The sequence below is a fragment of the Trichocoleus sp. Lan genome, assembly GCF_039961855.1.
Taxonomy (GTDB): domain Bacteria; phylum Cyanobacteriota; class Cyanobacteriia; order Cyanobacteriales; family FACHB-T130; genus FACHB-T130.
The window spans coordinates 115,343-160,392 of sequence record NZ_JAMPKA010000018.1; the positions used below are offsets into that span (position 1 = coordinate 115,343).

General features: G+C 46.9%; 40 protein-coding genes and 1 pseudogene (1 of these 41 cut by a window edge). 14 read left to right on the forward strand and 27 right to left on the reverse strand.

Features of this window, described 5'->3' with window-relative positions; translation table 11 throughout:
- The 5 genes from NDA03_RS17150 to NDA03_RS17170 form a co-directional block, all read right to left on the reverse strand.
- Positions 1-2,012, reverse strand: the 5' portion of a protein-coding gene (locus NDA03_RS17150) for an ATP-binding protein (protein WP_348238675.1). The gene continues 610 nt to the left of window position 1, outside the view; the window shows 2,012 of its 2,622 coding nt (coding positions 1-2,012); the start codon lies at positions 2,010-2,012; its stop codon lies beyond the left edge, outside the window.
- A gap of 2 nt (positions 2,013-2,014) precedes the next feature.
- A complete protein-coding gene (locus tag NDA03_RS17155; protein WP_190414449.1) occupies positions 2,015-3,016 on the reverse strand; it encodes an ABC transporter substrate-binding protein in 1,002 nt (333 codons plus the stop codon).
- A 34-nt stretch (positions 3,017-3,050) separates the two neighbouring features.
- Entirely contained in the window at positions 3,051-4,052 is a 1,002-nt protein-coding gene (locus NDA03_RS17160) for an ABC transporter substrate-binding protein (RefSeq protein WP_348238676.1), read from the reverse strand.
- Between the two features lie 50 nt (positions 4,053-4,102).
- Entirely contained in the window at positions 4,103-5,101 is a 999-nt protein-coding gene (locus NDA03_RS17165) for an ABC transporter substrate-binding protein (RefSeq protein ID WP_348238677.1), read from the reverse strand.
- Between the two features lie 253 nt (positions 5,102-5,354).
- Positions 5,355-5,600 carry a hypothetical protein gene (locus NDA03_RS17170; protein ID WP_348238678.1) on the reverse strand — a complete coding sequence of 82 codons (246 nt, stop codon included), beginning with the start codon at positions 5,598-5,600 and terminating at the stop codon, positions 5,355-5,357.
- A 36-nt stretch (positions 5,601-5,636) separates the two neighbouring features.
- Here NDA03_RS17170 and NDA03_RS17175 point away from each other — a divergent pair, with 36 nt between their 5' ends.
- Positions 5,637-5,843: a glycogen debranching protein gene (locus tag NDA03_RS17175; protein ID WP_190526217.1), complete on the forward strand. Its 207-nt coding sequence runs from the start codon at positions 5,637-5,639 to the stop codon at positions 5,841-5,843.
- A gap of 34 nt (positions 5,844-5,877) precedes the next feature.
- On the opposite strand, the gene NDA03_RS17180 is transcribed toward NDA03_RS17175, so the two are convergent.
- Positions 5,878-6,966: an NAD-binding protein gene (locus NDA03_RS17180; protein ID WP_190429967.1), complete on the reverse strand. Its 1,089-nt coding sequence runs from the start codon at positions 6,964-6,966 to the stop codon at positions 5,878-5,880.
- Positions 6,967-7,067: 101 nt separating this feature from the next.
- Here NDA03_RS17180 and NDA03_RS17185 point away from each other — a divergent pair, with 101 nt between their 5' ends.
- Entirely contained in the window at positions 7,068-7,745 is a 678-nt protein-coding gene (locus NDA03_RS17185) for a TrkA family potassium uptake protein (protein ID WP_190414454.1), read from the forward strand.
- On the opposite strand, the gene NDA03_RS17190 is transcribed toward NDA03_RS17185, so the two are convergent.
- On the reverse strand, positions 7,742-9,382 hold the full coding sequence (locus tag NDA03_RS17190; protein ID WP_190531769.1) for a sodium:proton antiporter: 1,641 nt from the start codon (positions 9,380-9,382) through the stop codon (positions 7,742-7,744). The two genes, NDA03_RS17185 and NDA03_RS17190, sit on opposite strands and share 4 nt — an antisense overlap.
- A gap of 282 nt (positions 9,383-9,664) precedes the next feature.
- Here NDA03_RS17190 and NDA03_RS17195 point away from each other — a divergent pair, with 282 nt between their 5' ends.
- Positions 9,665-10,942, forward strand: coding sequence for an aspartate aminotransferase family protein (locus tag NDA03_RS17195; protein ID WP_348238679.1), 1,278 nt, complete (start codon positions 9,665-9,667; stop codon positions 10,940-10,942).
- Positions 10,943-11,013: 71 nt separating this feature from the next.
- On the opposite strand, the gene clpS is transcribed toward NDA03_RS17195, so the two are convergent.
- Positions 11,014-11,376, reverse strand: coding sequence for an ATP-dependent Clp protease adapter ClpS (gene clpS / locus NDA03_RS17200; RefSeq protein WP_348238680.1), 363 nt, complete (start codon positions 11,374-11,376; stop codon positions 11,014-11,016).
- A gap of 176 nt (positions 11,377-11,552) precedes the next feature.
- Positions 11,553-12,119 carry a hypothetical protein gene (locus tag NDA03_RS17205; protein WP_190414457.1) on the reverse strand — a complete coding sequence of 189 codons (567 nt, stop codon included), beginning with the start codon at positions 12,117-12,119 and terminating at the stop codon, positions 11,553-11,555.
- 139 nt (positions 12,120-12,258) lie between these two features.
- On the opposite strand from NDA03_RS17205, the gene NDA03_RS17210 reads away from it, so the two are divergent.
- Positions 12,259-13,272, forward strand: coding sequence for a hypothetical protein (locus tag NDA03_RS17210; RefSeq protein WP_348238681.1), 1,014 nt, complete (start codon positions 12,259-12,261; stop codon positions 13,270-13,272).
- Between the two features lie 53 nt (positions 13,273-13,325).
- Here NDA03_RS17210 and NDA03_RS17215 read toward each other — a convergent pair whose 3' ends face one another.
- Positions 13,326-15,344 (reverse strand): FAD-dependent oxidoreductase, encoded by a 2,019-nt coding sequence (locus tag NDA03_RS17215; RefSeq protein ID WP_348238682.1) that lies wholly within the window; start codon positions 15,342-15,344, stop codon positions 13,326-13,328.
- A 785-nt stretch (positions 15,345-16,129) separates the two neighbouring features.
- Between NDA03_RS17215 and NDA03_RS17220 the strand changes: the two genes are divergently transcribed.
- The 3 genes from NDA03_RS17220 to NDA03_RS17230 all read left to right on the forward strand — a co-directional run bounded on the left by NDA03_RS17220 (position 16,130) and on the right by NDA03_RS17230 (position 20,138).
- Positions 16,130-16,945 (forward strand): DUF4142 domain-containing protein, encoded by an 816-nt coding sequence (locus NDA03_RS17220; RefSeq protein ID WP_348238683.1) that lies wholly within the window; start codon positions 16,130-16,132, stop codon positions 16,943-16,945.
- Between the two features lie 249 nt (positions 16,946-17,194).
- Positions 17,195-18,541: an ATP-binding protein gene (locus tag NDA03_RS17225; protein ID WP_348238684.1), complete on the forward strand. Its 1,347-nt coding sequence runs from the start codon at positions 17,195-17,197 to the stop codon at positions 18,539-18,541.
- 79 nt (positions 18,542-18,620) lie between these two features.
- Entirely contained in the window at positions 18,621-20,138 is a 1,518-nt protein-coding gene (locus tag NDA03_RS17230; RefSeq protein ID WP_348238685.1) for a tetratricopeptide repeat protein, read from the forward strand.
- A gap of 132 nt (positions 20,139-20,270) precedes the next feature.
- On the opposite strand, the gene lnt is transcribed toward NDA03_RS17230, so the two are convergent.
- The 4 genes from lnt to NDA03_RS17250 all read right to left on the reverse strand — a co-directional run bounded on the left by lnt (position 20,271) and on the right by NDA03_RS17250 (position 27,076).
- Entirely contained in the window at positions 20,271-21,995 is a 1,725-nt protein-coding gene (gene lnt / locus NDA03_RS17235; RefSeq protein ID WP_348238686.1) for an apolipoprotein N-acyltransferase, read from the reverse strand.
- A gap of 23 nt (positions 21,996-22,018) precedes the next feature.
- Positions 22,019-24,601, reverse strand: coding sequence for a DNA gyrase subunit A (gyrA, locus tag NDA03_RS17240; RefSeq protein WP_348238687.1), 2,583 nt, complete (start codon positions 24,599-24,601; stop codon positions 22,019-22,021).
- 242 nt (positions 24,602-24,843) lie between these two features.
- A complete protein-coding gene (locus NDA03_RS17245) occupies positions 24,844-26,142 on the reverse strand; it encodes a chloride channel protein (protein WP_348238688.1) in 1,299 nt (432 codons plus the stop codon).
- Between the two features lie 262 nt (positions 26,143-26,404).
- Entirely contained in the window at positions 26,405-27,076 is a 672-nt protein-coding gene (locus NDA03_RS17250; RefSeq protein ID WP_348238689.1) for a hypothetical protein, read from the reverse strand.
- 331 nt (positions 27,077-27,407) lie between these two features.
- On the opposite strand from NDA03_RS17250, the gene NDA03_RS17255 reads away from it, so the two are divergent.
- Entirely contained in the window at positions 27,408-27,623 is a 216-nt protein-coding gene (locus NDA03_RS17255) for a hypothetical protein (RefSeq protein ID WP_348238690.1), read from the forward strand.
- A gap of 75 nt (positions 27,624-27,698) precedes the next feature.
- On the forward strand, positions 27,699-28,619 hold the full coding sequence (locus tag NDA03_RS17260) for a histone deacetylase (protein WP_348238700.1): 921 nt from the start codon (positions 27,699-27,701) through the stop codon (positions 28,617-28,619).
- A 310-nt stretch (positions 28,620-28,929) separates the two neighbouring features.
- On the opposite strand, the gene NDA03_RS17265 is transcribed toward NDA03_RS17260, so the two are convergent.
- The 3 genes from NDA03_RS17265 to NDA03_RS17275 form a co-directional block, all read right to left on the reverse strand.
- Positions 28,930-29,553 (reverse strand): hypothetical protein, encoded by a 624-nt coding sequence (locus tag NDA03_RS17265; protein WP_348238691.1) that lies wholly within the window; start codon positions 29,551-29,553, stop codon positions 28,930-28,932.
- A 314-nt stretch (positions 29,554-29,867) separates the two neighbouring features.
- Positions 29,868-31,475, reverse strand: a complete 1,608-nt coding sequence (locus NDA03_RS17270; RefSeq protein ID WP_348238701.1) for a peptide ligase PGM1-related protein — start codon at positions 31,473-31,475, stop codon at positions 29,868-29,870.
- A 234-nt stretch (positions 31,476-31,709) separates the two neighbouring features.
- Positions 31,710-32,999, reverse strand: a complete 1,290-nt coding sequence (locus NDA03_RS17275; RefSeq protein WP_348238692.1) for an aminopeptidase P N-terminal domain-containing protein — start codon at positions 32,997-32,999, stop codon at positions 31,710-31,712.
- Positions 33,000-33,316: 317 nt separating this feature from the next.
- Here NDA03_RS17275 and NDA03_RS17280 point away from each other — a divergent pair, with 317 nt between their 5' ends.
- Together NDA03_RS17280 and NDA03_RS17285 are read left to right on the forward strand one after the other, a co-directional pair.
- Positions 33,317-33,859, forward strand: a complete 543-nt coding sequence (locus NDA03_RS17280; protein WP_190430609.1) for a carboxymuconolactone decarboxylase family protein — start codon at positions 33,317-33,319, stop codon at positions 33,857-33,859.
- Positions 33,860-33,939: 80 nt separating this feature from the next.
- The gene (locus NDA03_RS17285; RefSeq protein ID WP_190414468.1) at positions 33,940-35,277 is read left to right on the forward strand and encodes an adenylate/guanylate cyclase domain-containing protein; all 1,338 of its coding nucleotides are present in this window, start codon (positions 33,940-33,942) and stop codon (positions 35,275-35,277) included.
- A 50-nt stretch (positions 35,278-35,327) separates the two neighbouring features.
- On the opposite strand, the gene NDA03_RS17290 is transcribed toward NDA03_RS17285, so the two are convergent.
- The 5 genes from NDA03_RS17290 to NDA03_RS17310 all read right to left on the reverse strand — a co-directional run bounded on the left by NDA03_RS17290 (position 35,328) and on the right by NDA03_RS17310 (position 38,096).
- The gene (locus tag NDA03_RS17290; RefSeq protein ID WP_348238693.1) at positions 35,328-36,107 is read right to left on the reverse strand and encodes an MBL fold metallo-hydrolase; all 780 of its coding nucleotides are present in this window, start codon (positions 36,105-36,107) and stop codon (positions 35,328-35,330) included.
- 91 nt (positions 36,108-36,198) lie between these two features.
- Positions 36,199-36,786, reverse strand: a complete 588-nt coding sequence (locus NDA03_RS17295) for an aminodeoxychorismate/anthranilate synthase component II (RefSeq protein ID WP_348238694.1) — start codon at positions 36,784-36,786, stop codon at positions 36,199-36,201.
- 50 nt (positions 36,787-36,836) lie between these two features.
- A complete protein-coding gene (locus NDA03_RS17300; RefSeq protein ID WP_190414492.1) occupies positions 36,837-37,289 on the reverse strand; it encodes a diacylglycerol kinase family protein in 453 nt (150 codons plus the stop codon).
- Positions 37,290-37,405: 116 nt separating this feature from the next.
- On the reverse strand, positions 37,406-37,912 hold the full coding sequence (gene ybeY, locus NDA03_RS17305) for an rRNA maturation RNase YbeY (RefSeq protein ID WP_348238702.1): 507 nt from the start codon (positions 37,910-37,912) through the stop codon (positions 37,406-37,408).
- Positions 37,913-37,934: 22 nt separating this feature from the next.
- A complete protein-coding gene (locus NDA03_RS17310) occupies positions 37,935-38,096 on the reverse strand; it encodes a DUF3285 domain-containing protein (RefSeq protein WP_347275892.1) in 162 nt (53 codons plus the stop codon).
- Positions 38,097-38,172: 76 nt separating this feature from the next.
- Here NDA03_RS17310 and NDA03_RS17315 point away from each other — a divergent pair, with 76 nt between their 5' ends.
- The gene (locus tag NDA03_RS17315) at positions 38,173-38,403 is read left to right on the forward strand and encodes a hypothetical protein (RefSeq protein ID WP_348238695.1); all 231 of its coding nucleotides are present in this window, start codon (positions 38,173-38,175) and stop codon (positions 38,401-38,403) included.
- Here the strand turns inward: NDA03_RS17315 and prfB are convergent.
- Positions 38,400-39,507 (reverse strand): peptide chain release factor 2 gene (gene prfB / locus NDA03_RS17320; protein WP_348238703.1). Its coding sequence is split into 2 segments (ribosomal slippage): positions 38,400-39,434 and positions 39,436-39,507, totalling 1,107 coding nucleotides; the frame shifts between segments, so codons are not numbered across the junction. The genes NDA03_RS17315 and prfB overlap by 4 nt on opposite strands.
- 408 nt (positions 39,508-39,915) lie before the next feature.
- Positions 39,916-40,644: a Bax inhibitor-1 family protein gene (locus tag NDA03_RS17325; RefSeq protein WP_190688659.1), complete on the reverse strand. Its 729-nt coding sequence runs from the start codon at positions 40,642-40,644 to the stop codon at positions 39,916-39,918.
- Positions 40,645-40,972: 328 nt separating this feature from the next.
- Here NDA03_RS17325 and NDA03_RS17330 point away from each other — a divergent pair, with 328 nt between their 5' ends.
- Positions 40,973-41,758, forward strand: coding sequence for an RNA polymerase sigma factor SigF (locus tag NDA03_RS17330; RefSeq protein WP_190414495.1), 786 nt, complete (start codon positions 40,973-40,975; stop codon positions 41,756-41,758).
- A gap of 134 nt (positions 41,759-41,892) precedes the next feature.
- On the opposite strand, the gene NDA03_RS17335 is transcribed toward NDA03_RS17330, so the two are convergent.
- The 3 genes from NDA03_RS17335 to NDA03_RS17345 form a co-directional block, all read right to left on the reverse strand.
- The gene (locus NDA03_RS17335; RefSeq protein WP_190414473.1) at positions 41,893-43,053 is read right to left on the reverse strand and encodes a beta-ketoacyl-ACP synthase; all 1,161 of its coding nucleotides are present in this window, start codon (positions 43,051-43,053) and stop codon (positions 41,893-41,895) included.
- Between the two features lie 25 nt (positions 43,054-43,078).
- Entirely contained in the window at positions 43,079-43,831 is a 753-nt protein-coding gene (locus NDA03_RS17340) for a peptidylprolyl isomerase (RefSeq protein ID WP_190688665.1), read from the reverse strand.
- A gap of 75 nt (positions 43,832-43,906) precedes the next feature.
- Positions 43,907-44,473 carry a photosystem I assembly protein Ycf4 gene (locus NDA03_RS17345; protein ID WP_190414475.1) on the reverse strand — a complete coding sequence of 189 codons (567 nt, stop codon included), beginning with the start codon at positions 44,471-44,473 and terminating at the stop codon, positions 43,907-43,909.
- 437 nt (positions 44,474-44,910) lie between these two features.
- On the opposite strand from NDA03_RS17345, the pseudogene NDA03_RS17350 reads away from it, so the two are divergent.
- A pseudogene (locus NDA03_RS17350) lies at positions 44,911-45,050 on the forward strand (photosystem II D2 protein (photosystem q(a) protein)); the annotation flags it as partial.

Consider the following 45,050-nt stretch of genomic DNA (forward strand, 5'->3'; position numbering starts at 1 on the left):
AGGAAGTCGAGTTCGACTTCTTCGATATAGTCTTGAATTTCCGGGGTAGGATTGGGGTAGCATTGTTGGTACAACTTTAAGAGTTTGAGCAAATCTTCCAGATATTCATTGGCAGGAGTGATGTTGCCATAAATGAAGTTGACTGGATTGTTAATTTCATGTGCAACTCCAGCCACCAGTTGACCCAAACTAGACATTTTTTCAGTTTGAATTAATTGAGTTTGAGTTTGTCTCAACTCAGATAGAGTTTGTTGTAACTCTTGAGCTTTGTCTCGGTATTGGGTTTCAGCCTTTTGAATTTCTTCAAACAAGCGGGCATTTTCTAAAGCCGTGGCGATTTGTCCGGCGAGGGTGTTGAACGTCTCTAGATCCGTTTGACTGAAGCGATCGCTTTCCTTGTCTTGAATGTCCAGCACTCCTAGTAGCGCCCCACGAGCGACTAAGGGCACCACTGCGGAAGAACCCATTTGGATGGGTTTCAAGTCTCCTGCTAGCCCTGCACTGTCCTGTTTATCCACCCAGATCGTTTGCTGCTTTCGGGCAGCAAGGGCGACTAAGCTGCGATCGTCAAGAGACAGACAGGCGCTTTCATCATGCCCAAGCATACCCTGATTGCCAGAATCAGCCCGCCGGATGAGTTGATTCGTGGTTTGATCTAACAGATAAATTTGCACGTAGTGCAAGCCGAAGCGATTCTGCATTAGGGCGATCGCTTCGCGCAACAGCTTTTCCGGGTCTATAATCGCTTTCGACAGCTCGCTGACGGCAACCGTAACGTGCTGACTAACTTCCAGTTCGCGGGTACGCTCTTCTAGGCCTTGAAGCAATTTACCGACTTGTTCTGCCATCCCATTGAAACTCAACGCTAGCACCCCAATTTCATCCTTTGATTGGATAGAAGTACGAGCATTGAGGTTGCCAGCAGTGAATTGAGTCACTGTTCCAGCGAGATTAATCAGTGGCTTAGCCAGTAGTTCTCCGATCGTAATCGCCGCGATAATGACTACACCTGCAATAATCGCAGCCAGTAACAGCGTGTCGCGGGCTTGGGCTTCGATAGGCGCTAGAAATACCGCTTTCGGTTGGACAAAAACCACAAACCACGGTCGCGTCTTTAGCTTGGTAACTGCTGCTGCGTTCGGCTCGTTGTTTGTAGAGGATAAGGCGGTTGTAAAGTAAGGGGATGTTGCAGCGTTATCTAGACCTTGCTCAAAATCAGGCAAATTTGTCGAAAAGTCTGCCGTTTTCCCCTTGGGCAACCGTCCTTCTGCTTGCAGAGCCTTCACTTTAGCCGGTGGGAGCGGTGTAACCGATTTAAAATTTAACTCAGGTGAGTTCCCGTGAGCTAAACGAATATGGTTTTCGTCTAGCAAAATCGCAAAGGAAGCGCTTCCTCTCACTAGGTCGGTATTTTGACTAACCAATCGCTGGACAGCAGCAGCGTTATAACGGATACGTAAGACACCGATAGTATTTCCCGACGCATTTCGTACCGGACTACTGAAGTACAAACCGATCTCATTAGTACTTGGAGAAAACACAATGGGCGAGACATAGGGTAAGCCACTTTTAAACGGTCGCTGAAAGTAATTCTGGTCAGATTTATCTGTACCGATATCTGGTGTATAGGTATCAATTACATCTCGCCCCTGACTATCGAGCAGCGCGTAGGACGAGATATTCAAAGTATCTTTACGGCTGAGCGAACGTAAAGCGCCCTCGACTTCTGAAGCGATACTTTGTCTCTGGTTAGCAGGTAAACTTAAGTACTTGGCGAAGACTGGCAACTGAGCTTCAACCCGGACAGCATCCAGATTCGAGTTTATAAAAGCATCTATACTCAGGGCAGTTTGAGAAGCAGATGTTAAGAGGGTTTGGTTAGCATTGTTCGTCAGCGTCTTTTGTGTGGCTCGCTGATTCAAGAAGGCTAGTAATGCTAAGGGGAGGAGTGCCACACCCAGGAAAGAAAAAATCAGCTTAGTGCGTAGGGTATAAAGTTGGAGCTGTTTCACAGTCAATTTACCTTTTGTAACTGCTGCACAAAGGACGGATCGATTAGTTTTTGAATATCCGGCGCAGCGCTTAGCCCTCCGGTACGAGTATAAAAGTCGGCGTACAATTTGGCTGTATGATACAGCGACTCTGTTGTTGAACCTGGAGTAAATGCCTTTAAGTTGTCTTGCAAATTAGACAACTGGATGCCATCTGTTGAAATAATTTCAGGTTTGATATTGAGGGTTTTGGCAATTATTGCTTTGCTTTCTTCTGGATTCGCTTTCCAGTAGTCTTGGGCTTGGAACCAAGCGCGAATAAATGCCTTTATATCTTGAGGGCGATCGCGTAGCACATTGCTGTGAAACACGATGACATCTGGAATTAACCCAGGAGTCTGCTTACTGGTGAATAGCACTTTAGCCCCAGATTTGACTGCTTGAGACAAATGGGGTCCCCAGGTTTGTCCTGCTTGAATTTCACCACTTTTTAAGAAAGCTGGAATTGCTTCCGCTTCTATATTGACTAAGCTGACATCTTGAGTAGAAAGACCTTTCGTTTCTAGTATCTTAGTGACAAACAGTTCTCCAAAATCATTTAACTTAGTGCCGATCCGCTTACCCTTCAAATCAGCCACGCTTTTTATATGGCGCTGAGCTACCATTGCGTCAGCACCCGCTGATTGATCGGTGACTAAAACGATTTTTGCATCTGGGTTTTGCCCAAGCCTACTCATAACGCTACCTAATGGCAGCGCAACCCCATCATTTTTATTAGCACTGAAGTTAGACAGGGGTAGGAGATAGTTTTCTGAAAAAATGGGTTCGACTTTAACACCCTGCGCTTGGAAGAATCCTTTTTCTTGGGCGATCGCCATCGGAAACTGTCCAGCCCAAAGATTATAGCTGACCCTAAGAGGCAAAGACTGTGGGCTGGAAGTTACGGTTGTCGTGCCATTGCAGGCGGTGATTAGCACAATGCTGAGTAATACAAGAGATACAAAGCGTAGCAATCGAGATTTCATGCTAAAACCTGTTGATGTGTGTGACTGAATACGGTCAACTTCCTGGCTGCAACTGCTGCACAAAAGACGGATCGATCAGTTTTTGAATATCTGGCGCAGCGGTTAATCCTCCAGTACGAATCGAGAAATCGGCGTACAATTTGGCGGTATGGTACAACGACTCTTCTGTGGAACCTGGAGTAAACGCTTTTAAGTTTTCTTTTAAGGTGGACAGCTGAATGTTATCGGTTGAAACGCTCTCCGGTTTAATCTTCAGCCGCTTAGCAATCAGTGATTTGCTTGCTTCTGGGTTGGCTTTCCAGTAATCTTGGGCTTGGAACCAAGCTCGGACAAATGCTTTTATCTGTCCAGGGCGATCGCGTATTACATTGCTGCGAAATAAGATGACATTCGGAATCAACCTAGGTGTTTGCTTACTGGTAAATAGTACCTGCGCTCCGGCTTTCACTGCCTCTAATGTGTAGGGATACCAAGTTTGTCCGGCTTGAATATCACCGCTTTTTATGTGTGCTGGAATGGCTTCCCCTTCTATATCGACTAGCGTCACGTCATCGGTAGTAAGACCATTGCTCTCCAGCATCTTGACAACAAACAATTCTCCGTAGTCGCCTAACTTCACGCCGAGTCGCTTGCCCTTCAAGTCAACCACACTTTTAATATCACGTTGCACCACTACGGTATCAGCACCAGCCGATTGATCGGTTTCCAGGACAATGTGGATATCTGGGTTTTTCCCAATGATGCTCATCACACCACCCAATGTTACGATGATGCCATCATATTTACCTGCACTAAAATCAGAAACAACTCCTAAATAGTTTTCTGAATACACAGGTTCAACTTCCACCCCCTGTTCTGCGAAAAATCCTTGTTCTGAAGCAATCTCCATTGGGAAATATCCAGGCCACAGATTGTAGGCAATTTGCAGTGGTGGAAGCTCAGGTTTAGAGGTTATAAAGGTTCTGCCATTGCAGGCTGTAACCAGGAAAAGGCTGAGCAAAAAAAGAGACGCAAAGCGGAGAAATCGAGATTTCATCTTGAAAAACTGTTGATGTTTAACTGCATGGAATAACGCTTTTTTTCTCGTTAATTTCCTGCCTGCGACATCTGCACAAAAGAAGGATTAATCATTTTTTGAATATCTGGCGCGGTGCTTAATCCTCCGGTGCGAATATAGAAGTCGGCGTACAATTTGGCGGTATGGTACAACGACTCGGTTGTAGAACCAGGAGTAAATGCTTTTAAGTTGTCTTTTAAGGTGTACAACTTGACACCCTCAGTGGAAACTTCTTCAGGTTTGATGGAGAGCGTTTTCGCAATCAGTGCTTTACTTTCTTCGGGATTTGCCTGCCAGTAATCTTGAGCTTGAAACCAGGCGCGAATAAATGCTTGAATGTCTTTTGGGCGATCGCGTACTACTGAGGAGCGAAACACGATTACACTCGAAATTAAGCCGGGTGTGTCCTTACTGGTGAATAATACTCGCCCTCCAGATTTGGTTACTTCAGATAAGTACGGTTCCCAAGTATGTCCCGCTTGAATATCCCCGCTCTTAAAACGTGCTGGAACCGCTTCTCCTTCTACGTTGACTAGGGTCAAATTATCGCTAGTCAAACCATGTTTCTGGAGCATTTCGCTGACAAATAATTCTCCATCACCTAACCTGACTCCGAGGCGCTTGCCTTTCAAGTCAGCGACACTTTTAACCTCTGGGCGAACTACTATTGAGTCAGAACCAGCCGATTCATCAGTTGCCATCGCAATCTGTAAATCCGGGTTTTTCTCAATGATGCTCATCAAGCTACTTACTGTGATGGCAACTCCATCATATTGTCCAGCACTGAATTCAGACACCGATTCTAGAAAGTTTTGGACATAGACGGGTTTGACTTTGACCCCTTGAGCCGTGAAGAATTCTTTTTCTTGAGCGATCGCTATCGGAAACAGTCCAGGCCACAGATTGTAGCCGACGACGAGGGGCTGAGTCTCTTTCTGGGAAGTCACCGTTGTTGTGCTATTACAGGCTGTAATCAGCACAATGCTGAGCAAAAAAAGAGACACAAAGCGCAAAAGTCGAGATTTCATAGAAACTATTTTTGTGGCTAAACTGGGTTAATGCTGCCTTTATATCGTTGAACGATCGACAGCTTTACGATCGTTCGGTCTTAACTCTGGCGCTTCTATTGGCTCAAAGCCTTGTCATCCGTTGGTTTTTCTCTCGCTAACTCAGGAGTTGAGCGATTGCCTAAAAGGATGACCTGCAATGATTAGAGTTTGCATCACTACCCTTCTTAGAATTCCCGATTTTCTTCGGATTTTCACCATCTGGTCTATATCTTTAGTGGAGGGTGTGGGGATCGAAGCGGGTCGATTCCTTAGCGCTAGAGAGCCAACAAATGTAAAACACCTTGGCGTTGCCATTGGATTTGAAGGATGTGACAACGCAACTTGGTATAAGTATTAAATCAGCACCAATCAACAGATTGCTCTTTCCCAGCGCGAACTGACAAGTCAGCGCTAGGCTAACGCCTCGCTTCGGTAACGCGATCGCAGCCCAGAGGTAAGCGTTTTTGTCGAGTTGCAAGCAGTCTATGCATTTAAAATTCAGGGAGAATGCCCTATGACGATTTGGGTAAACGAACAGATCGATCCGTCTGGGATGATCCATGCCTGTATTGCCTGTTGTGATGAAGCGCAGGCAAAAGATTGTCATGAGTCCTACCAGCAAAATTTAACCGATTTCCAAAAGGAGTCCGGTTGGATCGCCAGATTGCGAACGGTTGATTCTTGGGATGAGGTGCCAGTGAATTCCCTGAAGCTGGACTAATTAAAGCGATCGCTAGGTAGAAAAACTGATTGGGTTAGGTATGCTTGGGCGGACGCAGCTTCCCAGAACTAATGGGAATGAGGATTTGGCTGAGGATTCGCAGTTGTTCTGCTGTACCCATGCAAATGAGCAAATCTCCCGCCAGTAATTGAGTTTCTCCCGTGGGACCCCCGATGAGGGTGCCATCGGCGCGACGAATGGCGAGAACTAAAGCGCCCGATTGCGATCGCAACCGGGCTTCTCTTAGGCTTTGTCTCACAACGGGACAACTTTGAGGATCGATCAGGAACTCTTCCATATAAAAAGCTCGATCGGTTCCCGTCAGGATACCATCCACAAAGTCCATCACCTGGGGTCGAAGTGCTGCTGCTGCCATGCGCCTGCCGCCGGTAATATAGGGAGAAACCACGGCATCAGCACCGGCGCGTTGCATTTTTTGCACCGCTTCTTCTGTACTTGCCCGCGCGATCGCTCGAATGTTTGGATTAAGCGTTTTCGCCGAAATCACCGTATAGAGATTTTCTGCATCCGAAGGTAGCGCCGCCACCAGACAAATCGCCCGTTCAATCGCTACCCTGTGAAGCGTGTCATCCAGCGTCGCATCGCCTTGCACCGCGATATAACCCAACTGTAGCGCCTCCTCTACCGGCTCCACCTGAGAATCTATTGTTACAAACGAAATGCCTTCCGCCTTAAACTCTTTAGCAATCTGACGCCCGGTGCGTCCAAATCCACAAAGGATATAGTGTTCGTTTAAAGAATCTACCAAACGCCGCCGCTGCCTCAGTCGTCCTCCCTCTTGAAAGTAGCCTTGAATCAGGGCTTCTGTAAACCGATTGACGATGTAACCGATGCTGACCACACCTGTTAAAATCAGGGCGATCGTAAACAAGCGACCGCGATTACCCAGCGGATTAGTTTCTCCATACCCCACAGTTGCTAGCGTGATCACAGTCATATAGGCGGCATCTGACCACGACCAACCCTCCACCAGCTTGTACCATAAAGTGCCGAGCAGGGCGACACCAAAGAGTGCGATCGCACCGCCAATCAACTCTTGACGAAGGCGTTCATATTTTTGCTCAAGTGCTGTCCGATCGTTGCTTACACTGCCTGTAGTCACCTAAGTCAATTTTAGAAAAAAATGTGGAGGATACCCTCGCAGGATAACCGCTCTCGACTTGTAAAGTGAAGCACAGAGTCAATATTCTTAGAGAGACAGCTATGTTTGTACTCATTGGTGGAGCCGGACTTGTTGGGTTGGATTTAGCGCAACGGCTGGTAGACCTGGGGCATACCGTCGCCGTAATTGATATCGATCCAAGTGCTTGCCGGTATGTCCGCGAACAAGTCGGCGCAATGGCATTTGAAGGCAGTGCTGTCAGTACCGAGGTGCTGCTAGAAGCCGGGATTCACAAAGCTGATGCCGTCGCAGCCGTTCTCCGTCATGATGCCTTAAATCTAGCAATGGTCACGCTTGCTAAACACTACGGCGTTTCCCATATTGTGAGTCGAGTGCGCCACCGGGATTTTGCCGAACCCCTACGCATTGTTGGGGCTTCTCATATCATCAGTACCGTTGATTTGGGAGTTTCTACAATGGTGAATGCGATTGAGTATCCGCAAGTAGAATCAATGATGCATTTTGAGCAGGGTCAAATTGAAGTTTTAAAACTCTCGATTCCCCAAAAGTGCTATGTTGTCGGTCTTACCGTTGCTGAAATCGCTCAAGAACCCCAATTTCCTACAGGCTCTTTAATTATTGGTTATCAATCCCATCCCCACATGGATTTAGAAATTCCCAACGGAAGTACAGTATTAGAGCCAGGAGCGACGATATTAATGGTGACGAAGCCAGGGTCATTACATCAAGCCATTGATTTTATTAATGGTTGTGCCTAATCATCTTCTAGTTTCATCAGTTGTTCATCAATTGTTTTTATTCGCCCTTGCACAATTTCCTCAGAGAGAATTCGCTGCCGGATCGCCTCATTTAGCGCCCCTTTTTCTGCCAAGAGTAATCGTCGTCGAATGGCGTCAAGTTTTGAGCGATCGCCTTCAACTAATTGTCCCGGACGACGATTATAAAGATTCCGCAGCGCTTTTTCTGCCCCGGCAACTTGCACCTGATAAACGGCTCGCATTTCTTCATAAACACTTTTTGGCAAAACCCCTTTTTTCAATAGACTATCCAATTCATCTTGAGCTGCCTTAGAAGCAATTAACTGAGCCTGCAATTCCTCAATTTGTTGGCGAGAATCTGAAAAGCGAGAGAGTTGCAACCGGCGTACAAACCAAGGTAAACTTACGCCCTGCCCTACGAGAGATAACAACACCGCACCAAACACTAAAGCGATCAACTGCTCTCGCCCCGGTAGTGTTGTAGGTAAGCTAAGGGCAAGAGCCATTGAAAGAGAGCCTTTGATATTACCTAAAAACAGGACGTGCTGCCAGCGCAATGGAATCGGACGGTCAAACCAACGCACTCCAGCCAACAGCGGATAGACAGTGAGGACTCGCGCAATTTGGTAAGCCAAAACGGCAAGCAGAACCGCTGGCAAAGTCCTCCAGAATGTCACCGGGTTTATTTCTACACCAATCAGCAGAAAAATAAAGGTATTGACTGCAAAACTGGCATAGTCCCAAAAACTTAACAACGCGATCCGATCGGAAGCAGACGTGCTGCGAGAAAGCCCAACGTTCCCGAAAATTAATCCAGCTACAACCACAGCCACAGCACCGGATACCCCTAAAGATTGCCCGATTTGAAAGGTTCCTAATGCAACTGCAACGGTTAGCAAGAGACTGCTAAGGGGATCGTGTAAACGAAGAAATACAGGGATGCTTAAATAGCCCAAGACTAAGCCAACGAGACTGCCTCCCACGGCAACAAATAATAGTTGTTGGATTCCTTCTAATACTGTGAGCGAACCTGTCGAATACACTGTCAGAATCAGGTTAAATGAAACTAGGGCGGCAGCATCGTTGAAGAGGGTTTCTCCTTCAACGATCGTGGAAAGCCGGGAGGGTACAGGTATCTCCTTAAAAACGGCAATCATGGAAACCGTATCAGTGTTTGCGAGAATAACTCCAATTAGTAGTGCCGGTATCCAATCTAGCCCTAGCCCAAATTTCAACAGAACGGCAATAATCGCCGAGGAAAGTACCGCCCCTGGACCCGCTAAAAGGGCAATTGGTTTAAACGTGCTTCGGAGACGGCTAACATCTGTATTGATGCCAGCTTCAAAGATGAGAATTGGCAGGAAAAGATTCAATACTAAGGAAGGATCGAGTCCAATCCGGCGAGAAAATAGTTCCGTGATTGGTAAACCCGCCAACACTAAACCCGTGACATAGGGAACGCGAAGCCGCTGTGTCACCAGGGCAACAACTGTGGCAATTAGCAGGAGAATAATCAGAATTGGGACTAACTCTGCAATGTTTGCTTGAGGCTGCTGGTTTGTTTGGTTAAGATTACCGAGAACAAACGGCTGCGGAAAGCACCAGACGGGGAGTTTTGCTAAGGACAAAAGATGCATCATCTGATTTAGCTGATTGGGACAAACAAAAATGAGGAGCGATCGCAACTTAAACTTTCCCAAAATCATCCTGTCAGACGAGCCGATTGGATCAAGTGCAATGCTCGCGGTCAATCTTAGACTCAACCTGGAGTCGCGTGGACGATGTTAACCGCCTCAGCTAACCTTTCGCAAGTAAGGCTGTTTCTGTTTTCTCAGGGTTTATAGTTCCCTTTAAACAGAACTTTTTGAAAATTCCCTTTAAGATTGCCAAATAAGGATAAAAAATTTCAGGAGTAAGCAGTGAGTCTAGAAACTCTGGTTGAAAATTCCTCAATTCCGGCAGAGTCAGGCGTGTCCGTTCCGTATGACCCAGAAGGCTTTGACGCCTCGGTGATGAGTACCTACGGGCGCTATCCCCTAGCTTTAGAACGGGGTGCGGGTTGCCGCCTGTGGGATAGCGAGGGGCGCGAATATCTGGACTTTGTTGCCGGGATTGCCACTTGTACCCTCGGACACGCTCACCCAGCTTTGGTGGAAACCGTAACTCGCCAAATCCAGACGCTGCACCATGTCTCTAACTTGTATTACATCCCGGTACAAGGGGAATTAGCAAAATGGTTGATCGACCATTCCTGCGCGGATCGGGCGTTTTTCTGCAATTCCGGTGCTGAGGCGAATGAAGGGGCAATCAAACTGGCTCGGAAATATGCCCACACGGTCAAAGGGATCGAAAAGCCGATTATTTTGACGGCTCACGCCAGCTTCCACGGGCGCACGTTGGCGACGATTACCGCTACAGGTCAACCGAAGTACCAGAAAAATTTTGCCCCGTTGATGCCTGGTTTTTACTATGTGCCTTACAACGATATTGGGGCGATCAAGAATGCGATCGCTACCCTCGACGAAGGCGATCAAGGTGTCACCGCAATTATGCTGGAAGCCTTGCAGGGAGAAGGTGGCGTGCGTCCCGGCGATGTCAAATACTTCCAAGAATTGCGGAAAATCTGCGATGAGAACGACATCTTGCTAATTTTAGATGAAGTGCAAGTTGGCATGGGTCGCAGCGGCAAGTTCTGGGGATACGAGAATTTGGGAATTGAGCCGGATATCTTCACGTCTGCCAAGGGATTAGGCGGTGGCATTCCCATCGGTGCAACCTTGTGCAAGAAACATTGTGATGTTTTTCAGCCGGGAGATCATGCTAGCACTTATGGCGGCAATCCTTTTGCCTGTGCGGCTGCGTTAACCGTCTGTCAGACGCTAGAACGGGACAATATTCTGCAAAATGTACAAGATCGGGGCGAACAATTACGAGCAGGATTGAGCGCGATCGCATCTAAATATCCCAACCAAATTAGTGAAGTGCGTGGCTGGGGTTTAATCAATGGGATGGAGTTGAAGGCAGAGATTGATTTAACTTCAGCCGATGTCGTTAAAGCAGCGATCGCCGACGGCTTATTGTTGGTACCTGCTGGTCCCAAAGTGATTCGATTTGTGCCGCCGCTGATTGTCTCTGCTGAAGAGGTAAACCAAGCGCTGCAAGCCGTTGAACGGGCAATGGCAACCGTAACCGCGTAGGAAATCGGAAAGTTTTGAGTTATGAGTGTTGAGTTTTGAACTAAGAATGCTAACTCACACTCATAACTCTTTTAAGCCGCCTCTAGAGGAGCCATTGTCAACCCAGCGCGACTGAGTTGCTCGTGGTAAAGTTCTGCCTGCTCTTGGGGACCCACCCAAACAATTGCTTGACCTTCAAAGTGGATTTGATAGGTGTGTTCCCAAGCGAGATCGCTTGTCATGTTAGGAATATATTTCACCAAACACTCGTGAACGTGTTCAAACGTATTGAAATCATCGTCTAACACGATCACTTTGTAATTAGGATATAACTTGCGGACAACTTGACTAGATCGTTCAGGAGTCTGAACAGGAGCTTGAATCGGTGCAGCGGCGGTCGGTAAAGTTATACCGGAGGCGATCGCGCCAACAGCGGCTGAAAGTCTCCTAGTCATAAGGCAGATTGCGAAAAGACCTTAACAAAATTAATTTACAAGTATTTTGCTCTATTTTAACAATCCTGAATCCCCGAAAGTAACAGGTTAAGTCAGAATCATCTTCGTTTCCTGTGACAACCAAGCAAAACCAGAGCGGGATTTGGTGCAAAGTTTTGGCAAAATGTCAACAAAACCTAGAAACCCTCTACCAGGAATTGTTCAAAGCGTTGTATAAATCCAACCGCCAGCTGTACCAAAGGCCATCCGACCAAACAAATTAACGCCGAATTGCGAGTGCTGATATCTAACCCTTGGCGGACTGCCACAATCACCGCTAGCAAACTCCAAACGGCTAGCACCCGCTCAAGTGGTTGTCCGAACAAAGGAATCAGCGTTAAGAAATTCAGCACTTGCGGAGCATAGGCAAAGCCAATCGGAATCATCAAATCCCTATAGGTAACGTGATTTGGTTTTCGCCACTCCCCAATCTTCCAAATGGTAAGCGTCCAGAAATAGTAGCCTCCCACAATGCTCATCCCATCAATCAGAAGCGCCAGCAGCATTACGGGCAGCGTTGCCAGGTTAATTAATAAAATAACAGCACTACCCAAAGCATGGGACAGTGCTGCTAAAATCACAATAGTTTGGGCAATTCGATAGGTTTTAGGCGTATTTCGAGCATTTTCATAAAAATTTCCATCTAAAGCAAGTGCATTCCAAAGGGTCGTGCCCAAGCTTACTTTTGATTCCTCGCTGCTCACGTTGAATCCTTACTACTCGCGATTGATGACGACTTTGGATAGGATACTGCCTCAGGGAGCCAATCACCAAAAAAATTCACTTCCTGACCGAAATTAATTGACGTTAAGACAGTAACAGTAAGCAACTAGATATTCTTGAATGCTGCGATTGATTTGGCGGATACTTGTATGGCTTCGGGGGGGAACCTTGAAGCTGTTGCTCCTAGCGGTCTTTATACTCATCATCTGGGGTATTACTTCGCCAGTCGGGACTGTCGTCTGGTGGCTAGGACAAGGAGCAGAAACTTTAGGTTTTAAGAAAAACCAAAGCTCGATCTTGCCACCCAACAATGACTCAAATCCTGCCTCCAAATCCTCCCAAATCAATTGTTACATTGTCTTTTTGACAGGGGTGGGAGATTTTTCTGCCAATGAATTAACACCGGGGGAAGAAGTCTTTTTAGACCGGATTGTTGAGAGTCATCCTAACTGCGTAGCCGTAGGAGATGTTTTCCCATACTCAGCAGAGAACAAGGGTCTAGGAGGACAGCGGTTATTAAGTCCCGTATGGCACTTTGCGAATCGAAATGGTGGGATGGGAATCGCCAGCGTGCTGATCAAAATCCGCAATCTCTGGCGATTTGCGATTTCCGCCGATCCTCGCTATGGCTCTATTTATAATCAGGGGATTGCCAATGCCATCATCGAGCGAATGAATGGTGGGAAGCCGATTTCCCGCACAGAGAGTAAACCGCTTGACATCATTCTCGTTGGAACGAGTGGTGGCGTACAAGTTGCCTTGGGTGCGGCTCCCTATCTGAACCAATGGCTACATCCAAAAATCACTATCGTCTCTGTGGGTGGGGTCTTTAATGGGAGGTCGGGCTTTCAGGCGGCTCGTTTCTATCACCTGCGAGGGAGTCGAGACTGGGTTGAGGATCTCGGCGGTATTGTCTTCCCCTCTCGGTGGCTGTGGAACGTGAGTTCCCAATTTAATCAAGCTCGTTTGCAAGGGCGTTATTCAGCCAGGAGCAGCGGCTCCCACGCTCACGATGGCCCTGAAGGTTATTTTGGTCTAGAAGTTGCTAAGCCGGAGGACATGACTTATGTAGAGTTAACCCTCCAAGAGGTGAATAAACTTCCTATTTGGTCGCTAGAGAAGCCAGCAAAGTAGTCATTGCGAATCGGGAATGGCTATTCCAATTAGCCATTCCCGATTCACAAATATCACTTCCAATCTTCCCAATTCTGGTTGAAAATTGAGGTGTCTGGAAAGACAGTCGGATTGTTATTCTTATCCAATCGACGTTTCAGCGCTTCTAGTTGTGGTTCGGCGCGTGGCAGTTCATCCACTAGCTGATAAGGCGCGATCGCATTTTCTAAGGCAAAAGCGGCTGTCGTTCCAGCAGCAGCCCCCGCTGACCATTCAAAGGAATGCACTCGATAGGCAGCGGCGGCAATATGACTGGTCGCAATACTTTTCCCTGCCACTAGCATATTGTTGATTTTTTGGGGAATCATCGCTCTGAGAGGGATTTGGAACGGATAAGCTTGACCTGCACCCCGTCGTTCACCTTCCCGTTCGGTGTTTCCTGGAGCTTCTGCGGGGCTTTGGGTCATGCAAGGATGGAAGTCAATGGCATAGTGACCAATCCCCACAGCGTCGGGATAGATGGTGGAACGAGTGCGCCGCATGACTTGTTCCGGCGGCTTGGTGCCGCTCAGTACAGACGCTACTTCCAGTCCTGCAAGCGATGCCTGTAGTCTCCGATAGGTATCTGGTGACAATGTTTGACGGTAGTAGTCGTCTTTGTAGTTACGGCGAGAAATATCAATTTCCCAAATGCTAAAACCTTGAGGATAAGCCAAGGTGGGGCGTCCAATAATTCGCCGTCCTTCCCGCATATAAGGATACTTAGATAACCCATGCACCGTTCCCATTGGGGAATCTAACCCACTCAGGTAACGGTTATTGGGTTTCGCCTGCTTAACTCCTGGGCCAAGTTGAGAGTCGGTGGTTCCAGCAACCAGCCAGTGAAAATATCCCAGCGCGTTTTCCTCGCCTTTGCGGAGGGTTTCGGTTCGCAATCCTCCCATCCATTCTCCAGGCTGTAGCTGTCCAGCGGCTTGCAACTGGTCGCGAGTGTAAACTAAGTTATCTTCGGCGTTTCCGGGGCGGTAGTCGTTGCCCCAAGTCCAGTTCTGCATGGAGATGTCGCCGGGAGTGGGCCCCGTATAGGAAAGACCCCCGAATTTGGTTGTTTCTCCAGCTTTAGGACTCCAAATGCGTCGGTAGGTGAAGACTAGCCCAAAGTCCGCTAGTCGCTTTAATTCATAGCTGTAGTAGGGTTCATATTGAGAATAGAACGGTGGCGGGGTATGGGTTTGTGGTTGTTGGGTTGCCTCCATTGCAAAGGTGTAGGTAAAGCCTTGGGTGCAATAGCGATCGCCCTTTTCACTCGACGAAGAAGGTTCGAGGTAAGAACGGGGGTCAATCCCTAGCCGGTAAGGAACGTCAGCCAGGGCAATCAGTTCGCCGGTTTCTGAGGCGTCAACCACGTACCAATTTGGGGCTGCGGGTGCTGGCTTTTTCGCTGGCTGGGGTACAAAGCGCACAATGCTTTTTTCAAACTGAGGCGAGTTCTCGTAGCGATAAGAATCCTCAATCGTTTGCGATAGCGGCAAGGTGTTGAGAGGGGATGCGCCTTTCGCTGGGCGATGCTGGATAGCGATCGCACCTTGAATCAAATTGCCCGCTTGGTCGATATTCAGTTCTTTGATTACCGTCGAGGGAAACCATTTCAGCTTGCCTCTGCCTCTTTTGGCAGCATCTTGCAATTGGTCGTACAGCAGTTTGTGAGCATCGCGGGGAAGAAAGCAGGATTCACTAACCCAACAATCGCCAGGGTTGAGTTCTCCATATTTGCGATTGATTCGCTGTCGCAAGTCCAGGTAGCCGCGAGAATATAACAGCTTTTGCCGTTGGGTAGGGCGTTCATCTAGTGCGGAAGTTCCCTGTGCGGAAATTTGTCCTCCTACCCAGTCGGTAATTTCGGTGAGGCAAACGGTTCGTCCCGCCAATAAGCCTTCGTAGGCAGTCGCGGCACCAGAGAGTCCACCTCCAACAACCAAAATTTCACACTGGACTGTTTGATCGGGGTTTCTAGGGGGTGCTGCAAAAGCAAGTAGAGTGAATGCTTCCAGCAATGTTAAGCCTAGAGTCAGGCTAAGGAGCGATCGCTTCATGTTTAGACGTTTCAGCTTCTACGTATATCTAGCTAGCTCTCCGACGCTACCACTCTCAAATTGTTCATTGCAAGCTTTTCCAGGGGCAGTCAGAACAAGCGATCGCTCTAGCCTATCCCGAAAAGGCGATAAATATTCCTCTACTCGAATCCCCCTGTTGAATTAGATGGCGATTCAAGTCAGCCTCTGCACTTTTCTATAGCTAGCAGTGCAGCTAATTCCCGCTATTGGTAGTGCTTCGGATTTTGATTGCAGTAGCGCTGCGAATAAATCCTAATTTCCTAAGGACTCGCTGAATAAGCCTCTACCTAATGAGATGTTTTTAGTTCTGAAAATCCCTTACTTTAGCCTAGTTTTTAATTTCATTATCCTGTATAAAACCAAACGAAAATAGATTGCTTGCATTTTTATTCTGAAAAAATATTTATCAGGATTTAGTTGCAGTTTAGAGCAATCTAGAAATCACATCTGATAGACACGGCGCTGTAATATGTTTTTTGGAATTTCCAGTGAAGCTACAAAGTAATCTTTAGCAGCAACTAGGGTTTTTAAGAATGAATTGATACGATTAGCTCTCTCGATAAGCAAACATATCTAAAGAGAGAGGTAGTTGAAGAAAGATTAAGCAGTATTAGTAGATGTATACCTGCTCAGATGTAAATGCTCGCTGAGTTGAGAAAAAAAATTTAGTGCATCAAGACTTTCCTAAATTTGTTAGCTCTTTTTTTGGCTAACGAACCTACGGTCAGCCCTAGCAAACAAAAGCATTTCCTGGAGATTTAACCATGATGAAACGAACAACAGCAACTGCTGCCCTTGTAGCAGTTGGATTATTTACGTCTCTGGGCTTCTCAGCCGTAGCTCAGACCACCCGCCCCGTAACGCCATCAACCCGACCGGCAACGCCGTCAAACCGACAGGCAACGCCATCACGCAACAGCCAGTTGACTGCCCTAGATAGGCAGTTTATTATGGACGCCGCCCACGGGGGAATGGCAGAAGTACAACTTGGGCAACTGGCGTTAGAAAAGTCAACCGACCCGAATGTAAAGCAGTTCGCGCAGCAGATGATTCAGGAGCATACACGGGCGAACCAAGAACTGATGCAGTTAGCGGCTCAGAAGGGAGTCACGCCTCCAACTACTCCAGGGCCAAAGTATGAAGCGGCAATGATGCGGCTTCAGCAGTTGTCTGGAAAGAGCTTCGACCAAGCTTATATGATGGAGGGCGGGCTGAACGGTCACTTGGAAAGTGCCGCAGTGTACCAGCGTCAAGTTGGACTGGGACAAGATCCCGATCTGAAAGCTTTTGCTGGCAGAATCTTGCCAAGGGTGCAGGGTCATTTAGAAATGGCTGCGTCGATGACAGGTGCCAGGGTGGCTGAGACAGGCAATGCGATGCCTGGAATGCCTGGAATGTCTGGGATGCAGATGAACCGGGGGATGCAAATGAACCGGGGGATGCAGATGAATCAGGGGGCGCAGACAACCCCGAATATGCAGATGAACCGGGGAATGCAGACAATTCCTGGGACACAGATGACTCCTGGGACACAGACGACCCCAATGCAGATGAACCGTGGAACGCAGATGAACCAGTAACATTGAATCAGTAACATCGGGCAATACTAAAGAGCGATCGCACTTTCCCAAAGGAAAATGCGATCGCTCTTTGCTAGATTTTGAGGAGGGGCGATCCCAAAACGTATGTATGCAAACGGTACTTGCTGATCGCTTTTGTAGATTTTGCCGCAAGACACGATCGGGTTTGAGATGGCACAGCAAATCGCCTAGAATTTGGCTATATGAATTTTTATAGCTCTATTCAGCTACTACAATTAGGCTAACTTGATGACTCCACTTCCTCCGAATCGGACTACGACTCTTAAAGCTGCGTATCGGGTTTGTGATGTACGTCCGCTAGAAGGTGAAAACATTGAGCGATACTATGTTCACCTATCAACGGTACGAAAAACTCAGGCGGTTGAAGATGTTAGCACCATTTTAGACTTTCAAGAAGCTGGCGAATTTACCACACTTTTATTTACAGGGCATAGAGGCTGCGGTAAGAGTACAGAGCTGAGACGAATTAAGAGCCGATGGGAACGTGATTATCGGGTCATTTACTTAGAATCCGATGAAGAAATTGATATTAACGATGCCCGTTATACAGATTTGTATTTGGTGATTATCAAGCTAGTTGAGTATGAATTACGTACTTTGGGTTTAAAGTTTGATGCTCAACTGCTAAATAGCTTTGAGTCCTGGTTTAAAGATATTACTGAAGAGACTGAAACAACTATAGAAAACTCTGTTGGTATAGAAACAACAGCAGAAGCAGGCGCAGAGATTCCTTTTATTGCTAAAGTATTAGCTAAAGTAACTGCTCAAATCAAAGGTTCTGAAAAGAAAAAGATATCAATTAGAGAAGCTTTAGAAAAAGATATTTCTCGCCTCAAAAGTGATATTAATCTTTTGGTTACAGATGGCTATAAAAAATTACGAACTAAATTTCCGCATTCCAAAGGATTTTTGATAATTTTTGACAATTTAGATCGAGTGCCGCCAAATGTTGGCAATCATTTGTTTTTTGACTATGCAGCACAGTTGCAAGAACTACACTGCACGATTATCTACACAGTACCTATTTCTATACTTTATTCAGAAAAAAACCTAAATAACGCTTTCGATAAACCCAACATTGTGCCAATGGTAAATATTTATGAGTTTGAACGAGATCGCGTAGATTTAGACTATAACCAAAAAGCCCTAGACGCTGTTACCAGTTTGATTGAGCATCGAGTCGAAATTGAGGCTGTATTTGAATCGCGCGAACCTTTACTAAATTTGGCAAAAGCCAGTGGTGGTCATGTCCGTCAGTTAATGCAGATGATGCGGACTGCTTGCCAAACGGCTAGCACTCGCGGTCACAATAAAATTACGGTGGAAGATGTCACCTATGCAGTTAAGCAGGAGCAATTTAACTTTGAGCGGGTTATTCCTACAGAACACTATCCTCTCTTAGCTCAAGTGTGCATAAATAAAGATATTAATAAAGATGAGATAGGGCAATTGATGCTATTTAATACATCTGTTTTAGAATATAACGGCAACAATCGGTGGAACTACGTCAACCCAGTGATTAAGCAAATAGATGCCTTCCAAAAAGCTCTTAAACAAAGTCTCCAGTATCCTTAATGCTTACCTAAAGTTATCTGAATTAGCTTTAAATTTCAATAGTTTTATTTCTATAAATCAGCAGCAATTATCTGAACTATTGACATTTATAGATTTTGCAGAAGGTTTTATAATTGGGTTTATAGAAATTAACTTTTCAAAAGATTTAGATACTTTGATAGAAGCACTCAAAAAGCATCCTAAATGCAAAGATATTCATTTTGAGTTGCTAAATTTTAACAACCCGGAACTGCGCTTTTTGAGAGATGCAATAATCCAAAGGCTTCCAAATATACATATTGACCCTGATAAAAAATTAGTTTTGATCCTGCAAGGGTTAGAAAAATCAATTGGGATGTTTGGGGAGTACCCACCCGTGCTACAGGATCTCAACTTTGTTCGGGATTCCTTTTCTAAGAGCGTCCCTCATCCTATCCTTTTTTGCTTACCAGATTATGCGATTACTCGTCTAGCTAAATTTGCACCTGATTTTTGGGCGTGGAAATCAGGCGTTTTTCATTTTAATACAGTTCAAGCTACTAAAGATGATGCCCTTTCCAAAACTCTCCACTCTGATAAAATACTCCATGAATTAGAGTTCACTGAAAAGCAAGAGCGAATTGATTTGTTACAGAGACTTTTGATGGAATACAGCCCTTCCGGCTGTCATGAAAAAGAAGAAGATTTACAGACACAAATTCAGATTTTGACTCAGTTAGGAGAGGCTTATCGCAGCCGAGATGAATTCACAAAAGCGACAGAATACTTGGAAAAAGCACTTAAGTTAGTAAATAAAAATGACGATTTAAAGAATGAAAAAGCTACTGTTCTGTATGAATTAGGAGCTATCTATGCCCTTCATAATCAAAATGAGCAAGCGATCGCCCTTATAGAACAGTCACTCTTAATTGCCAGGGAAGCTGGCAATCGCCTGCTTGAAGTCATAATTCTGTATAATCTGGGCAAGGCTTACTCTTTGTTAGAGCAGTATCAGCAAGCTATTGAGTCTTATCAGAAGTGCTTAGCAATTGCAAAGGAAATCGGTACTCGCAAAATTGAAGGTATAACTCTCAATGATCTCGGTGGTGTTTTCGCTGCTCTAGAGCAGTACCAGCAGGCAATTAAGTGTTATCAGCAGTGCTTGGCAATTGTACGGGAAATCGGTACTCGCAAAATTGAAGGTATAACTCTCAATGATCTCGGCGGTGTTTTCGCTGCTCTAGAGCAGTACCAGCAAGCAATTGAGTGTTATCAGCAGTGCTTGGCAATTGCACGGGAAATCGGCGATCGTAAGTTTGAAGTCATAACTCTGAATGATCTGGGCGGTATTTACGCTGACCTAAAGCAGTACCAGCAAGCAATTGAGTGTTATCAGCAGTCTCTCAAACTGTGCAAATTACTCGACAATCATCAAACCCCGGCAGTAACGTTGCTGATGATTGGGTTGTTATTGGCATATGAACAGGGAGATTTCACCACAGCGCTAACCTACTTGCAGGAATCTTTAGCAGTTTTTCAACAACTCACGTCTCCAGATGTAGAGAAGGTTAGGCAAATCATTGCTGATGTGCAGCAGAGGGCGGATGCTCAAGGAAATTCTATTAGCGGTAATAGATAAAGTTGAGGAAGTAAGCTATTGCTCCATATCTGCAATATTTTTCAAGCAAGAGAATCGGAATTGATTCCGAGCGAGCGCTATTCTTTGCAACTACACTAAGCGAAAAATAAACGGGTAGCGGTAGGGTTGCTATCATCTTCCACGCTGATTATCTCGCCAGAAGATAATGAAGAACCAAGCGATCGCTCCCAACACCAACAAAAAAGGTGTTAACCAATCGCCCCAACGCACATATAAAGTCTGCGTTTGTCGCCGGTAAATGGTGGCTGCGTGTAGCTGGTAAGCATTCATTTTAGATATCCACAAGGTTCTCCCGTGGGGATCTATGATGCCAGAAAATCCAGTATTCGTAGCGCGGACAGCCCAGCGATCGCTTTCAATTGCCCGCATCAAATCTTGAGCGTGATGTTGAGCCATCATTGATGAGGTGTAATGAGCATCGTTAGACGCTGTGAGGATAAATTCCCCACCCGCAGCCGCCTGACGCCGGAAAAGTTCGGGAAAGGCGGAATCATAGCAAATACCCACAATTGCACGCCCAAAAGGTGTATCAAATATTTGATTTGTTTTGCCAGGAATTAGGTGAGCATCGAGAGGAGAAAGTTTGTCAATCAGTTTCCCTAAAACTTTTTCAAAGGGAATAAATTCTCCTAAAGGCACTAGCTTGGTTTTGTCGTAGCGGCTAAAAGTTTCACCAGTACCAGTAATCGTATAAAGACTATTTGTATAATCATTTCCCGCTTCCCCGAAGGTTCCTATCCAAGCAACTACACCTTTATCCAAAATTGCTTGTAAAAAAGAATCTCGAATCCAACTGGGTTGCGTCCATTGGACGGGTAATGCTGTTTCTGGGATTAAAACAGCATCAACTCCTTCGTCAGCTAAAGTTTTGTAGCCACTGGTATAGCCTTCGATGGCGCGACGCCAACCAATCGGATCGAATTTGAGTTTATTGGGAATATTTCCTTGAATAATTCCTACTTTTAATGCGGTTTGGGGAGGTTGAATTAAGGGACGGCTATACAGCCCGAATCCGAGGAGATGTAACCCGATTAATAATCCAGCCGCAATGCTTAAATAACCAGGATGGAGAACGAACCGCCTTAGCGAAGCCATGCGCGTTAGCGCTTTAGGCGAAAAGGATACGAAGGAAGAGGGAGAAGAATTAGTTTCTTCTATTTGTCTTGTGTATTGTTTGCGGTTAATCCATGCTTCGGCAATTAAGCAATTAACCGCTACAATTGCTGCGGTTACTGTGTTAGGACCAGAGATTTGACCAAGGTGTAGAATGGCGAGGTTGTGAGGACTTTGGGTATAAGAAAGGGAAGTCCACCATAGCGATCCAGAACCCCAAAGGCTTTCTAGTCCGCACCACAGAGCAACGCCAATTAAAACGCGAATTAGAGTTTTAAGTTTTAAGTTTTGAGTTTTGAGTTTTGAGTTTTGAAAATTATTTAAAATTGCCATAGCAGCCGCCCAAATGGCAACTAATACGGCTCCCCAAAGGGTGATGAAAGTCCAACAAAAGAATGCGATCGCTAAACTTGCCAGCCAGGGAACCCCTAACCACGTCATCGGGTGAATCCCGGTAATCCAAGATAAGGCAACGCCGTGATAGCCAATCCCCCACGCCAAACCAATTAAAAAGGGAGAATTAAAACTAAAAAATGAAGAAGTTTCTCCTCCTTTTTTAAGCTTCAATTCTCCCTTTTTAAGGATTAAAATCCACAGAGGGGCTAAGGCAATCCAAGCTAGGGGCCATGCTTGGATAGGAGCTGTTGTCACCCCCATCAAGATGCCACCTACCAGAGAAATTAAAAATGCAGAATTAAAAATTAAAAAAGGTAGTTTCTTCATTTTTAATTTTGCATTTTTAATTTTTAATTCTCTACTTCTTCCTCATCATCAGTCGAGTCAGTCGAGTCAGTCGAGGGGGGTACTAAGGCAACAGCAGCGATCGCATCATCTTCATCCAGGCGTTGCACCCGGACTCCAGTCGCCATCCGGGATTGCAGGGAAATCGCATCGGTTGCTTGACGGATGATAATGCCTCGGTTCGTCACCATCATTAGCTCATCGCCTTCATTGATTACCCGCAATGCTGCGAGTCGATCCTTCGGCTTCCGGAACTTCGTCGCCACTAACCCCATCCCGGCGCGATTTTGCAGGCGGAATTGGGAAACCGGGATTCGCTTACCGTATCCACCCATTGTAATCGCCAACACCCACGGCCCTTGACCATTGGTGATAGGGGCGTCTTCACTGGTTGCTTCCAATGCTTCCGCTGCTTCCGACTCCTCACTCTCGACGATCTTCGCAACCACCTGACTTGGCAAGATATCCATGCTGATCAGCTCATCCGCATTGCGGAGAGCCATTGCCCGAACGCCTCGCGTGGCGCGACCGAGGGGACGCAGTTGCTCGTGATTGGTTCTAAAGTGAATTGCCATTCCTTGTCGCGATCCGATGATGATGCTGTCATCGGCTCTCGCTCTTCGCACCCACCGCAACTGGTCGCCTTCTTCCAGGGAAATCGCAATCAAGCCATTTGCCCGAATATTGCCGAAAGCAGACAGTTCGGTCTTTTTGATGTAACCACCCTTGGTCAGCATCACCAGATATTCATCGCTGGTAAACTCTGTAACCGGCACGATGGAGGTGATTTTCTCGTCTCGCGGAATGGGCAGCATTTGCACAATTGGGATACCCCGTGCTGTGCGAGACGAGGCTGGGATTTGGTACGCTTTGAGGCAGTAAACGACACCGCGATCGCTAAAAAATAGAACGCTATCGTGGTCGCAGCAGGTGAGGAAATGCTCTACGCCATCATCCTCTTTCATGCCAGTGCCTTTCTTCCCTCTCGTATTGCGGCTTTGCGCCTCGAAAGTGTTGACTGGCATCCGTTTGATATAACCCTGCTCTGTTAGCAGAATTAAGGCTTTTTCGTTGGCAATTAAATCGGTGTCATCAATCTCACCTTCCGCGTGTTCGATGGTGGTTCGTCGCGGTGTTGCGAAGGTGGTTTTGATTTGCGTCACCTCATTTTCAATGATTTCCAGGATGCGACTTTTGTTCGCCAAAATATCCTGCAAATCGGCAATTTGCGCTTGCAATTCTTCGTGTTCTAAGCGAATCTTTTCAGCTTCCAGTGCTGTCAGGCGTCGCAACTGCATCTGCAAAATCGCATCCGCTTGCGACTCAGACAACCCGTAAGTCTCCATCATTTCCGCTTTAGCGGTTGGGGTGTCGGCGGCTCTGCGGATTAGCTCAATCATTGCATCCAGGTGCAACAGGGCAATCAGCAGCCCTTGCAGCATATGATCTCGCTCTTCTGCTTTCCGCAATTCGTAGCGGGTGCGACGGGTGATGCACTCAATCCGGAAATCTAGGAAAACGGTGAGGAATTTCTTGAGACTGAGTAACTGGGGTTCCCCATTTACCAGCGCCAGCATATTCGCCCCAAAGTTTGCTTGGATGGGCGTTTGCTTGTAGAGGTTATTCAGGACAACGCGGGGATAAGCGTCTCGCCGGAGTTCTACGACAATCCGCATGCCATCGCGATCGCTTTCATCCCGAATATCGGCAATTCCCTCCAGCCGCTTCTCATTCACCATTTCGGCAATTTTCTCAATCAGCGCCGCCTTATTCGTTTGGTAAGGCAACTGAGTGATAATGATTGCTTCCCGGTCAGGACGCCCCCGATGTTCAATGGTTTCTATCTGGGCAACGCCCCGCATTGTAATCGAGCCGCGCCCAGTCGTATAGGCTTCCTTAATCCCAGAAACTCCCAGAATTTGTCCGCCTGTCGGAAAGTCTGGGCCAGGAATATACTGCATCAACTCCAGGTCAGTAATTTCTGGATTGTGGATCAAGGCGATCAATCCAGAGATTAACTCTCCCAGATTATGTGGGGGAATGTTTGTTGCCATTCCCACGGCAATCCCCGAAGAACCATTGAGCAACATCTGGGGAATGCGTGCGGGTAATACCAGCGGTTCTTGCTGGGAACCATCGAAGTTATCCCCAAAGTCTACTGTTTCCGCTTCAATATCCTGGAGGAGAGCAACCCCTGTGAGGGCTTGCAAGCGGCATTCGGTGTATCGCATTGCCGCTGGTGGATCGTTGTCCACCGAGCCGAAGTTGCCGTGTCCGTTAATCAGCGGGTCGCGCATGGAAAAATCCTGCGCCATCCGCACTAGGGCGTCGTATACCGCTGTATCACCGTGAGGATGGTATTTACCCAGCACTTCCCCCACCACACGGGCACATTTGCGGAAAGGTCGATCGTGGGTAAGACCCAGCTCATTCATGGCGTAGAGAATCCGCCGGTGTACAGGTTTCAGACCATCCCTAGCGTCTGGGAGTGCCCTACCAACAATTACGCTCATCGCGTATTCCAGGTAAGACCGGGACATCTCGCTCCCTAAATCCGTGGGGATAATCCGCTCCGGGGAAGTGGTCATACTGTGAAAAAGCTCCAAAAGTATAGAAAAATGGCAGATAATATGCAAAGGCTTGCAATAAGTTCCGCCTTAATTCCAAATAATGACAAATTCTATTAAAATTCTATCACATTTTGGTCTTTATCAGTCATTATTTCAGGCTTAATTGCTGATGGAAGAATGGCGAATCGTTCGTGGTTAATAATGCGTTTTGCCACGAGTCACGAACAATCTTCAATTAGCAATCTTTTAACGGACTGTGGTTACTCTGCGATCGCTTCTTGCTGCGTTTTGAGTTGAGCCGTAATCAGAGGTGCTTTGGGAGCCAGAAAAAAGCCAATCAAACTGGCAAACAAGACAGGCGTTAACGGACTGATGTTCGTTAGTTTCGTCAACAGTAAAGTTGTACTTACGGGCGTCCGCGTTACCGATGCATTAAAAGCCGCCATAACGCAAATCATGGCAAGGGCAGGATTCAGTCCCGGAATCAATAGAGCGATCGCTTTGCCGATACAAGCACCCGTGAAAAAGATCGGGATAATAAACCCACCCCGCCAACCACCCGTGACTGTGATGGAAATTGCCACCATTTTTGCAATCGCTAGCGTTAACAAGAAAGCCATTGAAAAATCACGATCGAGGACTTCTGCTAACTCTTCGTGTCCAAAATAACGGGTGAGGGGGAAAAGAGTCGCTAAAATGCCCAATCCTAAACCCGCAAAAGTCGTCCGTACATAAATGGGGCCGGGAATTCGAGCCAAAAGGCGATCGCATCCTCGAAAAATGCTCATGAACAGCCATCCGGCTACGGCTCCAATCACTCCGTACAGGATCGCCATCGCAAAATCATCAATGTTGTCGAGAGTGTACTGAGGAAAATGCCAAGTTGGGGCAATCCCCAGTTTGGTAATTGCCGCAAAAACTAGATAACTCGCGCAACTCGCCACAATTGCTGGCAGAATTGCTTCGTAATACTCCAAAACGTGTTGATGATGCAAAATCTCTAAGGCGAACATGGCACCGCCAAGGGGTGCGCCAAACAAAGCAGTAAAGCCCGCCGCCATCGCCGCTAAACTCATCGAGCGCAGGTCTTCCCCCTGCAAATTCAAGCGGTCAGCGACCCAAGTTCCCAAAGATCCGGTGACTTGTACCAGCGGTGCTTCTGGGCCAGCACTGCCCCCGGCGGATATGCTCAATAGGGACGCCAGAATCATCGAGGGATTTTTGGTCGCATCCAGGCGTCCGCCGCGAAAGTGGATATTATCAACAAGTACGGCAATTTCACCGGGATTCCCTAGAAAATAAATCACCAAGCCGATTAGCAACCCGGCAAGTGGCATCACCAGCAGTAGAGTCGGCCCTTCAACCCGGTTAAGGATGTGAATCAAGAACTCCAGAACGTTCCAGTACAACCCAGCGAATAAGCCACAAGCAGTACCGAGAACCGTCCAGCGTAAGACCCAGCGTGAAATCATCAGAGGATTTCGCTTTGCCAAGCCAAAAAGTTGAAGAAACCTCCAGCGTTGAATGCGCTCTGGGGGGTTGGGCTTTTCTGGTGACACTGCTATTTCCTCCCTATTGCTGGCAAATAAGTAATTTTTTTGTCTTAACTCTACAAATTGGCATGAAACTTATCTATTTTTAATAATAAATTGAATCAGAGCCTACAAAATACTTATGTTGATTATGCATTCAGTTACAGCGATTCCCATTCGAGTGGAATCTACCTAGCAACGCCAGGTGCAGTATTTTTTTTATATGTGGTCTTGGGGGCGCTTCTTTCTGAATCCCGATCGGGAGCGAAATATAAATAGCGGTGCAGTCCTACCAGCGACAGACAAGCGGTAGCACAGGGCGGAAATCTGCTTGCTGTTGCTGCAACTCCCGATCAAAGCCAAGTTCGAGAAGATACTCCTCTCCAAGGCTTAAATCCACCAAGTTAGCATCGGCGATCGCTTTGAGTTCTGTAGAGGGTTTGTCTGCATAAGGACTCACGAATTTCACGCGAGTAACCTTGCACAAACCCGAAGTATGTTTCAAAGGTTGACTTTTGTTAATCTCAAAATTGTCTGGTCTTTCACCAAAGGACAGATAGAAGAGCATCGGCTCAGTTATTACATTGGAGTTCCTCCCCATAGGAATACTCAACGACTCTGGTAGATATGGTGGATGATACTCCCAGGTTGAGAAGGGAAGACTACTGACCGGATGGGATGTCGATCGCAAACAAAACCCAAATGGGCAAGCACCCCGCTTTCGGTCTACCCATCGTTCCCATATATGTATCCCAGAAATAGGAGTAGATTGTGCCTCTTGTGAGTTGTGTACCCACAGCAATTCCAACATGACGTTATGGAAGAAGAAGCGACGATTGGCTGTACCCTGCCCCGGATGAAGGTTGGGCGTTCCTTCAGTTAAGCCAAAGGCTATTAAACCATCGGCTTCAGGAGCGTCAATATCAGTACAAATAAACAGATGATCGAGTTCAAATGCCATATTCAGGGATGCTGGTGAGTAAGATTTAAATGCAGCAGATAACCTCAAATTTATCAAGGTTCTGTTGCGCCCAAACACAGGCGATGCCTGGAATAGCCAGGAGCTCTACAAGTTATGGGATATAGGAGATAGACAGCCTAGAAGCGATCGCTCCTGCCCAAAACCAATCGGGTAGGCTGACAAAGGCTTGGAGTCACTGTGCAATAGGGTTTTGTCCTCTTGAACAATTAGCAATTAGCATTTAGAAATTTAAGTCTCAAGACAGTGTATGTCTCGCCGCAGACAAGATTAAGCTGAGTCACGTAAGCTAAACCTGTTTGGGCAAGTACGTATGAGTGCTGAAGAACCTAAAGAAGAAAACACGAATCAATCAGACGAAACACTAGAACCAGAAGTGGAGGCAGCGATCGCTAAGATCAAACAGCCTGCGTCAATCAACGAAACTCTGTTGAATGTAGAGCCAGGTGAACTGAAGAATAACCCGGCGGTGGCACCTCAAATGTACAACGAAGGTGAAGATTTGAGGGATGATTTGAAACGGGATTAAGCAAGGTGCAGATAATGCCAGAAAGCATTGATGCTGCCTATGATTGATCCTGGTGTTGCCAACCTTTCTCGGACTATGCTGCCTGTAATCTACTCAGATGAGTTTCTCGATCACGACACGGGTCGATCCCACCCAGAACGACCCGCACGCCTGACGGCAATTGTGAACGCTTTAAAAGCTGCGCCTTGGGCAGCTCAAATTGAATGGCAGCTGCCAACGCCAGTAGAGAACCGTGCGATCGCGCCGATTTTACAACAAGTCCACACTCAACAACACATTGAGAAAGTCCGGCAGATTGCCCAGAATGGTGGCGGATATTTGGATGGTGGCGATACCCTCGTTTCCCCCCGGAGTTACGATGTGGCAATGCTTGCAGCCAGCGCGTGGCTGGATGGGGTAGATCGCGTCCTCGCTACCAATAACCCAGCTTTTGTGCTGGTACGTCCCCCCGGACACCATGCAGAACGCAATTATGGCATGGGGTTTTGTTTATTTTCCAATGCAGCGATCGCAGCCTACTACGCCCTCGAACAACCTAGCATCAATCGCGTTGCTATCCTCGACTGGGATGTTCATCACGGCAACGGCACGCAAAATATTGTAGAAACCCACCCCCAAATTGCCTACTGTTCCTTGCACCAATCTCCTTGCTATCCCGGCACCGGACAAGCTTCCGAACGCGGTATCCACAAAAATGTGCTGAATTTCCCCATGTTTCCTGGCAGCACAATCACTGAATACCAACCGCTTTTTGAGCAGAAGATTGTACCCTTTTTAACCAATTTTCAGCCAGATTTGCTGATAGTCAGTGCTGGTTATGACGCGAATGCAGATGACCCATTAGCTAGTATTAACCTGCAACCGCAAGATTATGGGTTATTTACCGATTATTGTCTGCAAGTAACTCGTCGCATTGTTTTTGGTCTTGAGGGCGGTTATGACCTCTCATCATTAGCGAAATCTGTTCTATCGACGATTGAGCGATGTTTAGTATAGGCTTTTGGCGCTCAGTTTTTGCCGCTTAAAATAGGACGGAGGACTGAAGGGTGAGGACTGAGTAACTAATCGTTTAAGTAGTTTAAACTCAGGGTCTTTACTTATTCTTTTTTCCAGCCTATCGCTCCTAAATGAACGCCATTTATGTAAGATTAGTGTTAAATAATTTTCAACCACTAGGAGCGATCGCGATTACTCTCCAGGCTGTTTCCCACTAGCAAAACTTCTATTGTCGAGGTGGGTAATCGCAAATTATCTTACCATTACCCGCCTGAACTGACTAATTTAGCCGCAGGGAAACTGATACAAATTACGCAACTTTCTTGGTACGCTTCAACTGGAAAACAGTACCAAAAGCACCCACTACGATCAGACTCATCGTAGATGCAGGTTCCGGGACGGTTTGCGTATCTGGGTCTGGGGGAGTGACGACCACCTCGGAGTCAGAATCACACTTGCCGACAGCCTGGGACTGTGTGTCTGTAGTTTTTTCCCAAACTAGAGCATCACACCCGGTTTCGTTGTCTTTATAAGTTTCAAATGTAAGGGAGCCGTTAGGAAGAGTAGGTGGCATATCGTATAGGTAAAAAGCTCCAGCGTGCATACTCTTAACGGACTTAGAAACTGTATCAAATTCAAATTTAAATAAAGATGATAAAGTTGAATACTGTTGTTCGACTTTCCCCTGTTTTAAAAATGAAATCTTAAAAGAATTTAATTGATTTTTGCCGATTGTTCCTGAGTAAAGGGTGTCATCATAACTAAAAGAACCTAAAATCGTATACTCATCATTTCCAGCAAAGCTAAAGTTATAAAAACTGGCAGCTTCAGAAGGATTAGACAAACTAAGAACAGTAGCAGTAGCAATAGTGGCTGCAATCGGAAACGTGCTAGTAGCAGCTAACGCTAATTTCTGTATGATGTTAGATGTCATTCAATTCTCCCTGAGCGATTCACGTTTGTCATTACGTTTACTATTAAACTGTCATGAATCGCTCAACTACATCCTCCACTTGTATCGCCCAGTAGGGCGATGTGAGACAAACTGTAAACGTGCGTTTTGTCTCTTAAGCTGCTTCTTTAAAACAACTTCACACAAATTAAACGCTTGCTTCGTTTTGCTTCTTTTGATATATGAGATTTGTGTTCTATAATTTTCAGCTACTAGGAGCGATCGCTGCTTTGCACTGCAACGCTTAACATCACTTTTATCTGAGTCAGTCAAGCGTTGCGCTAGCTCCACACTCTTTAACTCTTTCCACTCCAAGCAATCGGAGGGCTGGGATAGGATGCCGAATAAGAAGCACTAGGGCGAGTTTTCGTTTCTTCGTCTAGGACTTTCACAACTTTGTTGTAAATTTCTTCTGCCTGTTGCAGAGAATCACCAATACTGGTTAATCCCAGCTTGCCGAACTCGGAAAGACAACCCATGAGATGGAAAACGGTGCCGGTTTCTGTACTGGTATCAAAGTGCAGCCGTTGGTGGGCAATAATATCCATCAAATCATTCGGCAACAGCCCTACATAACGTTCTTTTTGGAGGTTGTCGGTAGCAACATAGTATTTTGGGCGACCTTGTTGGCTGTAGAACAAACCCGTGGAACTGTCATAGCGACCGTTGGTTAAAAACTTGAGGGTCATAAACGGGTGGGTCGTCCCGCCCTTCCGCAAATTGATTTCAATCGCTTGGATGTCCCACTTCTCGCCAGATTTTTCGGGGTGATGACAGGCGATAAAATCCACCCCAAAGCGTTCTAAAGCTCCTTTTTTTGCCAGGTTTCGCCCCACACGCAACCCTAACTCCTGCAAGCGCAGGCGGTAAACTTCATCGGCGGGGAAGTTGCAACCGAGATAAATCTGACCATCTGGGCCACCCAGAATTTGGTCGTGCGTGGAGAGAATTTCTACCTCTCCATTGGGGTCAATGCGACCTTGAACGCTAGGCGATCGCTTATGCTCTCCTTCAATAAAAGCTTCTACAATTGCCCCTAACTCTGGGATACGGCTGGAAAAATTTTCCCAAGTTTCTGCCTTGGCTTGAAAGCTCAAGGAAGAAAAGCGATCGCTGATAGCGGCAACCCTTTCGGCATGGGAGGCTTCTCCGGGTGCTACATTTTTGATCGGTCTGAGATCCAGTAGCGCATTCCCCTCGCCGGAAAATCCTTCATTGAGTTTGACAACCATCCGCTTTAACTGGGGTTGGCGTTCCCATAATTCGGCTGCTGCTACACCCAAGTCTTCTGCATTCCAGACACTGTCGCTGCCATCGGGATGAGGAACCCCACACTCGGCAAAGATTTTCCGGCTGCCGCTTTTGGTGCCCCAGGTGAGTAAATCGGGGTCGAGCGCCAGAAGGGGAATGCCCATCTGTACTGCCAAATCTCGCTCTAGCAAGGTCGAGTTATAGCAGATCATGTAAGATTTTTCGGGGCGCAAGGCTTGCCGCATCCGCTCCATCAAGCGAGGGCGCTCTAAAATCTTCTGAGTCAGAGGTTTGGCTGAGGAATCGTAGGTAGAAAATAGTAACAAGCGATCGCGAGCATGAGAAAACGGAATTCCTGGCAACAGCTGCAAGTAGTAATCAATCACAATTGGCGGTAACGGCTGTGAAGTTACATAAATCAGCCGCGTGCGCGGGTGTCGCAGGCGAATTAAAGAAAAGAGCAGCCGCTCTTCATAATTGAGAAAGCCCTGAATTTTAAGTAGTTCCCGCTGGTCAAGGCTGACCGAAGGAATCACTAAAATATCGTAGTCATCGCTGTCGAACAAATCGACTCCCTGCCAGCGATCGCGCAGTTGGGCTTGAAGCAGTCGAAACTGTTCCGCCTGCTTAGAGGAATTATCTACACCTTGCATTACCATAGACCCCGCCTTGCTCTCAACGCTGCCCCTATCAGCGATTTTACCCAGATAAGGGGGAAAATATGGGCTTTGCGACACAAAACTGTAATTCTGCTTGACTGATGGCAGCGAGTTGGAAACGAACAAACAGATTCCGCCTCGGCTGTTTCCGAAAAAAATATACCCTCACTAAACCCGTAGATTTGAGGATAATGAGGGATTTTGATGAAGTTTAAAGTTTAGTCCAATCTACTTGGGAACCCCCGCCGTCAGTACCTCATGTCCTGACTCAGTAACTAACACATCATCCTCAATGCGGATACCAATGCCACGCCACCTGTCATCAATTGCCGGTTGCCCCTCGGCTGGTTCTACATCCAGTCCAATATATAGACCCGGTTCCACTGTTAGCACATGACCGGGTTGCAAACTCTGCCACACTTCTTCCCCATGCTTATAAACACCGGCATCGTGGACATCTAAACCCAGCCAATGTCCGGTGCGGTGCATATAAAAGGGTTTATATTTCTGCTCTTTGATAATTTCTTCAATATCACCTGCCAGGAGTCCCACATCGATTAAACCTTCGACCAAAACGCGCACTGCCGTGTCGTGACCTAAGTTGTAGGGATTTCCGGGTTGAACTTGCGCGATCGCCTGTAACTGCGCTTCCAATACAATGTCGTAAAGCGTCTTCTGTTCTGGCGTAAACTTGCCCCCGACCGGAAATGTGCGCGTGATGTCGCCGTTGTAGTAGTCGTAGCAACAACCCGCATCAATTAGCAGTAACTCGTTATCCTGCATCTGCCGATTATTCTCAATGTAGTGCAGCACGCAAGCATTCGCGCCAGAGGCAACAATTGAGGGATAAGCTGGCCCCATTCCACCCCGTTTTCGGAAGATGTGTTCTATCTCCGCCTGCACTTCGTACTCGTAACGCCCCGGTTGAGCGAATTCTCGCGCCCAGTTGTGAGCTTCTGCTGAGATGTCAGCCGCACGACGCATCAATTCTATCTCGGCTGGACTCTTCACCAGTCGCATCCCGTGAAGCACCGGATTGGTGTCTTCAATCGCAATGGGTCCCGTACCCCGCTTGGGATAACCCGCCATCAACCGCTGCCAGTGGGTGAGGATAGTCTCATTGAAAGCGCGATCGCGTCCCAAATGATAATAAATCCGGTCGGCTTTTTCTAAATACTGAGGTAGTTTCTCATTTAGTTCTGCAATCGGGTAAGCTTCATCCGCCCCATAGAATTCTTTTGCCTTTTCCACCCCGACCCGATATCCTGTCCAAACTTCCTTATCTCGTTCCTTCGGCTGGACAAACAATACAAATCGGTGTTCTGCATGGTGGGGCGCTAAAACTGCCACCGCCTCTGGTTCGTTAAATCCAGTTAAGTAATAAAAATCACTATCTTGCCGAAAAGTGTACTCAACATCGTTGTGCATGACAGCCACTGGGGCACTCCGAAAGATGGCAGTGCCGTTGCCAATTTTCGCCATCAACTGCTCGCGACGCGCTGCGTATTCTGCTTGCATAATCTCAACTACGTATCTTTGTTTTTCTAGGTGGTCGAGTCAGTCGAATTGACCAATATATTTTCAAGGTTATACTATGAGAGATTTGGTAACAAATCTTTATAGGGTGTACTCGAATACAACTCAAATTAAAATTTTCTGAATCGTTAGCGATTTTTTCAGGTGATTGGCTGCGCGATCGCTAATGACTGGATTCGACGGAACGATACTCCCGATCGACTCTTGCATCTATTAAATGAGAACAAAAATATTTCAGATAACAAAAAAACCGCTTCCATCTCGCTTAGCAATTTTACAAACGAATGATAGAGGCAACTATGACTCGCTTCCCCCTTCAAGAACAAGATGAAGTCACAGATTTAAAGGTCAAAACAGTATATAACGAAATTTTGTCTGAATTAGGGTTTGGCATCATTCCCAACATTTTCAAATCAATGGCGATAAATCCCGATGTGCTGGAAGGGAATTGGAAAAAATTCCGCGCTACCATCCTGCAAGGAGATGTGCCCCGCACCCTGAAGGAAATGGTGGGAGTTGCCATCTCTCAAGCTCACAACAGCCCCTATGCCCTCAACGTTCACTTGCATGGATTATCTGCTCTAGGAATGAGCGAGGAAGTTCTCCGGACATTGGTTTCAGACTTTGCTGCCTGTCCCCTCCCCAAGCGCGAAAAAGCAGTCATTAGTTTTGGCTTACTTGCCGGGACTAAACCCCAGGAACTGACCGCAAAAGATTACCAAAATCTCCGAGAGTTGGGGCTAGATGACTCAGAAATCTTCGAGATTATTGCGACTGCTGACTTATTTACCAGCATAAATCGATACACAGATGCGATCGCTCTCGAAATTGACCAATTGTAAATTGCCAGTTTTCTCGTGAGTCCGTATTTTCTTGAGAATGTCGTTCGTTAAATTTCAGGAAAAACAGAATCATCCCAATAATGGGCAATACCCATGACTCTTTCCCTCCGTTTGATAGTAGCAATGAGCTAGAAAAACAAGCTCGCGAACCACTACTGCTGATAGCCCGCCGTCTGCTTGCGGAAGCCCAAGCTCTTTCCAGCCGCATCGCCGCTGTCAATGAAATTGCGACAGCGATTAACCGTACCCTGGATATAGACGAGATTTTGCGGGTTGTTGGTAAACAAGCTAAATGGCTCTTGGATTTCGAGCATTGTAGTGTCTATATCTGCACCGATACCAGTTCTTGCCGCCTCGTAACCCTATTTGGCGATCCTGTAGAGTTGACTGCCACGATTGTCGCAGAGGACAGCCCTTTAGGTCGTGCAATGAAAACAGGTCAATCGCAACTGATTCGAGAAGGCTCTCCATCTGTTTTTCTGCACTCTTATGCTTCCCAAATATTCGTCCCCCTACAGAGCGATCGCCAAGTCATTGGTACTATCAACTTTGCGACTACCCAAGCCCACGCTTACACACTGGAAGATTTACGCATTAGTTATTTACTAGCCTTGCAAGTATCGGCAGCAATTCGTAACGCCAGTGGCTTCGCCCAATTAAATCAGCTATATGCCCAACTAGAGGCAGAAAAACGCAAATCTGAGCAACTGTTACTGAACGTACTTCCTGTACGTGTAGCCGATGAATTAAAACGCACTGGCAGAGTTAAACCCGTGCATTATGACTCTGCCTCAGTATTGTTTACCGACTTTAAAGATTTCACTCAATTAGCCGAACAACTTACTCCCGAAGATTTAGTCAATGAATTAGATTATTGCTTTTCTTGCTTCGATATGCTCATTGAAACCCACAAGTTAGAGAAATTAAAAACAATTGGTGACAGTTATATGTGTGTTGGAGGAATTCCCACTCCTAACCGCACTCATGCAATTGATGCTGTACTAGCCGCCTTACAAATTCAAGCCTTTATGCAATGGCGGCGGCTCGAAAAAATCAAAAATAATCATCCCTATTGGGAAGTCCGCATCGGCATCCACTCAGGACCCTTGCTAGCGGGTGCGATTGGTCATAATAAATTTTCTTATGATGTTTGGGGCGATACGGTTAATACTGCCTCCAGAATGGAATCCTGTGGAGTTTGTGGCAACATTAATATTTCAAAAGCCACGTTTGAGTTAGTGAAAAATTTTTTTGATTGTGAATATCGGGGAAAAGTCAATGCAAAAAATAAGGGTGACATTGATATGTATCTTGTCACCCGCCTCAAAAAATGCTTTTCCCTAGATCCCACCGGATTGTTACCCAATGAGGATTTTAATCAACTTTATGCGGCAATCCAATCGGGGCATCCTGATTAGTCATTAGCCATTCACTAAATAATAACTAGGGACTCATCACGCATGATTGTTTAAAACTTATAACTCATCACTGCGATCGCAGTGCCATTTTCTGGCAAATCCGTTGATTTAACCGTCAAAGTATCACTATTGACCCGACGCACCGGCATTCCATCCATCAATGCCAAAAATTCATCCACGGAGATAATATCGCAACTCGCAGCATCGGCGGCTTGGGTACGGTAATGCGTGGGAATCACCAATTTGGGATTGAGGACTTGTACTGCCTGCATGGCTTCCTGAGGCGTGTAGGCTTTGTCACTTCCGCCTACGGGTACTAACAAGACATCGGGACGTCCCATCAGGATTTTTTGCTCAATATCAATCGGTGCAGCAGCACCGCCTAAATGCAGAATATTGATTCCTCCTTGCGTCCAACGCCAAGCCACGTTCGTGCCAAATCGGCGTCCACCGTTGCGATCGTGGTTAATGCTCATTCCTTGAATTTTTAGGTTGTCAACTTGGTAAACTCCCGGTTTATATAAAAACTGGGGATTCCCTGGCAACCCTTCCACCGCCCCTTCATCAAGTAATAGGCTGCTGACTAACACTAAATCCGCTGGCACCTTCGATGAACGATACCCAGCCGTACAGCCCAGCTTCTGAAAGGGATTCGCCAAGACTCGTTTACCACTTCCAGTAAACAAAAAGCTGGTATGCCCCAGCCATTTAACAGACACAGATCTACCAGGTGTTGCCGCCTGATAAGTCTGAAATCCAGAAGCCAAGCCTGTTCCTAATGCTGTAAGCAAACCCGCCCCAGCATAGCGCATCAACTGTCGCCGTTTCATCAGAATTTAGTCCTCAGTCATTAGTCATTAGTCCTTTGCTAATCGCTAATGCTTAATTGACCAATGAACAATTAGCCATTAGCCATTAGCACTAAAGCGATTCCAGGAAGTTTCGCAGCAGTTGCTTTCCTGAAGCCGTCAGAATACTCTCCGGATGGAATTGGACGCCCTCAATATGCGGATAGTTCCGATGCCGGACGCCCATGATGGTTCCGTCGTCTACCCAAGCCGTAATTTCCAGGACATCTGGGCAGCTGTGTCGGTCAATCACCAAACTATGATACCGGGTAGCGGTAAAGGGATTGTCTAATCCTCGAAATACGCCGACACCTGTGTGATGAATTGGAGAAGTTTTGCCATGCATCAACATGGGTGCAGAAACAATTTCACCGCCGAATACTTGACCAATGCCTTGATGTCCCAGGCAAACGCCCAAAATGGGTACCCCGGAACCCATCTTTTGAATTAACTCCAGGGAAATTCCGGCATCTTCTGGACGCCCTGGTCCCGGCGAAATCACAATTCCATCGGGTTTAAGCTTTTCGATTTGCTCAAGGGAGATTTGGTCATTGCGATGCACCTGAATTTCAGATGCTACGGGCAGTTCAGCGCCAAGTTCTCCCAGATACTGCACCAAGTTATAGGTAAAACTGTCGTAATTATCAATAACCAGAATCAAATGTAAACTCCTTGTGAGTCAGAAGCCTTCAATTCAAAACTCAAAACTACTTAGCGCAGCATCGACTGAATCCGAATTACAAGGGGTGGCAAAAGCAGCGAACCAGCTACCAATACCGACACGAGTGCCGAAACCAGAACGGCACCAGCAGCACAGTCTTTAGCAATTTTGGCAAGCTCATGGTAAGCCTGCTTAACCGTTAAGTCAACAACTGACTCAATTGCCGTATTCAATAACTCCAGCGCCAACACTAGCCCAATTGTTATTCCAATCACCGCCATTTCGACTGCCTTCAACTGCAAAAAGACACCCAAACCAATGGCTAGGGTGCCTATAACTACATGGATACGAAAGTTGCGTTGGGTAATAAAGGCATATCGAAGTCCGGCCCAAGCATATTTAAAACTAATTATTAAGTTCGGCGCAATTCGCCAAGCTAAATCCCGGTTTGGTTTCACTACATCTGAGTGGTTCAAAGAAGGTGTGGAAATTTCTTGAGACATGGCAAGGGTTTTACGGGGCTGAAGGGCATGAACCATCGCTCCGGCTGGCGCGTGGGCGAAACTTGAATCTAAGTCTTGAATCTAAGTACAGATGAAGGCTATTGGGTATAGCTAGGCTAGATAGTAAGACCAATAACCTGGAGTAAAGTTTCCTGCTGGTTCAACATTTTAGTCAGGCTATCTTCATCGGGATGATCCCAGCCGAGTAGATGAAGCAAACCGTGAGCCGCTAACCAGGCTAGCTCTGTTTTTAAAGGATGTTCCTGTTGTTGAGCCTGCCGAGTCGCAGTCTCAACGGAGATGACGATATCACCAAGATACAGAGGTGTATCCTCTAAAAAATCCATCGGCTGAGGACAGTCTACCTCTAAGGATGCAAAAGCTAATACATCTGTCGGTTTATTTTGATGACGATACTGGGCGTTGAGGGTCTGTATTTCTTTATCGTCCGTGAGGCGCAAACTCAGTTCATAGGCATCCGCTTGAGGAAGATCTAGATGCAGCGTTTCCATCCAACGATGGAACCAAGTTTCCCAAGTTTCAGGTGAAATTTCTTCTTGGGCACTGGCATCTGCTGGATTGGACGAGAAGAAATAGTCTTGGATGCTAACTTCTATGTTTATGCCCATACAACCGTGTTCCGGATTAACGAGTCAGGTAAGAAAGACCGATCAGCAGCGCCACAAGACCAATGGTTGACAGGGCAAAATGTTTTAACGAAGTGCCTCCTTTTCGTACCATGTTTCGCATTGCCAGCTTCACGTAGCTGGGTTGAGGCTCTGTCGAGGCGGGTGTCGATTCAGAAATGGGTTCTGGAGTTTGTGATGCCGCTTGTGGCGTTGAAGAGGAGTTGCTCATAAGGATAATTACTGAAGACTCAAAAGTGGTTTTTCCAGCTGATGATAAGCCAGGGATAAACTTTTCTTCCAACAATGTAACAGTTTGTTTCGCAATTGATGGCAAATCACCGAATCAGCAAGTAAAGGACAAAGGAGCGATCGCTTTTGCGCGATCGCTCCTTTGTCCACCCGATGTTACTAATTTCTTGGTGTCTTGGTGGCTAAGTAACCCTCTCTCTGAGGCTACCCTAAAGACCCAACGGCGCAGCTTTTAGGTAAGCTGATTTTCTTGGCGCAGATAGGCTTCAATGAACGAATCGAGGTCGCCATTCATCACATCGTTAATGGCAGTCGTTTCCACACCTGTCCGCAGATCCTTGACCATCTGATACGGGTGGAAAACGTAGTTACGAATTTGGTTGCCCCAAGCTGCCTCTACCATATCGCCTCGAATGTCGGCAATTTCCTTGGCGCGTTGCTCTTGGGCGACAATCAGCAACTTAGCTTTGAGGATAGCAAGACCTTTTTCTTTGTTTTGCAGCTGACTTCGCTCTTCGGTACAGCGCACGGCAATGCCGGTGGGAATGTGAACAATCCGCACCGCTGTTTCCACTTTGTTGACATTTTGTCCACCTTTACCGCCAGCCCTAGAGGTGGTGATTTCCAAATCCTTATCTGGAATGTCTAGAGTCACGGATCTATCCAGAGTTGGCATTACTTCCACTCCAGCAAAGCTTGTTTGGCGCTTGTCGTTGGCGTTGAAAGGCGATATCCGCACCAGCCGGTGGGTTCCTTTTTCTGCCTTCAGGTAGCCATAAGCATAACGCCCTTCAATCTCTAAGGTGGCTGACTTAAGCCCCGCTTCTTCTCCTTTGGAGATTTCCGCTAAGGTAACTTTGTAACCGTGGTTTTCTGCCCAGCGAGTGTACATCCGCAACAACATTTCCGCCCAGTCTTGGGCGTCTGTGCCACCCGCTCCGGCATTAATGGTTAAAACGGCTCCGCTTTGGTCATAAGCACCGGAAAGCATCTGTTGCAATTCCCATCGCTCAAGTTCCTGATTGAGCTTGGTGATGTTGCTTTCAGCTTCCAAAAGTAGTGACTCGTCGGCTTCTAATTCCAGCAGTTCCACAACCGCCCTGGCGTCTTCTAGGCTGTTTTTCCACTGGTGAAATTGTTCCAAGTGGGATTTAAGGTCATTGAGTTCTTGGAGGGTTTTCTGGGCACTCGTTTGGTCGTCCCAAAAATCCGGTTGAGCCGCGACTTGCTCCAAGTCTTGAATTTTGGCAGTTAGAGCAGGAACGTCAAAGATAGTCCTGGGTTTTACCCAGGCGATCGCACAACGTTTCGACTTCGCGTTTAATGTCTAGGAGTTCAATCATTGTTTTGAGCTTTTTCCGATGAGCGCTTGGTAGTAAAGTTGCACTCTTTTCGATCTTAGCTGGAGTCTCTCTCCCAATCACTAAGACCTGAACAAAGAAAGCGAAGGAGAGGAACAGGGGAACGTACCAATTATCCCTTACCTATTACCCCATTAAGATTGAATTTGTGGAGTAACTGCTGAAAGTTAAAGATAGTCTTGAGCTTTATCCAGATGCTAAGACAACGTTTCTACTTCACGTTGGATGTCTAATATTTCCAGCATTGCTTTAGCGTTTTTTCTTGAGCGCTGCTCCTGTTGCACTGCAATCAAATTTATCTAAGATTCTGGCTAAATGTCCAGTCCCAAAAAAAGCCGTGGGAACCCACGGCGTCAAGATGTGTGCGCTTAATGAAACTTTTGCCTTTTAGTCGCGGCTATTGAGCGCGTTCAGCAACCGCAGGATAAAAATGAACAAATTGATGTAAGTCAGATACATCGACAAAGCAGCAGGCAGATATTGGTCATCGCGGTAAGCGCGGGGCAGGATATAGAAATCCACCACAGCAGCTCCGGCAAACAAAAACACGCCAATACCAGAAATGGCAATTTCTAGCCAGGTGGGTGTATAGACACCAAACAAAGACAACAGCAGCTGACCCACTAGCACCACAACTAGGGCAATAATACCTAGCTGTACTGTTTTAGTTAGAGCCATGCCGTCTTGCTCCGACAGATTGGAGCCAATCTGTCGTGCAGCAATAAAGGTAACGCCACAGCCGAGGGCGGCAAAACCAATTCCTGCCACACCGACCCCTGGTGTCCTCAGAGCCACGAATATCAATCCGCTCAGGGTATAGCCCGACAACAGACTGTAGGTAGCCAGAAGGGGCAGAGCAACGCTTTTCTTGCCATTAATGGCAACGTTTTGGGCAACGAAGAAAAGGGCAAATTCTGCAATCAGGGCAACCCAGAAGGTTGGCATGAATAGCCCTGGGTTGGAACGGAGAACGCCAAGACCCCCGTAGGTGCCAAGTGCAGTTAAGACAAGGCCACCGCCGACGTAGGGGAGGGCGTTGGCAATAACGTTGGGGCCAACGAGTGCGTGATTTTTAGCCTCACGCATCGCTTGACGGAAGTTACTGGTGTTACTCATGAAGCTTCCTCAGAAATATTACGAGTCATTTACATTTATGCGATCGCCAGTCTAATTCAATTGTGACGTAGAGCCGGAGTCCTTAGAAGGGTGGGTTTCACGAAGCAAACGCTTACGGTTTGTTTTTGAAGTAAGGATTAGTTTTTGGCTACATCAAACTGCAACTTACGTATATATGCTGACATTCCTGGAGAGGCTCTCTGTGAGTTCCGTATTCCAACGATGGTTGTTGAAAGCGCCTATACAGAAAATGAATTCAGTTAGACGAAATGAAGAGATAGCGATTTCCCAATCTCCCAAACGGGGTGGTTTTACAGAGGCTTTGACAATGGCGACTCAATCTTCTTGCAGCTCCGATTCGATGGAACTTTTGATTGCTTACTATAAAAATCCATCAGTTGAAGTTCGCAATCAACTGGTGCAGTTGAATGCTGGACTGGTTCGGAAGATGGCTCATCGAGTCAGCTATCAGTGTGCGGAACCTTATGAAGATTTGGAACAACTCGGCTATCTCGGTTTGATTCGGGCGATTGAGCGATTCAATCCCCATCAAGGTTATGCTTTTAGTTCCTTTGCGGTTCCTTACATTCGCGGCGAGATGCTGCATTATTTACGCGACAGAAGCGGCGTAATGAAAATGCCTCGTCGGTGGCAGGAAATCCAGCAGGAAGGACAAAAGGCGCGAAAAGAGTTGGCACAAACTTTAGGGCGATCGCCAAAAGAAGCTGAAATTGCCCAAGCAATTAAAGTATCTCTAGAAGAGTGGAGTGAAAGCAAGGTTGCGGCTCAAAACTGCCGACCATTAAGTTTAGATAGTGTCGTTTTTGAGCAGTCTGACTTTCAGGTGACGTTGGCGGAAACACTCCCTGACCCTCGCTATCAATCCTGGCAAAGTCAAGAAGAAGAACGGCAAGAGCTGGAAGGGGCAATGAGTTATTTGGACAACAAAACTCAAGCAGCAATTGAGTTGGTGTTGGTACGAGATCTTCCTCGGAAAGAAGCGGCTAAGCGAATTGGTGTCAGCCCGATGACGGTGACACGGCATCTTCAAAGAGGAGTTGAGCAGTTGGTATCGCTGTTGCAACCTCAATCAACCGAGCGTTTGGCTAGTTAAAGGCTTCCTGGAAAGAATTACAAGCAAGACAGCTTGTTTGGGAAGTAGTCGCCAGTTAAAAATTAGTAGAGAGTTTGTAGAGTGGTATATACCACTCTATTTTTTTAGGTGGCATAACGCCTGAAGGCGTTCGGCTACTTTTTCCCCAAAGCTACCACTGCATTCTGCCCTCCGAAACCAAAGCTGAAACAAAGCACCTGTTTAATTTCACCTTGACGCGGGACTTTAACTAAATCTAAATCAAATTCTGGTTCCTTTAACCCCACACACGGTGGCAAGATTTGATGCTTCAATGCCATTAGGGAGAAAGCGACACCTAAGGCTCCAGATGCTCCCAATGTATGACCTGTGGCTCCCTTAGTAGAACTGACTGGCACCGTTTGGGGAAAGAGATACTGAATTAAGTGCGCCTCATTTTGGTCGTTGAGCTGGGTAGCGGTACCGTGAGCGTGGATGTAATGGATGTCCGCAGGGAAAAGGTTGCTGCGATCGCAACATTGTTTGACCGCCGCGATCGCGCTGCGACTTCCCGGTTCTGGCGCGTTAGTATGATAAGCGTCCGATGTCAAGCCAAATCCCAGCACTTGACCATAAATTCGTGCTGAGCGACGCTTTGCCAATTCTGCGGATTCCAGTACCAAGACGGCTCCCCCCTCTCCCAAGGCTAAGCCTTCCCGCCGCCGATCAAAAGGATAAGCGCCCGTTTGAGCTAAAGCGCCCATCTGCTGAAACCCTGCCAGGGTCAGCGGTGTAATCGATGATTCCACGGCTCCAGCAATGACTTGCTGACAGTGCCCAGTTTCCAAGAGCGACGCTGCTTGCGCGATCGCCCAAATTCCAGTTGCACAAGCCGCCATTGGTGCCAAGACTGACCCCGTTGCCCCGATTTGACGAGCGGCTGCGATCGCATTCATGTGGGGCAGCGTCTCCAAAAAAGCCTGGGTTGGCAGGTGTTTGTATAGCGGCGATTTTACTGGTTCGGCATCCCGATAAAACTCCCGCGCCAATTTCTCCCAAGATGCCTGATAAGAGCGACTCGAACCAATGACGACTCCACAATCGGGCAAAGGCGAAACCAAACCAGCATCTTCCAGCGCCATAGCGACAACCCGCTGAGTCAGGGTTGCTAACTCAGCGGGTTGTTTCCCTATCAATCCTAAGGGTCGGGGGGCAAGTTCTGGAAAGGGTTGATGCAACTGAATGCCAGATTGACCGGCGATTAAACGTTGCCAGCTCGTCTGCAAGCTGTTACCCAAAGCCGAGACTAAACCAATCCCAGTAACGACAATCTCCACCGATTACCCAGCGAATCGCCAATTGCTATTTCTTGAGATTTTCCGCACCTTTGGTCACCTTAGCCGATTCAATGCGATCGCCCTGCTGAATCTTGTCAACGACCTCCATCCCTTTGGTTACATAGCCAAAAACAGCATAGTCACCATCCAAGAACGGCAAATCGGCTAAAGCAATGTAAAACTGCGACGAAGCCGAGTCGGGTAAAGATGAGCGAGCCATTGCGACAGCGCCACGAGTATGTCGCAACTGCGGGGGTTGAGAAACACCCGCACTTTTGAGCGTTTCGCTGAGAACGGGTTTTTCCGCCCCTTTGGGCTTAATTTCGAGGGGAATGTAACGCGCTTGACCCGTCGCTGGATCGATAAAACCACCCATCCCCAGACGTTCTGTGGGCACATTCGGGTCTTTACTTTGCGGATCGCCACCCTGAGCAACAAAGGGTTGCGGTTGCCGCACTACGCGGTGAAAGACCAGTCCGTTATAGACACCTCTTTGAACTAAATCGACGAAATTCCCAGATGTAATCGGGGCATTAGTGCCATCGACTTCAATCGTAATTAGCGAGCCTTTAACCGTCATGTCTACGGTGGCTTTACCTTCTAGGCGGGGCAAACTGCTTGTTTTGGGACTACTCGCTGGAGTGGCAGATGCTGAGGTTGTTGCAGTTGCTGAGGGGCTGGTATCCGAGGAAGTAGCCTGCTCGGTGGTACATCCCCCCAACATCAGTCCTGCGATCGCAAAAAGTAATATAAACCAGTGCCGGATTTGTATCTGCATTTTCATTTCACCTAATTGGTAGCCAGAGCTACTGAATCATCTTATGCAGATATTGGGAGGCTCAACCAAGAATTGTTAGAGACCTTCAATGGGCACTTCCAAGAAGCGAGCCAGTTGGGCACCCTGATTTTCCAGCTCTGACAAGGGTAGAGGTTCCCCAACTCGCGTCAGGGGAATATCGCGGCGTCCTTTGACGCGCAGATAAATCGACCGGCGTGGGTTGAGACCTTCTTTAATTTCCACCCGAATCGCTTGGACATCTTGTATGCGACAGCCGACTTCAATTTGGCGGTTTTTGCCGAGAAAGCCCCATCTAAAGATCCGAATATATCCGGTTTCTTGATTAAACTCGTTGTAACCGCCCCCTACGTCTAAAAGAATCATCATCCATAGATAGAGCGCTACGAGTAACCCGGCTAACCCGTAAAGTCCCATGACTATCCCTTGAGGGATAAAAAGTAACTTGGTGGGGTCAGCAAAAGGGAGAAGATTAACTTTTAGGTAACTTGAAATTCCGGCCAATAAAAAGCCTGTAGCTCCCAAGGAGACTACGGTTGCCCACCAATAGTTACTCAAACGACGAGAGCCTAAAACCTCTTGACGGAGAACGCGGTTACTTGTGGATGTTGTCGGTGCAGCCATGAAAGAAAACTCTGTGTTCGCCAAAGTTGTTAAGGAAAATTTTTAAGATCGGACTGATTCAGATTATCTAGCTTCCCAGGGATTTATGCTATTGATTTAGCAATCTAACTGAGCTAGAGATTAATGAGAAGTACGTGTCAGATTGTAAAAATTCTGATATTTTCTTATCATAGAGGACACGTGCTAGAACCCTAGGGTTTTACTTTGGGGACAAAAAGCGCCCCATTCCCAAATAACAGTAGCCTGAAACCCGGCATCAGGGCGACAGGTTAGTGGAAATTGACACGCAGGGGAATCAAGCGAGTGTGTCTATTGAAGACAGAACCCGGCAAACTTCTCCAAAATAATCCCACTACTGTCTGACGTGGGTCGTGTCAAATAAATAATGTTAATTGCTCAAGTTCAGACGATTTGACGCAATAGTAAGAGGATTTGAAATGACCATTGCAGTCGGACGCGCGCCAAGTTCAAGAGGGTGGTTTGACGCCATTGACGACTGGCTCAAGCGCGATCGCTTCGTATTTGTCGGCTGGTCCGGCCTACTGCTATTCCCCTGCGCGTATCTGGCGCTAGGCGG

Coding starts and splice junctions, on each gene's coding strand:
- NDA03_RS17155 (WP_190414449.1), bottom strand. CDS start 3,016: ATGAAATCTCGATTGCTACGCTTTGTATCTCTTGTATTACTCAGCATT.
- gyrA (WP_348238687.1), bottom strand. CDS start 24,601: ATGACCACTTCCCCGGAGCGGATTATCCCCACGGATTTAGGGAGCGAG.
- NDA03_RS17290 (WP_348238693.1), bottom strand. CDS start 36,107: ATGAAACGGCGACAGTTGATGCGCTATGCTGGGGCGGGTTTGCTTACA.
- NDA03_RS17260 (WP_348238700.1), top strand. CDS start 27,699: ATGCTGCCTGTAATCTACTCAGATGAGTTTCTCGATCACGACACGGGT.
- clpS (WP_348238680.1), bottom strand. CDS start 11,376: ATGACTAGGAGACTTTCAGCCGCTGTTGGCGCGATCGCCTCCGGTATA.
- NDA03_RS17270 (WP_348238701.1), bottom strand. CDS start 31,475: ATGCAAGGTGTAGATAATTCCTCTAAGCAGGCGGAACAGTTTCGACTG.
- NDA03_RS17175 (WP_190526217.1), top strand. CDS start 5,637: ATGACGATTTGGGTAAACGAACAGATCGATCCGTCTGGGATGATCCAT.
- NDA03_RS17265 (WP_348238691.1), bottom strand. CDS start 29,553: ATGACATCTAACATCATACAGAAATTAGCGTTAGCTGCTACTAGCACG.
- NDA03_RS17190 (WP_190531769.1), bottom strand. CDS start 9,382: ATGCATCTTTTGTCCTTAGCAAAACTCCCCGTCTGGTGCTTTCCGCAG.
- NDA03_RS17345 (WP_190414475.1), bottom strand. CDS start 44,473: ATGGCTGCACCGACAACATCCACAAGTAACCGCGTTCTCCGTCAAGAG.
- NDA03_RS17275 (WP_348238692.1), bottom strand. CDS start 32,999: ATGCAAGCAGAATACGCAGCGCGTCGCGAGCAGTTGATGGCGAAAATT.
- NDA03_RS17325 (WP_190688659.1), bottom strand. CDS start 40,644: ATGAGTAACACCAGTAACTTCCGTCAAGCGATGCGTGAGGCTAAAAAT.
- NDA03_RS17210 (WP_348238681.1), top strand. CDS start 12,259: ATGCTGCGATTGATTTGGCGGATACTTGTATGGCTTCGGGGGGGAACC.
- NDA03_RS17220 (WP_348238683.1), top strand. CDS start 16,130: ATGATGAAACGAACAACAGCAACTGCTGCCCTTGTAGCAGTTGGATTA.
- NDA03_RS17255 (WP_348238690.1), top strand. CDS start 27,408: ATGAGTGCTGAAGAACCTAAAGAAGAAAACACGAATCAATCAGACGAA.
- NDA03_RS17165 (WP_348238677.1), bottom strand. CDS start 5,101: ATGAAATCTCGACTTTTGCGCTTTGTGTCTCTTTTTTTGCTCAGCATT.
- NDA03_RS17340 (WP_190688665.1), bottom strand. CDS start 43,831: ATGCAGATACAAATCCGGCACTGGTTTATATTACTTTTTGCGATCGCA.
- NDA03_RS17225 (WP_348238684.1), top strand. CDS start 17,195: ATGACTCCACTTCCTCCGAATCGGACTACGACTCTTAAAGCTGCGTAT.
- NDA03_RS17285 (WP_190414468.1), top strand. CDS start 33,940: ATGGGCAATACCCATGACTCTTTCCCTCCGTTTGATAGTAGCAATGAG.
- NDA03_RS17280 (WP_190430609.1), top strand. CDS start 33,317: ATGACTCGCTTCCCCCTTCAAGAACAAGATGAAGTCACAGATTTAAAG.
- NDA03_RS17215 (WP_348238682.1), bottom strand. CDS start 15,344: ATGAAGCGATCGCTCCTTAGCCTGACTCTAGGCTTAACATTGCTGGAA.
- NDA03_RS17300 (WP_190414492.1), bottom strand. CDS start 37,289: ATGTCTCAAGAAATTTCCACACCTTCTTTGAACCACTCAGATGTAGTG.
- NDA03_RS17330 (WP_190414495.1), top strand. CDS start 40,973: ATGGCGACTCAATCTTCTTGCAGCTCCGATTCGATGGAACTTTTGATT.
- NDA03_RS17185 (WP_190414454.1), top strand. CDS start 7,068: ATGTTTGTACTCATTGGTGGAGCCGGACTTGTTGGGTTGGATTTAGCG.
- NDA03_RS17250 (WP_348238689.1), bottom strand. CDS start 27,076: ATGGCATTTGAACTCGATCATCTGTTTATTTGTACTGATATTGACGCT.
- lnt (WP_348238686.1), bottom strand. CDS start 21,995: ATGAAGAAACTACCTTTTTTAATTTTTAATTCTGCATTTTTAATTTCT.
- NDA03_RS17160 (WP_348238676.1), bottom strand. CDS start 4,052: ATGAAATCTCGATTTCTCCGCTTTGCGTCTCTTTTTTTGCTCAGCCTT.